The 57,671-nt window shown below is 45.2% G+C and carries 49 protein-coding genes and 4 pseudogenes; 19 read left to right on the top strand and 34 right to left on the bottom strand.

All coding sequences use genetic code 11. The features are described from left to right. Window positions 1-102: 102 nt before the first annotated feature. The gene (locus tag R2Q26_RS10445) at window positions 103-705 is read right to left on the bottom strand and encodes a peroxiredoxin (RefSeq protein ID WP_317536217.1); all 603 of its coding nucleotides are present in this window, start codon (window positions 703-705) and stop codon (window positions 103-105) included. Window positions 706-900: 195 nt separating this feature from the next. Between R2Q26_RS10445 and R2Q26_RS10440 the strand changes: the two genes are divergently transcribed. From R2Q26_RS10440 to R2Q26_RS10425, 4 genes are all read left to right on the top strand, one after another. Continuing rightward, complete coding sequence (locus R2Q26_RS10440; protein WP_317536216.1) at window positions 901-1,863, top strand: FAD-dependent oxidoreductase; 963 nt, start codon at window positions 901-903, stop codon at window positions 1,861-1,863. Next, entirely contained in the window at window positions 1,863-2,252 is a 390-nt protein-coding gene (locus R2Q26_RS10435; RefSeq protein ID WP_317536215.1) for a hypothetical protein, read from the top strand. Before R2Q26_RS10440 ends, R2Q26_RS10435 begins: the two co-directional genes overlap by 1 nt. A gap of 189 nt (window positions 2,253-2,441) precedes the next feature. Next, window positions 2,442-2,774, top strand: a complete 333-nt coding sequence (locus R2Q26_RS10430; protein ID WP_317536214.1) for a DMT family transporter — start codon at window positions 2,442-2,444, stop codon at window positions 2,772-2,774. A gap of 295 nt (window positions 2,775-3,069) precedes the next feature. After that, a complete protein-coding gene (locus tag R2Q26_RS10425; RefSeq protein ID WP_317536213.1) occupies window positions 3,070-3,201 on the top strand; it encodes a hypothetical protein in 132 nt (43 codons plus the stop codon). Between the two features lie 387 nt (window positions 3,202-3,588). Here R2Q26_RS10425 and R2Q26_RS10420 read toward each other — a convergent pair whose 3' ends face one another. The 3 genes from R2Q26_RS10420 to R2Q26_RS10410 form a co-directional block, all read right to left on the bottom strand. Continuing rightward, a complete protein-coding gene (locus tag R2Q26_RS10420; RefSeq protein WP_317536212.1) occupies window positions 3,589-4,542 on the bottom strand; it encodes a fatty acid desaturase in 954 nt (317 codons plus the stop codon). Window positions 4,543-4,770: 228 nt separating this feature from the next. Then, complete coding sequence (locus tag R2Q26_RS10415) at window positions 4,771-6,093, bottom strand: pyridoxal-dependent decarboxylase (RefSeq protein WP_317536211.1); 1,323 nt, start codon at window positions 6,091-6,093, stop codon at window positions 4,771-4,773. Between the two features lie 292 nt (window positions 6,094-6,385). Beyond that, window positions 6,386-6,907, bottom strand: a complete 522-nt coding sequence (locus R2Q26_RS10410; protein ID WP_317536210.1) for a DUF2780 domain-containing protein — start codon at window positions 6,905-6,907, stop codon at window positions 6,386-6,388. Between the two features lie 477 nt (window positions 6,908-7,384). Between R2Q26_RS10410 and R2Q26_RS10405 the strand changes: the two genes are divergently transcribed. Both R2Q26_RS10405 and R2Q26_RS10400 read left to right on the top strand, forming a co-directional pair. Continuing rightward, window positions 7,385-7,924, top strand: a complete 540-nt coding sequence (locus R2Q26_RS10405) for a THUMP domain-containing protein (protein WP_317536209.1) — start codon at window positions 7,385-7,387, stop codon at window positions 7,922-7,924. 24 nt (window positions 7,925-7,948) lie between these two features. Then, window positions 7,949-9,160 carry a CapA family protein gene (locus R2Q26_RS10400; protein ID WP_317536208.1) on the top strand — a complete coding sequence of 404 codons (1,212 nt, stop codon included), beginning with the start codon at window positions 7,949-7,951 and terminating at the stop codon, window positions 9,158-9,160. Window positions 9,161-9,218: 58 nt separating this feature from the next. Here the strand turns inward: R2Q26_RS10400 and R2Q26_RS10395 are convergent, their stop codons facing one another. From R2Q26_RS10395 to R2Q26_RS10345, 12 genes are all read right to left on the bottom strand, one after another. Further along, window positions 9,219-10,541: a replication-associated recombination protein A gene (locus R2Q26_RS10395; RefSeq protein ID WP_317536207.1), complete on the bottom strand. Its 1,323-nt coding sequence runs from the start codon at window positions 10,539-10,541 to the stop codon at window positions 9,219-9,221. Further along, the gene (gene lolA, locus R2Q26_RS10390; protein ID WP_317536206.1) at window positions 10,534-11,148 is read right to left on the bottom strand and encodes an outer membrane lipoprotein chaperone LolA; all 615 of its coding nucleotides are present in this window, start codon (window positions 11,146-11,148) and stop codon (window positions 10,534-10,536) included. Before lolA ends, R2Q26_RS10395 begins: the two co-directional genes overlap by 8 nt. Window positions 11,149-11,488: 340 nt before the next feature. Beyond that, window positions 11,489-13,900 carry a DNA translocase FtsK gene (locus R2Q26_RS10385; RefSeq protein ID WP_317536205.1) on the bottom strand — a complete coding sequence of 804 codons (2,412 nt, stop codon included), beginning with the start codon at window positions 13,898-13,900 and terminating at the stop codon, window positions 11,489-11,491. Window positions 13,901-14,117: 217 nt separating this feature from the next. Next, window positions 14,118-15,080 carry an ankyrin repeat domain-containing protein gene (locus R2Q26_RS10380; protein ID WP_317536204.1) on the bottom strand — a complete coding sequence of 321 codons (963 nt, stop codon included), beginning with the start codon at window positions 15,078-15,080 and terminating at the stop codon, window positions 14,118-14,120. Between the two features lie 160 nt (window positions 15,081-15,240). Further along, on the bottom strand, window positions 15,241-15,420 hold the full coding sequence (locus R2Q26_RS15545) for a DUF938 domain-containing protein (RefSeq protein WP_411182336.1): 180 nt from the start codon (window positions 15,418-15,420) through the stop codon (window positions 15,241-15,243). Next, window positions 15,408-15,650, bottom strand: coding sequence for a DUF938 domain-containing protein (locus tag R2Q26_RS10375; RefSeq protein ID WP_317536221.1), 243 nt, complete (start codon window positions 15,648-15,650; stop codon window positions 15,408-15,410). The genes R2Q26_RS15545 and R2Q26_RS10375 overlap by 13 nt, the downstream gene beginning before the upstream one ends. Window positions 15,651-16,032: 382 nt before the next feature. Beyond that, complete coding sequence (locus tag R2Q26_RS10370) at window positions 16,033-17,100, bottom strand: carotenoid 1,2-hydratase (protein WP_317536203.1); 1,068 nt, start codon at window positions 17,098-17,100, stop codon at window positions 16,033-16,035. 12 nt (window positions 17,101-17,112) lie between these two features. Next, window positions 17,113-19,662, bottom strand: coding sequence for an FtsX-like permease family protein (locus R2Q26_RS10365; RefSeq protein ID WP_317536202.1), 2,550 nt, complete (start codon window positions 19,660-19,662; stop codon window positions 17,113-17,115). Further along, window positions 19,652-20,338: an ABC transporter ATP-binding protein gene (locus R2Q26_RS10360; RefSeq protein WP_317536201.1), complete on the bottom strand. Its 687-nt coding sequence runs from the start codon at window positions 20,336-20,338 to the stop codon at window positions 19,652-19,654. Before R2Q26_RS10360 ends, R2Q26_RS10365 begins: the two co-directional genes overlap by 11 nt. Window positions 20,339-20,500: 162 nt before the next feature. Beyond that, window positions 20,501-21,538 (bottom strand): DUF2278 family protein, encoded by a 1,038-nt coding sequence (locus R2Q26_RS10355; RefSeq protein ID WP_317536200.1) that lies wholly within the window; start codon window positions 21,536-21,538, stop codon window positions 20,501-20,503. Window positions 21,539-21,637: 99 nt separating this feature from the next. Next, window positions 21,638-21,994, bottom strand: coding sequence for a hypothetical protein (locus R2Q26_RS10350; protein ID WP_317536199.1), 357 nt, complete (start codon window positions 21,992-21,994; stop codon window positions 21,638-21,640). 531 nt (window positions 21,995-22,525) lie between these two features. Beyond that, window positions 22,526-22,720, bottom strand: a complete 195-nt coding sequence (locus tag R2Q26_RS10345) for a hypothetical protein (RefSeq protein WP_317536198.1) — start codon at window positions 22,718-22,720, stop codon at window positions 22,526-22,528. Window positions 22,721-22,774: 54 nt separating this feature from the next. On the opposite strand from R2Q26_RS10345, the gene R2Q26_RS10340 reads away from it, so the two are divergent. Continuing rightward, entirely contained in the window at window positions 22,775-23,854 is a 1,080-nt protein-coding gene (locus R2Q26_RS10340) for an IS110 family transposase (protein WP_317536197.1), read from the top strand. A 459-nt stretch (window positions 23,855-24,313) separates the two neighbouring features. On the opposite strand, the gene R2Q26_RS10335 is transcribed toward R2Q26_RS10340, so the two are convergent. Next, entirely contained in the window at window positions 24,314-24,511 is a 198-nt protein-coding gene (locus tag R2Q26_RS10335) for a hypothetical protein (protein WP_317536196.1), read from the bottom strand. A gap of 39 nt (window positions 24,512-24,550) precedes the next feature. On the opposite strand from R2Q26_RS10335, the gene R2Q26_RS10330 reads away from it, so the two are divergent. Continuing rightward, a complete protein-coding gene (locus tag R2Q26_RS10330) occupies window positions 24,551-24,820 on the top strand; it encodes a hypothetical protein (protein WP_317536195.1) in 270 nt (89 codons plus the stop codon). 173 nt (window positions 24,821-24,993) lie between these two features. On the opposite strand, the gene R2Q26_RS10325 is transcribed toward R2Q26_RS10330, so the two are convergent. Continuing rightward, window positions 24,994-26,610, bottom strand: coding sequence for a Na/Pi symporter (locus R2Q26_RS10325; RefSeq protein WP_317536194.1), 1,617 nt, complete (start codon window positions 26,608-26,610; stop codon window positions 24,994-24,996). Window positions 26,611-26,971: 361 nt separating this feature from the next. Between R2Q26_RS10325 and R2Q26_RS10320 the strand changes: the two genes are divergently transcribed. The 3 genes from R2Q26_RS10320 to R2Q26_RS10310 all read left to right on the top strand — a co-directional run bounded on the left by R2Q26_RS10320 (window position 26,972) and on the right by R2Q26_RS10310 (window position 30,888). Next, window positions 26,972-27,721, top strand: a complete 750-nt coding sequence (locus R2Q26_RS10320; RefSeq protein WP_317536193.1) for a Mut7-C RNAse domain-containing protein — start codon at window positions 26,972-26,974, stop codon at window positions 27,719-27,721. A 216-nt stretch (window positions 27,722-27,937) separates the two neighbouring features. Further along, window positions 27,938-29,662, top strand: a complete 1,725-nt coding sequence (polX, locus tag R2Q26_RS10315) for a DNA polymerase/3'-5' exonuclease PolX (protein WP_317536192.1) — start codon at window positions 27,938-27,940, stop codon at window positions 29,660-29,662. A gap of 14 nt (window positions 29,663-29,676) precedes the next feature. Continuing rightward, window positions 29,677-30,888 carry an alpha/beta hydrolase gene (locus R2Q26_RS10310; protein ID WP_317536191.1) on the top strand — a complete coding sequence of 404 codons (1,212 nt, stop codon included), beginning with the start codon at window positions 29,677-29,679 and terminating at the stop codon, window positions 30,886-30,888. A 166-nt stretch (window positions 30,889-31,054) separates the two neighbouring features. Here the strand turns inward: R2Q26_RS10310 and R2Q26_RS10305 are convergent, their stop codons facing one another. After that, the gene (locus R2Q26_RS10305) at window positions 31,055-31,450 is read right to left on the bottom strand and encodes an aquaporin (RefSeq protein ID WP_317536190.1); all 396 of its coding nucleotides are present in this window, start codon (window positions 31,448-31,450) and stop codon (window positions 31,055-31,057) included. 518 nt (window positions 31,451-31,968) lie between these two features. On the opposite strand from R2Q26_RS10305, the gene R2Q26_RS10300 reads away from it, so the two are divergent. The 3 genes and pseudogenes from R2Q26_RS10300 (at window position 31,969) to R2Q26_RS10290 (ending at window position 33,447) form a co-directional block, all read left to right on the top strand. Further along, entirely contained in the window at window positions 31,969-32,418 is a 450-nt protein-coding gene (locus R2Q26_RS10300) for a hemerythrin domain-containing protein (protein ID WP_317536189.1), read from the top strand. Window positions 32,419-32,780: 362 nt separating this feature from the next. Continuing rightward, window positions 32,781-32,990, top strand: a pseudogene (locus R2Q26_RS10295) (catalase); the annotation flags it as partial. Between the two features lie 238 nt (window positions 32,991-33,228). Then, complete coding sequence (locus R2Q26_RS10290) at window positions 33,229-33,447, top strand: hypothetical protein (RefSeq protein ID WP_090571915.1); 219 nt, start codon at window positions 33,229-33,231, stop codon at window positions 33,445-33,447. A gap of 132 nt (window positions 33,448-33,579) precedes the next feature. On the opposite strand, the gene bamC is transcribed toward R2Q26_RS10290, so the two are convergent. The 4 genes from bamC to R2Q26_RS10270 all read right to left on the bottom strand — a co-directional run bounded on the left by bamC (window position 33,580) and on the right by R2Q26_RS10270 (window position 39,879). Then, a complete protein-coding gene (bamC, locus tag R2Q26_RS10285) occupies window positions 33,580-34,743 on the bottom strand; it encodes an outer membrane protein assembly factor BamC (RefSeq protein ID WP_317536188.1) in 1,164 nt (387 codons plus the stop codon). Window positions 34,744-34,752: 9 nt separating this feature from the next. Then, window positions 34,753-35,631, bottom strand: a complete 879-nt coding sequence (dapA, locus tag R2Q26_RS10280) for a 4-hydroxy-tetrahydrodipicolinate synthase (protein ID WP_317536187.1) — start codon at window positions 35,629-35,631, stop codon at window positions 34,753-34,755. 86 nt (window positions 35,632-35,717) lie between these two features. Continuing rightward, a complete protein-coding gene (gene clpB / locus R2Q26_RS10275; protein ID WP_317536186.1) occupies window positions 35,718-38,318 on the bottom strand; it encodes an ATP-dependent chaperone ClpB in 2,601 nt (866 codons plus the stop codon). A 55-nt stretch (window positions 38,319-38,373) separates the two neighbouring features. Beyond that, a complete protein-coding gene (locus R2Q26_RS10270; protein ID WP_090571911.1) occupies window positions 38,374-39,879 on the bottom strand; it encodes an FMN-binding glutamate synthase family protein in 1,506 nt (501 codons plus the stop codon). A gap of 1,018 nt (window positions 39,880-40,897) precedes the next feature. Between R2Q26_RS10270 and R2Q26_RS10265 the strand changes: the two genes are divergently transcribed. Next, window positions 40,898-41,173 (top strand): RNA recognition motif domain-containing protein, encoded by a 276-nt coding sequence (locus tag R2Q26_RS10265; protein WP_090571910.1) that lies wholly within the window; start codon window positions 40,898-40,900, stop codon window positions 41,171-41,173. A gap of 240 nt (window positions 41,174-41,413) precedes the next feature. Here R2Q26_RS10265 and R2Q26_RS10260 read toward each other — a convergent pair whose 3' ends face one another. Further along, window positions 41,414-42,523, bottom strand: coding sequence for a biopolymer transporter Tol (locus R2Q26_RS10260; protein ID WP_317536185.1), 1,110 nt, complete (start codon window positions 42,521-42,523; stop codon window positions 41,414-41,416). Between the two features lie 157 nt (window positions 42,524-42,680). On the opposite strand from R2Q26_RS10260, the gene R2Q26_RS10255 reads away from it, so the two are divergent. Further along, window positions 42,681-46,067 carry a M20/M25/M40 family metallo-hydrolase gene (locus R2Q26_RS10255; RefSeq protein ID WP_317536184.1) on the top strand — a complete coding sequence of 1,129 codons (3,387 nt, stop codon included), beginning with the start codon at window positions 42,681-42,683 and terminating at the stop codon, window positions 46,065-46,067. 204 nt (window positions 46,068-46,271) lie between these two features. Here R2Q26_RS10255 and R2Q26_RS10250 read toward each other — a convergent pair whose 3' ends face one another. The 3 genes and pseudogenes from R2Q26_RS10250 to R2Q26_RS10240 form a co-directional block, all read right to left on the bottom strand. After that, a complete protein-coding gene (locus R2Q26_RS10250) occupies window positions 46,272-46,538 on the bottom strand; it encodes a hypothetical protein (RefSeq protein WP_317536183.1) in 267 nt (88 codons plus the stop codon). A gap of 104 nt (window positions 46,539-46,642) precedes the next feature. Continuing rightward, window positions 46,643-46,948: pseudogene (locus R2Q26_RS10245) on the bottom strand (transposase); the annotation flags it as partial. A gap of 416 nt (window positions 46,949-47,364) precedes the next feature. Further along, window positions 47,365-47,595, bottom strand: a complete 231-nt coding sequence (locus R2Q26_RS10240) for a hypothetical protein (protein WP_317536182.1) — start codon at window positions 47,593-47,595, stop codon at window positions 47,365-47,367. Between the two features lie 733 nt (window positions 47,596-48,328). Between R2Q26_RS10240 and bfr the strand changes: the two genes are divergently transcribed. Continuing rightward, on the top strand, window positions 48,329-48,796 hold the full coding sequence (gene bfr, locus R2Q26_RS10235; RefSeq protein WP_317536181.1) for a bacterioferritin: 468 nt from the start codon (window positions 48,329-48,331) through the stop codon (window positions 48,794-48,796). A gap of 248 nt (window positions 48,797-49,044) precedes the next feature. Here bfr and R2Q26_RS10230 read toward each other — a convergent pair. The 5 genes and pseudogenes from R2Q26_RS10230 to R2Q26_RS10210 form a co-directional block, all read right to left on the bottom strand. Beyond that, window positions 49,045-49,185, bottom strand: a pseudogene (locus R2Q26_RS10230) (IS66 family transposase); the annotation flags it as partial. Between the two features lie 226 nt (window positions 49,186-49,411). Further along, the gene (locus R2Q26_RS10225) at window positions 49,412-50,140 is read right to left on the bottom strand and encodes an LrgB family protein (RefSeq protein WP_317536180.1); all 729 of its coding nucleotides are present in this window, start codon (window positions 50,138-50,140) and stop codon (window positions 49,412-49,414) included. Beyond that, a complete protein-coding gene (locus tag R2Q26_RS10220; RefSeq protein WP_317536179.1) occupies window positions 50,130-50,480 on the bottom strand; it encodes a CidA/LrgA family protein in 351 nt (116 codons plus the stop codon). The genes R2Q26_RS10225 and R2Q26_RS10220 overlap by 11 nt, the downstream gene beginning before the upstream one ends. Window positions 50,481-50,526: 46 nt before the next feature. Continuing rightward, the gene (locus R2Q26_RS10215) at window positions 50,527-50,871 is read right to left on the bottom strand and encodes a cupin domain-containing protein (protein ID WP_317536178.1); all 345 of its coding nucleotides are present in this window, start codon (window positions 50,869-50,871) and stop codon (window positions 50,527-50,529) included. An 87-nt stretch (window positions 50,872-50,958) separates the two neighbouring features. Then, entirely contained in the window at window positions 50,959-52,623 is a 1,665-nt protein-coding gene (locus R2Q26_RS10210; RefSeq protein WP_317536177.1) for a protein kinase domain-containing protein, read from the bottom strand. Between the two features lie 870 nt (window positions 52,624-53,493). Between R2Q26_RS10210 and R2Q26_RS10205 the strand changes: the two genes are divergently transcribed. Beyond that, the gene (locus R2Q26_RS10205) at window positions 53,494-53,922 is read left to right on the top strand and encodes a PACE efflux transporter (RefSeq protein WP_317536176.1); all 429 of its coding nucleotides are present in this window, start codon (window positions 53,494-53,496) and stop codon (window positions 53,920-53,922) included. 123 nt (window positions 53,923-54,045) lie between these two features. On the opposite strand, the gene zapE is transcribed toward R2Q26_RS10205, so the two are convergent. Both zapE and R2Q26_RS10195 read right to left on the bottom strand, forming a co-directional pair. Further along, window positions 54,046-55,257 carry a cell division protein ZapE gene (gene zapE, locus R2Q26_RS10200; RefSeq protein WP_317536175.1) on the bottom strand — a complete coding sequence of 404 codons (1,212 nt, stop codon included), beginning with the start codon at window positions 55,255-55,257 and terminating at the stop codon, window positions 54,046-54,048. A gap of 361 nt (window positions 55,258-55,618) precedes the next feature. Continuing rightward, a pseudogene (locus tag R2Q26_RS10195) lies at window positions 55,619-56,632 on the bottom strand (IS5 family transposase). 343 nt (window positions 56,633-56,975) lie between these two features. Between R2Q26_RS10195 and smbP the strand changes: the two are divergent. Then, a complete protein-coding gene (gene smbP, locus R2Q26_RS10190) occupies window positions 56,976-57,314 on the top strand; it encodes a small metal-binding protein SmbP (RefSeq protein ID WP_317536174.1) in 339 nt (112 codons plus the stop codon). Window positions 57,315-57,671 lie beyond the last annotated feature (357 nt).

Below are 57,671 nucleotides of genomic sequence, written 5' to 3'. Positions count from 1 at the left end.
TATCTTGCTTATGCGTTCCGTTCGCATTACGCTTAAGCTGCTCGCTACGATCTCTTCACAACCTCTCTATTAAAAAGCCACCGTGAAGCAGTTGATTCGGATTTACAATTTATCCCCGTGGCTAGCGAGATATTCTGCTACTCCTTCAGGGCTTGGTTTCATACCAGGTTGTCCGCTTTTCCAGCCAGCCGGGCAAACTTCACCATGTTCTTCATGGAAGCGCAAGGCGTCAACCATGCGCAGCATTTCATCGACATCGCGTCCGAGTGGCAGATCATTGACTACCTGGTGGCGCACAATACCTTGTCTATCGATCAGAAAAGAGCCGCGCAGCGCAACATGATTGGGATGGGTGACGCCATAGGCATTCATCACTTCGCCGCCTAAATCAGCTACCAGTGTGATATCGATTGGACCGAGTCCACCTTTGGTGACAGGGGTATTACGCCAGGCGTAATGTGTGAAGTGGGAATCGACTGAGACACCAATTACTTCCACATTACGTTGCTGGAAATCCTTCGCCCGGTGGGAATGAGCAATGATTTCCGAGGGGCAGACAAAGGTAAAGTCCAGCGGATAGAAAAACAAAACTGCATATTTGTTACGGATATGGGTATGAAAATTAAAATTCTCATCAAAGCTGCCATTAGGTAAGACAGCTGGTTTAGTAAAATCAGGTGCTGGACGTGTGACAAGTACAGACATAATATTTCCCTTCAAGTTAAGTAAAGTTAGTTTAGTAACAATTAACCTCTACGAGGTCAGCGTTATGATTAAAGCTTTTCTCTTTTGCTTAAGTCATATACTAGATACCCTGGACGCAAAAGTAAACAGGAGGAATTTTTGAATAGCATAATGCTGTAGAAACACCATCTGATCACCACACCAAAAAAGGAGAAAATGATGAGCGATTCTATGCAGCTGGATACTGTCATTGTCGGAGGAGGAATTACCGGTCTTTACGCTTGTTATCAATTACATAAGCAGAAAGGACCTGAGCATAAAATAGCCCTCTTCGAACAATCTGACCGATTTGGTGGACGCATCGAAACCGTCGAAATGGATGGATTCCTGGCAGAATTTGGTCCCATGCGCTTCGAGAAAAAAGGACAGCCGCTTCTTATGGATCTTATCCAGGAATTAAAACTGGCAACGTGCTATTTTCCGCCCTATATGCCGGCCACTAATCTGGAAGCTCTTTTTGATCTGGAAAAAGACGAAGGCCGTATTTCCCACGGACACCCATTTAATGCACTTGAGCTTTTAAGTCTGGGCATATTGCGGGTTCTGCGACAAAGTAGTGGTGATTTAAACAACCCGCGAGACACACGGCACCTGGAATGGTGGGCCGGCCTGGATGAAACCTTCTATCATCGAGTCAGGAATGAATTTACTTTTAATGGAATTCCGCTTTATCAAACCGGCTTCTGGAATGTCTTGAGCGAAGTGCTGAGCCACAACGCGTTGAAAAAAATCATCGAATATGGCACATTCTACCACCTGATCCATCAGAATCCTTCCGCCGCAGAGTGGATCAATTTCTGGCTGAGAGGATTGCATCCTGAAGACGAACTAGTCGGCATCAAACAGGGAACCGAGGCACTGGTCACTGAGTTAGTAAAATTATTATCCTCGCCTCGATATCCATCGATTCATCTCTACGGGAATCATTGTTTGACCGCCATTCATCACGATGAAAATAATTGTCTGAGACTTACTCTGGAAACAAGTAACCATCAAAGCATGACAGTACGCACCCGTCATCTCGTGCTGGCCATCCCGCAGAGCCCTTTAAAAAACTCCTGCCCTTTTTTCCCGAAGCCATCGGACGTATCATTGACGCGGTCATACCTGTTCCACTGATGAAGTGTTTTTTTGTTACGAAAACTCCTTGGTGGAACGCTAAAACCAAACCACAAACTCGTACCTCATCCATTTCAGCCCGAGAGCTCCATTACTATTATCGGGAAGAAGGTGATGAAAAACGGGGCATGGTGATGGTTTATGGAGATGCACCTTCCATGAATTATTGGAAATTTTTTGTTAAAAATGAATCTCATCAGAAAGCAGAAATTAATCAGGATGAACGACTCATCGAACAATATCTGAAATATTTGACCCGCATCCTGCAAGCATCGACCCAAAAGAACGGAAAGCACAGGCACAGGCCATTACCTGTTTCGGCATCCGTGACTGGGGCAAAGAGCCCTTCGAAGCTGGGTGTCATGTCTGGAAACCAGGGATACTCGTAGACCAGTCGATCGCTGCGCTTGCAAGTTTTGGCCTTGCCGATTCAATTTCTCTCCGAAATATTCATATCTGTGGCGAAGCTTATTCTGATTTCCAGGGATTCATTGAAGGAGGACTTCGCTCAGCCCTCACTGTACTCAAGCAAATCAACTAAACGGTCTCCCACTCCTTACCGTCATGGAATCACATCAATGCAACAATGGATTTTTCTCTTGCTCGCTATCCTGAGCGAAGTAACTGCCACCTCATTCCTCAAAGCAGCAGAAGGATTTACTCGTTTTTGGCCATCGCTGGTCGTCGTGGTTGGGTACTTACTGGCTTTTTACTTTCTATCTCTTACGCTCAAAACAATCCCTGTAGGTATCGCCTACGCTATCTGGTCAGGAGTAGGGGTTGTACTCATTGCGGTAATTGGGTGGCTTTTCTTAGAGCAATCCCTCGATATGCCAGCAATCATTGGCTTATTGCTAATCGTTGCAGGTGCCCTGATCATTAATGTCTTTTCTAAAACGATTTCACATTAATTCGCTATCGGAAACAGAACTCGTCTCTCCTTTTACCTAGATCAGTTAAAAATCGATCCAGAATTTCCTTGTTTGTATGGGATATTACAACCACATGGACATAAGGAACACGTTCCCTATCGATTTTCACTCCCATGGCCGCCAAACTATAGCGATTAACCACGGTATCACTTGGTTTTCTGAAATAAACCCAGATTTTCTAATAGAAGCCATTAGAATAAGTTGTTAAAAATAAGGATAATTTGGTGAGCTAGGATAGTTTGATTGATCCACATTTTTCTTCCAGAGGATCTTCGTGGATTTTAAACTTCGCTTTACCAATAAAGGGAAAACCGCTTGGGGTGGCATGGGGTTGATGAAGCGGATGCTGGACCAGATTGGATTCAATACAGCTGGGGAAATTGTGGTTTGCCGCAACCTGGTATAATTGAGATTATCCACCCTTTCAGTTGCTTTTGCAGTTCATGCTTTCAGTCTGGTGTGGAGCAGGTCGTTTTGAACAGACGGAAGTCACTCGGCATGATAAATGGATCGATGGCCTTTGGAATCAATCTAAAACGTTTAATCTCCCCTTTAAATTTAACCCAATATTCACACCTTAATCGGTTCTAACAGGCTATTGAAGAACATATTCGAGGTTGTCGGTGATAGGCAAAAATAAGCGAAAAAAACGGAGTTTATACCTGGTAAATGAGCATTCTGAGCTTGTTTTTAACACCGCAACGGCAACGTAGATAGTTTTGCAACAGCCTCTGTGCTAATAGAAAATCTGGGGTTATTCATGCTCGAAGCAATCCCGCGCTAGCGTCGCCACTTACCGGCTCCTTGCTTCAGAATGCTGCAGGTATTTGAGGTATTTCCAGATTCCATAAAAGACATTTTTCTCATTAACAAGCTGCTCCCGTTGGAATATTGCATGAACCTTTGGCAGGTTACAGTACGCTATCCCAGGATAAAAATGATGATAGGGGTGTAACGTAAAATTAAGATTGGGCAGCAATAGCTTTTCCCACCAACTTAATATGATCAGCGGTGAGGACTCTATAACACTTACCCCAGGCAAATTGTAAATATGCTCGCTGATTGCCCAAAGACGTACGAATACAGGAAAAATAGTCAATAAAGGTAGCAACCAATACATTAAAAAAACTTGCCACATTTCTGTATAAGTAAATACTGCCACCACTCCTATATAGAAAGTAGGACGTACCCATTTTGGAAGAGAATAAAGTCGCTTAAAAATATGCGCATTATCTAGGCGTTTGCCTTTAAGTAATTTTATGAAACTCAAGCTGAATAAATCACTTGCTAAAAGCTTAATAAGCCGTCCCGTAGACATGGGAAATGTCCAATCAATACCTGATTTACGTAAAAAATCCGGATCATTCTCCGTGAAATAATGTTTATGATGCGACAAATGAACCTTAGCATAACCTTCTACCGTGATTCCTAATGGGTAGGCTGCGAGTAAATTCACGATTAAATCTCCGTATCGACCTCGGAACCCAAGAAAATGTACCTGTTCATGCACTAACAGAGCAAGAATGCTAAGGCGTGTTGCAACAATGACCATAACCAGTAAACTCATCCAAATATTATCGAGATAAACAGCCAACGTTATTGCTGCAAAGATGACTCCCCAAGCACTCAATATTTGAAACAAAAATGCTATGGGTTGCGCGCCACTAAGATTTTGAATTTCTGCACGCGCCTGATCAGATAAGCTATTTTTATCGCCTAGAAGCGCTGGTGGAAGGCACTTCGACATATTGAAAATCTCCTAGAATTTGGTAGTTTTGAGAATACTAATAAAATAAATCAAGAAAACTTTAAAAAAACAACCTAAAAACTATTCTTTCCGGAAATTTTGCTCACTTGTCTTCGCTTCTTTCCTGGATATTCTGGTCGTAATTTTTTTACTCTGATCGTTGCGGACAACGTATCATTAATGATCTTCAAAAAGATTTCACATTAATTCGGTAAGCGAGAAAAGAAATCACCCCTCCTTTTTACCCAGATCAGTTAGAAATTGATCCAGAATTTCCTTGCTAGCATGGGGCATTACGACAACGTGTACATAAAGAACACGTTCCCTATCGATCTCCACTCCCATGACTGCCAGACTATAGCGATTGACCACGCTATCACTTGGTTTTCTGAAATAAATCGTATTGGATTGTCGATTGGCTCTCACAGGTTGTAAATAACTGTAGTGCGTCATCATCTCCTTTAATAGATAGGTAGTATTATCCAGCATGCTTTCGGCATCAGCAGCATGTTTGATAAAGGCTGATTCCGAACTGAAGAAATAAAACTCTGCAGGTTTCACTGCATCGCGCGAACAAGTAATCGTTCCAGGTATTTGCAGAATATATTCAGGGTCATGAATCTGACCAAACTGGGTAAGAAATATCTCAAAATTTGCCCTGGTCGTGATGAATAAGCCTGCTGGTGAAGGAAATCCAAAAAATTTATGACATGAAACGGCAATAGAATCATAGCGTTTTACTTTTTTCTCCGTTCCCTGATCAGGGATTTCATGTAACAGGTCAGCCGCAAATTGGGTATAAGGCAGATAACCACCAAACAGTGCTGCATCCAGGTGAAGATAAGATGTTCGACCTTTAAGTTTTGCTTGAATACCATCTATGGAATCGATTGCACCTTTGAAGGTTGTGCCAATCGTTGCCACTACCAAAGCTGGGTGATTGGGATTTGCTTTCAGTTGCCTTTCCAGATCATCTATATCCATGCTGCCATCGCGATCAGTGCCTACTATTACCCATTCCAGATTCAACAAATCCGTGAGAATCTGAATTGAGTAATGTGCTTCTCTCGTGAAATATATTTTAGGTATCTCTCCTGTCTGGTTTTTAAGAATCGTGCGTCCCATATACAGTCCGTGCATATTGCTATCAGTACCACTGTTGGTGAGAAAGCCCCAGATATTACCTGATGAAAAACCATATACTGCACCGAACCGGTTTATCAGCTCTTTTTCAAACAGATGGCTATTAAAAGGAACGTGGCTATGAGCATAGGGATTACCCACGTTGTTAAAACCAAACTGATTAAGACCAACTGCAAATAACTCCTTGCGCCAAGAGAAAAATTCCTCCGGCGGCGTAGCCATATTGATTGGATACCCCAAAAGCATATTTTTTTGCTGTGGCAACCCTTGCATGCCTTTTAGCACTTCAGCAACAAGTTTCTGCGGTTGGGACAGAGAGGTTTGGTCCAGCGTCACATTGGGGTAGCAGGTTGCCACCCGGGCAGTGGCACCACTCAAACCAGGAAATTTCCGTCGATTCATCAGCATAGTTTTCATCTCCTGATCAACCATTTAACTATAATAAATTAGAAAATAAAGTAAGAAGGAAATTCATTCTTTTCATTCTCTCTTTTTTTAATTACCTTATTCCATTTCCAAATCAAACATGACGTGAAGGTGAGCCGAGCCGTAGGCAGCATAAATAATACGGTAAGGCGAAGGCGCCAAAGTCAGGTTTGATTTGGAAATGGAATAACGCAAGAACAGCATTATCACAGCTTTCTACCCGCTTACTGCAGAAAATAGCGCCAGTCAGGCAGACCTCCTTTTACCAGGAAGACTACATGCCACCCATCAATGCGGATTTAAGTGCGGCCGCAACAGAACCGCCGCCACCACCTTCAACATATTGCACCATGACATGTATAAATTTTTGGACCATTTCAGGCTTCAAGCCAGATTCCAGGAAAGTAGCTGCCATACCACCTCCTCCGAGTGGACTTGGTGGAGGTGCAGCAGCTAATAAATCCGGCATTTCAGGAACCACATTAGTCAGCACGGTAAAATTTTCCGCTGACATTCTGGGTTTGGCTAACTGGAACAGGGCGCCCGTCCCCACTTCAGCTTGCCGCTGATTGACGCCTAATTGCTGCATTAACTGACCGATCAGTCCAGTTGCGGAAGTCGCAACTGGTACGACCCCTGTTGCAGACTCGCCGCCAGGTAAAACTTGTGTACCTTTCTCTAAAATTTCGCTGCTAGCACCTGGGAGGTCACCCAAATCGATCGCATTTGCATGACCGAATAGAAATAGCGCAATACTCAATGATAAGCATGTAATTATCAATCTGATTATTTGCATCACTCACACTCCTTTATAAAAAGACTGTTCCTGATATGAAATCAGAATTTCACAAATAATTTAGATAGTTAGATAAACACTATTCCTACTGTTTCCGTAATCATCGAGAATTCATGGGAATAATTAGCTTACCACTGCTTCTGTTGATTCTTGCGACAGAATGATTTGCGCTGGAAACGGCAACGATAATATTTGAAGGCTAGGTATTTGCTATTTGTTTAGTGAAGCTTCGTTCTCACAAACTCAACAAACTTAGGAACCATCATCATGCACGCATATTCCAATAATTAATTCCATTTCTAAATCAAACCTGAGGCGAAGGAAAGCCGCAGACAGTATAAATAATACGGCAAGGTGAAGCCGACAAAATCAGGTTTGATTTAAAAATGGAATAAGTTGTCGAGATACGGTATCTTTCCATATAAAGCCAAACCATGCATGTATCCATATCCACTCATCATTCGAAGGTGAATCATTATGAAAGATTGGAATGTTGTGGTCACTGTCGCAGAAAATTGTTTCAAGGAAGGTTTTTCTTTCCTGTCGAATTATGGTCATGTCGAAAAGACACCTTTTCGCAATGTGTTGACCCTCAAGGTTGAGAATACCGAAGCTTTTCTCGAATCTTTCCTTCATGATATGCAAAAAGATCCAGCCTATCTGCGAGTATTCTGTCGAGTAATTCCTTGTACACATTGTTTCTTTTTTCAAACGGTCGAAGCGTTTGAGGAAAAGGCCAAACCGTGCATCCACTCATTTCTACCTCAATTGGCACATCGCAGTTTTCATGTGCGCATGCATCGGCGTGGCTTCCATGGCACGATAAAAAGCCAGGATGAAGCGAGTTTACTCGGTAGCTATCTGGATGAGCAATTACGATCACAAGGTGCTGAGGGTAAAGTGACGTTTAATGATCCTGACGTGATTCTGGATGTCGAAATCGTCGCGCAGCAGGCAGGTTTCTCGTTATGGACTCGCGATCAATGCAAGCGTTATCCGTTCTTGAAATTAAACTAATTCAGCAGCGGCTGATGAGTTCTAATGAAACGACGCGATTTTCTAATCCAATCATCAGCAACTCTCCTGACATTGACCACCGGTATAGAGAAAGCAATGTCAATAACCGACTCTGAAGAATCCACCAGAAAAGTACCCATCACGCTGTTTTTATGCGGCGATGTGATGACTGGCAGAGGGATAGATCAAATATTACCTCACCCAAGTAAACCGCAATTGTATGAGCCTTATGTACGAAATGCGAAAGACTATGTCGAGCTGGCTGAAGAAATCAATGGCAAGATTCCCAAACCAGTAAGCTTCGATTATATTTGGGGCGATGCGCTGGTTGAACTAGAAAAAGTAGCGCCGGATGCCCGCATTATTAATCTGGAAACGAGCGTTACCTCAAACGACGAGTTTTGGGTGGACAAAGTCATTCACTACCGCATGCATCCCCAAAATGTCACCTCTCTCACTATTGCAAAAATAAATTGCTGTGTGCTGGCAAACAATCATGTGCTGGATTGGGGATACGCCGGTTTGACAGAAACGTTGCGCACACTGGCAAATGCTGAGATCAAAACCGTGGGTGCCGGCACAAACTTGCAGGAAGCACAATCTCCGGCTATTTTGGATATACCCTCTAAAGGTAGAGTCATTGTTATTTCCTGCGGCACGGAATCCAGCGGTATTTCGTATGAATGGGCTGCTTCGGCCAGGAAAGCGGGGATTTATTTTTTGACCGATTTATCCAGCAGAACGGTTGATCAAATCGCGGCGATCGTGCATCAGAACAAGCAACCGGGCGATATTGTGATCATTTCCATCCATTGGGGCGGAAATTGGGGATATCACATTCCCCAGGAGCACATTGATTTTGCTCACATGCTCATCGATTCTGCCGAGGTAGATTTGCTGCATGGTCATTCTTCCCATCACCCTATCGGGCTGGAAGTGTACAAGGAAAAACTCATTTTGTATGGATGCGGTGATTTCCTGAATGATTATGAAGGGATAGGCGGTTACGAGCATTATCGTGGTGACCTATCCCTGATGTATTTTGTCAGTATTGCACCTGTTACTGGTAAATTGATTGGATTAGAAATGGTGCCGCTGCAAATCAAGCGTTTTCGGTTGAACCGCGCCTCAGCAGAAGACGCACACTGGCTGCAGCGCACCTTGGATGAACACAGCCGCAAATTGAATTGCAGAGTCGAACTGACATCAGACCAGAAGCTAAAAGCTGTTTACTAGTGCGCTAGGGAATGACGCAAGCTTATCCGCTTTTATGGATCCTTTATTAATCGCTCACTCAAAGTTTTGTATTACGCTTTTTTGCCTGTTCATCCAGCTTTTTTAAGTACTGTAATTTCTCAGCAATTTTCGCTTCCAGCCCATAGGAAGTGGGATGATAGAATTCTGTTTGCTGCATACCATCTGGAAAGTAATTCTCACCCGCAGCATAAGCTTCCGGCTCATCATGTGCGTAACGGTAATTTTGCCCGAAACCCCTATCTTTCATAAGCTTTGTAGGCGCGTTGCGTAATCGTAGCGGTACACGGCGCGATTGATCTTGCTCGACAAATGAGCGGGTTTTTTTGTAAGCAAGGTAGGCCGCGTTGCTTTTTGGGGCACAAGCCAGGTAAAGCGTTGCCTGCACTAACGCCAGTTCACCTTCTGGGCTGCCGAGGCGCTCAAATGCGTTACAGGCATCTAGTGCAATAGTCAGTGCACGCGGATCGGCAAGGCCAATATCCTCGGCTGCAGTACGAATGAGACGTCGGCCGATATAGAGAGGATCGGTACCACCATCGAGCATACGGCACATCCAGTAAAGGGCAGCATCCGGGGAGGAGCCGCGAATCGATTTATGTAGAGCTGAAATCTGATCGTAAAATTCGTCACCACCTTTATCAAAGAGACGCATGCTGCGCGATAGCACATTGCGCACAAAATCTGCATTGATCTCACATACTCCTTCGGTCTCGGCAGCAATATCCGCCTGCTCGAGCAAATTCAGCAAGCGCCGCGCATCGCCATCAGCAAAAGTAATTAGGAGATTTTTTGCTTCATCTGAGAAATGCAGTTTCTGCAGTTCAGATTGACAGGCGCGTTCAAACAATTGCTTAAGCTCCTGCTCGAATAAATGGTTCAGCGTATACACTTGAGCACGCGAAAGCAGTGCGCGATTGACTTCAAATGAGGGGTTTTCGGTAGTGGCACCGATAAAGGTAATCAATCCCTGCTCGACATAAGGCAGAAAAGCATCCTGTTGTGCCTTATTAAAGCGGTGTACTTCATCGACAAACAATATAGTGCGGCGCCCCAATTGCTGCAATACCTGCTGCGCTCGTTCAATCGCTTCGCGGATATCTTTTACACCAGACAGTACTGCCGACAGTGCAATAAATTCAGCATCAAACACGCGCGCCATCAGACGTGCTAAAGTAGTTTTTCCACTACCCGGTGGCCCCCACAAAATCATGGAGTGCGGTTTGCCAGATTCAAAGGCAAGACGGAGGGGTTTACCAGCACCTAACAGATGCGTTTGACCAATGACATCATTCAGGGATTGGGGACGTAAGCGCTCGGCTAGTGGCGCAAAGGGTTTTTGCTGTGTAAATAGATCAGTCACTGATCACATCAGCCCCCTTGGGGGGGGTAAACTGAAATAAATCGGGAGCAAGAACAGGATTAGCATTCAGATCAGTAAATACCAATACGGTAAACTGCCCGAAATTATCGCGTAAAACCATTTCATGCAATTCACCTTTCTGGGAAAAACCCATGCGGATCAACTCAAATGTGCTTTCCTTAGTCTTGGGTGTAGCTTCCAGCCATTCCATCTCATCATTCACCTCGATTTCGGTAAGATCAAAATCTCGTTCGATCGTACTGCTGCCCGCCAGCAAAGCAGCTGGACTGCTGCCGATCGCCACATCCAGCTGACGTACCGTGACTTGATTGAGATCTTGATCGTAGAACCATACCCTACTACCGTCGCCAACTATCAATTGCTGGTAGGGTTTTTCATACGTCCAGCGAAACTTGCCTGGTCGTTCGAACATCATGACGCCAGCGGCTTCCTGCATCACTTGAAGATTTTTATCAAGCAAAATTTGTGAAAACATCGCCTTGAAAGTCTGAGCTTTTTGCACGAATGCCCTAAGGCTATCGATAGCAGAGGCTTGAGCAAGAAGAGGAAGTAAGCAAAGTAACAAAAATAAGCTAAATCGAATCATGCTGCTCCTTAAAAATAATATCTGAATGGAGTCGGTATCATTAAGCATGTTTTCATTATCCATTCAACTTGTTTATTATTCATTTGGGAAAGAACTAATAATAATGATAATTATTATTATAAATCTTGTTCATTATTCACATGGGGAAGCACTAATTAATTAGTCAAGCAAGAAAAGTGCAAGACGAATGGAACGGAAGAAACGAGAAAACGAGCAAAGTGAGTTTCGATAAAACGAGCTTTGCAAGCTTTGGCCTAGCCACATATCAAATAAATAAGCGAGTTTCTGAGTACTATCCAACACAGCAATTCGCTTGCGCAAGTAATTAATCAGTGCTTTCTTAGTCATCTCGGTTAGGTGCTAATACTTCCCGGTTACCATTGCTCTGCATAGCGGAAACAAGACCAGCGCGTTCCATTTCTTCGATCAGGCGCGCCGCTCGATTGTAACCAATACGCAGTTGTCTCTGCACTAGCGAGATCGAAGCACGGCGTGATTTGACTACAATGGCCACCGCCTCATCATACAGCGGATCAGTTTCCCCTCCTGCCTGTCTACTCGTTTCACCATTCTCGCCACTCAATTCATTTTCTTCATCGCTTGCCTTGAGCACTTCTTCAACATAACACGGCTCGCCATGTTCCTTGAGATATTCTACTACCTTGTGCACTTCATGGTCCGCGACGAATGCGCCATGAACCCGTTGCGGATAACCGCTGCCTGGTGGCAGATAGAGCATGTCACCTTGACCGAGCAAGGCTTCTGCACCCATTTGATCGAGAATGGTGCGTGAATCAATTTTACTGGAAACCTGGAAAGCTATTCGTGTCGGAATATTAGCCTTAATCAGACCTGTAATGACATCGACCGAAGGTCGCTGCGTTGCCAGCAACAGATGTATTCCAGCCGCGCGGGCTTTCTGCGCAAGCCGTGCGATTAGTTTCTCGACCTTTTTCCCCATGATCATCATTAGATCAGCCAGTTCATCGATCACCACCACAATCAAAGGCATTTCTTCCAACTGTGCAGGTCCATCCGACGTCAAACCGAGTGGATTAGCCAGTACTTCCTCATTCTTTTTGGCATCGCAGACTTTTTGGTTATAGCCAGCAAGATTACGCACTCCGAGGGAAGACATCAGCTTATAACGCCGTTCCATTTCGGCCACGCACCAATTGAGTGCACTGGCGGCATCGCGCATATCGGTCACAACCGAGGTCAATAAATGAGGAATTCCTTCATAAACAGATAGCTCCAGCATTTTCGGATCAATCAGAATTAACCGAACTTGCTCAGGTGTTGCTTTGTAAATCAGACTTAAAATGACCGCATTGATTGCAACTGACTTACCAGAACCGGTCGTTCCTGCCACCAGTGCATGAGGCATTTTCGCGAGATCAGAGACAATAGGTCGACCACTGATATCCTTACCGAGTGCGATGGTCAAAGGTGATGACATATCTGCATACGGTTGAGAACTGAGGATTTCATGCAGCCGAACCATTTGTCGCTTAGGATTGGGAATCTCCAGACCCATCGTGGTTTTACCAGGAATAGTTTCGACCACGCGAATGCTTGCCACGGAAAGCGCACGCGCCAGATCCTTGACTAGATTGATGATTTGATTGCCTTTGACACCGACAGCAGGCTCGATTTCATAACGAGTAATGACCGGCCCCGGATGGGCTGATACGACTTTAACTTCAACACCAAATTCCTGCAGCCGGCGTTCAATCAGACGGGAGGTAAATTCCAGCGTGTCATTGGATAGCAACTCAACATCTTTTTGCGGTTCATCCAGCAAATGAAGTGGTGGCAACAGCGCATTAGATGAATCGGTAAAAGAAGAGGTTATTTTTTCTTTGACGATACGAGCAGGTTTCTGAACAGCGGGCTCAGGCAGCTGCTCAGGCAACTCTATCCGTAAGGGTGGAGAGGAGGGCTCGACAGGCTTTTTCTGATCTTCTCTGACAAGCTTTTTCTGATCCTCTCTGACAGGCTTTTTCTGAACCTCTCTGATCGGCTCCTTATCTTCTTTATCCTCCTTAAAGTGCATCAAGGAGGAAGTCTCTTCGTCACGACGATTCCGCAGGGCCAATAAGCGATTCCACATGGCTAATAAGCGATTCCACAGGGAAAGACATGATTCTTCAATGGTCTCGCCTATTTTTTCAGTAATGCGTATCCAGGATAGTCCTGAAAACAAACTGAATCCAATCGCCATTAGAATGATAAAAATAAGCGATGTACCAGTAAACCCGAGCATCAGGGAAAGATTTTTACTCAGGATTTCACCCAGTACACCTCCTGGCACCAAGGGAAGCGATATGTTAATCGTATTGAAACGAAGCGATTCGAAACCGCTACTGGCTGTTAGCAGAGTCATAAATCCTGTCAATGAAATAAGCAGCGCTCGCGGATCGAAGATGCTGGTAATATCGATACGGCGATAACTCCACAGGATTGCCGAAAGGAAAAAAACTACCCACCACCACGCTGAAGCACCAAACAGGTAAAGCAACAAATCTGCCAGCCAGGCGCCAGCTCTGCCCCCTGCGTTACCGATCTGATCGATATGGTCGCTATGTGACCAGCCGGGATCAGCACGATTAAAACTAATAAAGATTAATATCAGATACAAGGCGATACCGCTCAGTATCAGACAACCCGCCTCTCGAAACAATTTGGCGATTCTTGGTGACAAAGGGTTATTGTTAGTCTTCTTCGCCATTGGTTTATTGACAGCAGTCATGCAAATATCAGAAATAAAGAAACAAAAACCAGTTTGATTTTATGGAGATTATAAAGAAATTCTTAAGTAAGCTCTTATCATTATCGTTAATTCACTTATGAATCAGCGAAACAATAGGTATATTGCAAAGTGCTTCATCATAAGTAAGTTACTACGATTTCTGGTGAAACGACCTTTTCACGAGCTCTGAGCAATTTTTGAATTCAGAAAAGCTTGCTTAATTGTTGGCAGCTTTAAGCAACTCAATGATTGCCGGATTCTTGGCCATATCCAGTGCAGTTTTTCCGCTCGCACTTTCAAGCTTGGAATTCGCACCCTTTGCTAATAACAATTTGACGATATCCTCATACTCGTGGAGGGCCGCCCACATCAATGCCGTAATGCCATCCTGATTCTGTTGATCGATATTAGCTCCTTTTACCAGCAAGGTTTCAACTACAGCTGTTTGGCCATTCTGGGCAGCTAATATCAACGCGGTAAAATCATTGGCAGCCTTTAGATTAGGCTGTGCACCACTAGCCAACAATGTTTCGACCACTGCCTGATGCCCTGACAAAGCAGCCAAAATCAGTGCAGAAGCGCCATTTGTGTCTTGCAAATCAGGTTTCACCCCTTTTGCTAGCAATGCTTTTACAATTTCCAAGTGACCGTTCTGGGCAGCCAAGTGCAGCGCAGTCGTTTGAGCCTCGTTTTGCAAATTCGGGTTAGCTCCTTTTGCCAATAAAGTGTTGACAATAGCAGTATGACCGAAGGCAGAGGCAATCATCAAGGGCGATAACCCATTTTTGCTTTGCAGATCTGGGTTGGCGCCTTTTGCCAGCAAGGCATCGACAATGGTTGCATGGCCATTCTTAGCTGCTAGCAGCAATGCTGTTCCTCCTTGAACATTCTGGAGATCAACCGCCGCATTATTTTTCAATAGTAAGTCCACGACGGCAGCATGACCATTCTGCGCAGCAACCGCCAGTGCGGTAAACCCGTCAGGATTCTGCAAATCGACCTTGATACCTTCTCCTAGCAATTTCTCGGTAGTTGCCACATCGCCAGTCAGGGCTGCCTTGAGAAAATCCACTTCATTGATAGCAAAACTCACCGATGACTGGATAAGCAGCATGGCTGCTATAGCCATAAATATTAAACGTTTGAATTTCTCGCCGATCAAAATTTTTATATTTTTCATTAATCTACCTGAAATAACGTGATCTTTAACAGTGGGCAAGTATAACGCACCCCCTCTTTTCTGTCGTACTACTTTTTATAAGGAAAGTAACATAACATCCCATCAAAATTGCGATGAGGCTAACCAAATCCCCCATGCTATCAACAGATTTCTGCCTATTCTACAAATCAGCAACACCTGCAGAACGGAGCCTCGCATCAAATTCCTTGTTTCGAATCCGTGGAAAATTCTTCATCGCCCGGAAAGGTCCGTAAATCAGTAAGAGTCCACCGTCCTTAAGCAGAAGTTGCACACATTTCATCATGCCATCTGCCATTGAAATAGGCGCTACCTGAAAAATATTGATACAGAAAATTGCGGCAAATGACTTTTTCGATCCTGGATTAAACCAAGTTCCGGTTTGGTCAAATCCAGATGAACAAGATCGGTAATATTACGGCCACCCAGTTTACGGGTCAGCTTTTTAATGTTGTCAAAAACTTCGATATCTTTATCGGATGGCTGAAAATGCAAATGATTAAAATAAGGTGCAAAGTAATTGATGTGCATGCCACCACTGTCACTGGTCAGCTCCAGAATGCGTCCGGACCCTTAGGTAACTTTTCTTTGAGAACCCATAGAATGGGTTCATGGTTACACGGGCATGCCCAGGCAACATACTCGCTTAACGGATGAGGATCCAAAGAGACATTTCTTGATTCATACGTAATTTCTCCTGCTTATGAAGTTTTATTGACGAGCCTAATTCGTTGAAACTGACTGAACATTGTAAATAAAAAAATTACAGCCAGAACAGTGAAACAAAAGTAAAAGATCAGGAAATTAACCGGAGGAAATTATTTTAATGTCAATGGCTTGACTGCTATCAGGTGACAGGTAATGTATGATAACACGAATTTCGTAAGCGCTGAGTTTCACCTCGAATGACTGAATCGTTAATTCATTTAATCAACTACATCGACAGCGCTTTGTCATAGCCGGTCAGTTCCAGGTAACCGCGTCCAGCCGGCTGACCATCACGCATAATGGTCACTGCCCCTTCCCAGTAAACAGCACCAGTTGTTCGGCGTGAATCGAGCTCCTGATCATCCATCAGCGGCTCGAGCTGCCATTCGATGTTGCCGGTTTTGATGCGCATGGCAACCGGATAGACTGCGTCGGTATGGGGAGAGTGCCATGAGCGCACAGGATGAAAGCTGACTTCCTCCGGTGAAAAAATGGTCATGTTACCCGAGGGGTCGCGCAAACCAGCATACCCCCAGATTTTTTTGCCATCTTTGTCGCGCATCTGAAAGGCCATGAGTACGGATCCATCGTCGAGATTGGCGCCCGTCCAATCCCATCCTTCCGCGTTCGGATCAAGATATTCTGAAGACCATTCGTGATCGAGCCAGGCGCTGCCTTTAACCGGTACGACTCGCTCATTACGCTTTACCGTGCCGCTGACTTGTAAATGCGGTTCGCTGTAATAATAGCTGGCTTGCTCTGGTTTCGGCCCTTTGCGGGAAAAGCCATTTAAATCCTGCAGCATGAGCGGTTGGGTAGGCGTTAGCGACAACGCAAGTGCAAAGTCGTCTCCCTCCACATAAGTGCGGTAGTGGCCATCTGCTTCGCGGATAAAATACCAGTTATCCAGCTTCACATCGCTATTACCTGCTTTGGCATAAGCGAGACCAAAACCTTCGCGCGCGGTTTTCTCCTCATGCAGCAGCTTGCCAACTATTGGATCGGACAGGGCCGCATGACCAATGATCAATCGTTTAGGCGCAAAACGGCTGGGATTATCCTCATCGTGCGCAGTGGTTGGGCGAAAGAAAGTAACCTGAAAGCCGAGCGGTTGCTGATCGGGGGTTTCCAGCCAGCCTGTCACATACCACCATTCAATGCGGAAATTTTTATGTGCACCAAAATCCTCTGGAAAAATCAGCGGTCTTGGCGTCACAGGTGTATACACCGGCGATGCTGCCAGGCACACATTCAGCGTTGTCAGCAATATAAATAGTATGAGCAGTTTGTGCATCACGAACTCTCCTTACCAATCCTCTTTGACCGCACGTATCACATTACCGGCAACAGCATGTCGTCCAGCGAGCAGCGCAGTCAACGCCGCTGCCATCAGCATGGCAAGCGCCATGATGATCAGCCATTGCCACGGCACATGGAGCTGCATTGTCCAGTGGAACGACTGCGGGTTAACGATAAAAATAAGAATCAGGCTGATACCCCCTCCCAATAAGAATCCGATGGTGATGCCGAAACCGGTCAGCAATCCCCCTTCCAGGGCCAGCATGCGATAGATCTGACCGCGCGTCACGCCGATATGGCGCAACATGCCAAATTCTTTGACACGCCTCAGCGCTTGCGCCGAGAAACTGGCTGCCACACCGAGCAATCCTACCCCGACTGCGATCAGTTCCAATAAATAGGTTACCGCAAAACTGCGGTCAAAAATCTTCAGGCTGATTGCCCTGATTTCATTTGGCTGCCAGAACGTCAATGTATCGCCAAATAGTAGCACTTTCAGCGCAGCCATAACCTGCTCAGGTGTAACGCCGCCCTGTAACCAGAGCGCCGCTTCATTGACCTGCAATTCACTCGTTACTTTTTGATAATCGCTCAATTGCATCTGGATGGCGCCAAATTGACGCCCATAGTCACGCCATACGCCAGCGACAATATAATCCTGCTGCACCTCGCTCAGTGGCAGTGCCACCCGTTTGCCTACCCGGTAATCATAGAGGTCGACCATTGCTTCCGATACCCAGATAGGGATTGCCTCTGGCGGAATTTCTGTGGAATTTAACGCAGTGTCTGTCATCGGCAGAGTATTGCCTGGATCAGTCTTATCGATTGGTCGGGCAATCAGTGTAACAGTTGGTCTAGTCGGATCCAGGGTAATCTGCAGCGAGCGGATGAAATCGATGCGCTCGATCCCCGTTGTTGCAGCGATCACTTGCTGCTCCTGGGGTGTGAAGCCAAGCGCATCCTGACGAACCTCTGTGCGCACATAGATATCGGCAGGCAGAATATGCGCCAGCCAGTCTTCTACCGATATGCGGAAACTCGCCACCATGATCGCCATCGCTACCATCAGGCTGAAACTTACCAAAACACCTCCTAGTGCAATTGCAGCTTGCTGTGGCGCATTTGCTAGTCTGGCTAAAGCCAAAGTAGTCAGCGCACCTGCTGTCAGGCGGTTAAATACGCGAAATAGGCCGGAAAAAAGCAATGCAGTTAATGACGGCATCCAGGCGATACCGCCGATCAGCAGCAAAGCCACCGCAAAATAGCCAAAAAAGGGCAATTCCGCCACAGGTGGCAGTTGGGTCAAGATGACTGCCAGCAGTAAACAGATCAGCGCGGGCCAGGGAGTTTGCAATTTTGTCAGTGCGATCTCCTCGCTACCCGATTTGAGTGCTGGCGCGGAATGGGCACGAGCCGCTTCCCATGCGGGTAGTAGGCTGCCTAATAAGGTAACACCAATACCCAGTACCAAAAAGAGTACAGCCGCTAATGGGCTCAACTGAATGCTCGGCTTGATCTCAGAGAAAAATCCCCCGCCGAGATCCCCACCGTAAATATGCAATGCCGTTGCGGCTAATGCATAACCCAGCCCGAGTCCCAGCAGAGAACCGAGTATGCCAAGGAGGCTGCTTTCCCGCAAGATCTGCAACAGGATTTGATTGCGCGTCAGCCCAAGTACGCGCAACAGAGCAAATTGGGGGCGCCGCTGCAAAGTGGACAGTACTTGTGTCGAGAATACCAAAAAAGCACCGGTAAACAACGCAACCAGCGCCAACACGTTCAGATTGATGCGATATGCACGCGACATGTTATGTACACGCCTTTCCTGGTCGACGGTTTCGGTTACCAGGTATTGTGCGGGCAGTTCCTTTTCAAGGGCTGCTTTAAATCCACGGTGATGGACACCTTGTTTTAATTTAAGATCAATGCGCGATAACACACCAATGTGATCAAAATGCCACTGAGCTGCGCCAATATCCATGACCGCAATACGCTGACCAGCATGTGCCCTGACCAGGCCACCTGCTACCCGCAGTGTCACAGTTTTGGTACCCAGACGCAGCGGCAGTCGGTCTCCCTGCTTGACTTCCAGCCATTCCATCGCCGCAGGCGACAGAAAAATGGCATCGTCTGACAGCATGTCGAACGCGCGACCTTCCTCAGGTACGCCGACTAAATCCGGAGTTATGGTTATAGCCCGATACACATCGATCCCGAGGATTTTCAAGGTATTGTTTCTGTCATCTTCCAATTTAGCAGGAACGGCAACCTGAATTTCTAGCACTGGACTTGCGATCGCCACACCTTCATGCTGCGCCAATAGTGGATAGAGCATTTCATCAAAGGTCGGTTGCGTTGCGCGCACTTGCAAATCGGATTGACCGGACAAGCTTTTGACGGCTGCAGAAAACTCATTGACTGCCGCGGTATTAATCAAATGGATCGAAAAACCCATAGCTATCCCCAACGCAATCGCAATGAGCGCAGCCACGATTTGCCAGCGATGCGCTTGCCACTCACCCTGCAGGAGCCAACGAGACAACAAATTACGATACATGTGAACGCGCTGGATTTAAGGGATGCAAGCCAGCCTTGGTCAACAGCAGAATGCTATCAGCCGTTGCTGCAGCTGCTTGGGAATGGGTAACGATAATGCCAGCAGCATCATTGGCTTTGATTTCAGCGCGCATCAATTGGAGAATTTCCTGCGCCGTATCCGGATCGAGATTACCTGTTGGCTCATCGGCCAGAATCAGCCGCGGGCGATGGACCAGCGCCCGTGCAATCGCCACCCGCTGCAATTCTCCACCCGATAATTGGCGTGGAAAATCCTGCTCCCGTCCCTGCAGCCCGACTGCGGATAACATTTGTTTGGCACGATCAAGCGGCAAATGATTGAGCAACAGCGGCAATGCCACATTTTGCAACAAAGTCAAATGAGGCAAAACATGAAATGCCTGAAAGATAAAGCCAAAATGACGCCGCCGCAGGGAGGTAGCGGCGTCGTCATCACGTGCCGACAGCTCGACGCCATCGACCCATATCTCGCCAGCATCAGGTACATCCAGGCCGGCAATCAGGTTCAGTAGCGTCGATTTCCCCACTCCTGATTCCCCCATGATGGCCACATACTCACCGGCTGCGAGGGTATACGACAAATCAGACAGCACCTGGCGTCCATTCGCATAGGCCTTGCTGATGCCACGTAATTCTAGGGTAGGGGTATTTTTCATGATAAGATGATTGTCCCATGAAAAAGACTCAAAAAGCAGCAATACAGATAAAACAGATCAAAATATCATTTTATCAGCTTTCAAACCTATATCGATTCAGACTACTGACTGGCATACTCAATGGAATCTAGCTACCCTAACAAATGATCAAATGATTCCGCTTCAAAACACGATGGTCCAACCACTACGACATTGCTCTTTGGTATAGGATACGCCGTGATATTTAAGCCCATCTGGATTGAGTAGGGTGATAATGCCACCATTGTTGCCTAGCTTCGCGCCTTGACCATCCAGTTTTACGACACCGGTCGCTCCTGGATTTAGCTGCATATTACTGATAAAAGATCGCTTCTTATTTTTATCGGCAATCAACCAACCGGACAAGTCAATAGTATTTGGAGAACGATTAATCAAGGTCACCGTTTCATTCTCCTGATCGCTCCCTTCCGGATTAACCAGTGCCGCTATGATTTGGACACTAGGTTCTATTTTAGGGGGAATAATGCTTTCGCATTCAGGAAGCCTGTGACCTGTTTGATCGTCGCTATGCCAGCATTGTGACTGGAAAGCGAAAAAGACAGCGACCCATTGTTCCGGCCAAATCTCCGTGCCAGCCCCAACCTGTTCTACACTTGGAAAATGAAAAAGTAGTCCACCATCCTGCCAAACACCATCTTCCTCAACATACTGCTCCACATTACCTTGATTCATGTGAATATTGTGAATACCATTCCCAGGTAGAAAACCAAAATATTTGTCTTTTATTTTTGCTTCAGGCCCCCAGCGTTCACCGAAAGCGTAAATACTTGCCCGTTCGTCACCGATAGCACGTTGCACATAAGCATCTAATTTTTCATTGAGGTCATTATCTGGACCTGGAAGATTATGCGGTAAAGGGCGAATTTGTCTTGGGTCGAATAGATTGCCACGTATGAAATCGAGCGCCATTTTACTAGGTGCATTCTCGAGTCGAGTAAATCCCTTATCCAGTTTGACCAGCTTTTCCAGAATAGGATGGCGGAAATCATCAATGATCAAATATAAAAGCTCAGAAGGGGCCAACTTGGACTTTACATTAACTGCGATACGATAATCCGTCGTATCGTCGATAACGTGTACTTCATAATGCGGACTGGAACCTTGTCCTATGATTTTATTGATAGCCTTACCTTTAAGAACGCCATATTGTTTTAAAGCCATGATTCCTCCTAAAAAATGGATGGGTTGAATTAGGGGTAGCTTTTGAAAACTGTTGCTCAAATCTCCATGATTTTTCTATATTCAGCCTATTAGCTGAGGTTATTCGTAGATGACAAAATTGTCGGGCGAGGCAGTTAAATGAACCGCTTTGCTATTTTTCGACTCAATCTTGATTGATGAACCTATTTGAGCTGGCTCGGCTGAATAGGTATATTTTAGAAATTTGGCGCTTAAATTGAAAAAGGTGTGTGGTCCGGTCGTTACTGGGTTACCGTTATTATCGATATATCCTTTTTCCTTTCCATCGGAAAAGCAGTTCGGCATCAAAAAATAGAACACTATATCTTCCCAGACTGCAGGTAAAGGTGTGAATCGCCATGCTTGATAAGAGGCCCAGTCGACATCTGCAATCGATTGTTCGATTTTATCGTGGGTATTGTTATCTATATTTCTCATGGTTTTTTTAGCCTCCATTCTTTATTTAAATTTAATGAATTCATGGCAAAGCTGCTTCTCAGCTTGGTGGAAAATCCTTAAACTGCTCAACATCCGTGATTACTATCTTTGGTTTTCCCTGTGAACTTGGCAGATACATGCTCGCTTTCCCAGAGACATAACCATAGTTATAGTTGCAACCTTGACTCCAGCTATTTGATATTGATATTTTGAATAGGGTTGCAGATTAGCTAACGCTGGTTTCCAAAGTAAATTGGTTATCCGGTTTTTTTCTGTAATATTTTTGATCGCTTATACAAAGCTATTTAATGACCAAAAAAAGCAATAGGTTATTAATTCCTCCTGATCTGATGGTCATTGTTTCCCATCTTTATTCCCATCACAATACGTGCAAATACGTAAGGAAAAGTATCTTAATAAGTAATCATTCTGGTTTTTTGATTTCTGAAATATTTAACCCAAGAACCGCAGTTGAGCGCTTGGATTGATATCTAAGTATATGATATATATGTATTTTATAAATTTTCTCATTCACCACAATGGTGAGGCCACTATGAGATGCATCATATGTCGCTCCAGGCACGAATGCGGCGTTGCTCTTCGTTGCAGGAAACGACCCTGCAGTCTCATCGCGCCTTGTCTCGCTCCTGGATCACCACACACTCCACCTCGTCCAACTGAATAGAAAAGACTTCCCCTACTCAAAGCGGTATCACCGCACGGCATCGATGTGCCAAGATTAAAGATGAGTTAATTAATCAAAACGAGAGGAGAAGTCAAATGAGAGTTTCAACGAAAACAGAAAGGATTGCAACGCTTAAACGAATAGGTGTGGACAGCTCAAAACATTACCTGCATGTGCATGGTGTTGATAGCGGTGAGCGAGTTGTTTTAGTTAAGATGTTACGACGAGAAGAGTTTCTTGCCTGGGCGGCAAACATTCCCAAGTGTGTGATAGGTTTTGAAGCCTGCTCGAGCAGTCATTATTGGGCACGGGAATTAAGTAAGCTGGGGCATGAGGTGAAATTGATGGCAGCCGAATACGTATCGCCGTACCGCAAAAGCAGAAAAGGCAAGAATGATGCCACTGATGCGGAGGCGATTTGCGAAGCGGTAGGTAGGCCAAATATGCAGTTTGTAACCGTTAAATGCGAGGAACAGCAATCCCTGTTAGTGCTGCATCGCTTGCGCGCTGGGCTGGTTGGCGAGCGCACGGCGCAGATGAATCGAATCAGGGGGTTACTGGCGGAATTTGGCATCTGGATTGGCAAGACAGTGGCTAAATTGGAGAACCGGTTTAGTAAACAGGCAGAAGAACTGGCCCGGCTACCACTACTGGCAAAAACCGGGATTGAGTGGGCACGCGCCCACTGGAAGATGCTGGATGAGCGTATCGCAGAGCTGGACAGACAAATTAACCAGGTTGCCAAAGGAAATGAAGCCGCAGGGAAAATCCAGAAGATAATAGGAATAGGCACCCTCACAGCCAGCGCAGTGACTGCCACCATCATCGATGGCAAGCAATTCAAGAACGGTCGGAAATTTGCAGCCAGCATTGGCTTGGTGCCCAGCCAGCACAGTACAGGTGGTAAAGCAAAGCTGGGGCGGATCACCAAACGGGGAGATAGCTATTTACGGCACCTGCTGGTGCAAGGCGCACGTTCAGCCTTTGTAGCAGCGAGAAGGCGCAAACCGGAGAAACTGACACGCTTGGAGAAATGGATGCTGACATTGAATGCGCGAGTGGGTTACTACAAAACATTGGTCGCAATCGCCAACAAGCACGCCCGAATCATCTGGGCAGTACTGGCTAAAGGTGAAGCATTCGATCCGAAACATGGTGAGAGCCAGCCGACATGAATTAAATGAATGATGGTTTTCTTCACTCAAGCTGTAACCTTTGGAGAGATAGGCAATAGGTCGGACCGGCATGGAAAGAACCTGGTAAAAAAACCCTGGCTTGCTATTCAATCGGAAGCCCGATCAGCAACCGATGGTGGAGCCGTTAACTGAATAGGGAATCCATGCGCGGATTTTATCGTGGCCCGGCCGCACAAGTGGCCAAACAGAGACCGGCTATAGAGCAGCAATGACATTTTCTCCGACAACGCCATCATGACAAAAGACAGCATAAGTGAAGATGCAATCAGAGAACATCATCACACAAGATTTAAACAAATGGAGTGGCGTAAATCAGAGTGCAACCCCATGCCCACTTGCTAATACGGTATGAATATGGGTTATTAAGAATATACTTTACGAGGAAGTAAAATTTATCTTGCAATCATGAGGAAGTCCTTATAGGTTCTTAGGTTTAACTCAATCGATCATATTAGCTGTTCGGGGAGTCGGTGCTTGCAGTGCAATCCGATGGAGTAACCTGCCCAGCAGATCTGAACCGGTAATAATGCGACGTCTTTCCTTACCCCATACTAGAATCAGGTCTTCGTCGATGACACTATCGCCCCGCCGTTTCGGCCGTACCGTCAACTGAGTCAGCGTCTGTCCAAGGGGCAAAGCAGATCACGTATTACCAAAGGATGATGGCACAAATAGATGGGATCAAAAGCTGTTGGTCGAACAACGCAGTACGCAACAGCACTGAAGCACTCACCATTAAGCAAGGTTCATCGGCTTCATCCAGCAGTACTATCCACTTCTTATCGCTGGCTGCGAGCCGTTGCAGAAACGGAGCCTCCATACTACGTATGGGTGATCTCCAGCAATAGGGGATCGATCATTACGAAACGCCAAACGATTCACGCTTTGCAGGGCAAGCAGCTCTCCTTCTTGACTAACCAGCAAATATCTAGTGCAGGTAATTGATTGCACCGACAGCCTCAACGTGGCTGATTTTTATACCAGCACCACCAATATGTTAATCCAGCATTTGTCTGAGCTCATACTCACACAATTGGCCCAGACATAACACAATACCGAGTCAGATGAACAGCTCACTCATGAAATATTCCCCGTTAGATGTGATCGAAGTTGAAGCTTCACTCATCCAAGGAATCTGGCGGTTCCATCTCGTCGTTTTCGGCCATTTCTTCAGCCAAATAATGGCATAGACGCCAGGTATGATAGGTTACACGCTCCAGCCAGCGAATGGCATCCAATGCCTCCAACGCATCGAACGGACTCTGTTTGCCATTGGCTGTCTGGCGCAAGATAACCAGACGCTCGTCGCGGCGTAACTCTGCCAAGGCTTGCGCTTGGCGCTCCATCTGTATCATCCAGTTGGACGATACCGGCTTGAGCAATCCCTGGCGTGCTAACGCCAGCACCTTTTGGCAGCGGTTCAACGCACTCTGCAGCGCTGGCTGGGCCATCACCTTGCGTGCGGCTATAGACAAGTTCAAACGGGTGAGCAAACGTGCCAAATGATCAATCGCGTGCAATTGGGCCATTCGCGAGCGGGATAGCGGTTCGTCATCGGCGATAGGTGGAATCTTTGCAAAGAAGTGTTGTGTCGTTTTTAAAGCACCCTTGACTTCAACTCGCTGCAACTCGCTTACACGCGCCACCGCACTGCTCAGCAACTGATTCAGCAAGCTGATTGTCTCAAGCGTAGTAACGATCAAGGTACGGCGCGTGGACTCGAGCGCAACTGCCGGAGCCTGTAACAACGTATCGTCCAGGTGACGGGTAAGGTGCGGCCCCTGCTCAGGCAGTAGCCGCTCGATCGAACGCGCAAAAGCACGGTTAAAAGGCAGAAAAATCGCCACGCCCAAGGTAATGAACGCAGTATGGAAAGCAGCTAGACTTACCGCACCCGGCTCCAAACCCATCTGTTGTTGTGCGAATGCCAGTCCCCATAAAAATGCTGGCAGTAATAGCAGGGCTATGACGCCGGTAACCAGGTTGAATGCGATATGAGCAAGTGCAGTGCGTTTGGCGGAGACGCTGCCGCCACTAGCTGCCAGGGCGCTGGTAACGGTCGTACCGATCGCTGCACCGATCACGAGTGTTGCTGCCTGATCGAAATTAACTGCATTGACATGCAGGGCAGTCAATGTAGTTGCCACCACTGCACTCGAAGACTGCATGATGACCGTCATGAGGATACCGATCACCACCGTTACCAGGTGGCTGATCACTCCGGTCGATGGCAGCGCAGCCAGATCGAAGATCCCGGCCATATCCTGCATGCTGTTTTGCAGCTTATCGATGCCCACGAAAATCAGGCCAAATCCTGCCAGAGCAAGACCCAGCGAGCGCCAGCGACCATGGGAAAGTAACCGTAACAGTGCACCGATGCCCACCAGCGGCAATGCGTAAAAACCCAAACTCACTTTCAAACCAAGCATCGAAACTACCCAGCTAGTCCCAGTAGCTCCCAGACTTGCGCCCAGCACTACGCCTACCGCCTGCGGGAAAGTAAGCAAGCCTGCACTGACGAAGCCAATCAGCGTCATAGTGGTCGCGCTGGAAGACTGTACCATCAAGGTCACCAGCGCCCCGGACGCAAACGCCTTGTAAGGTGTGCCAGTGAAGCGCACCAGGGCGCGGTTAAGCGCATCACCGACTAACGCCTTGAGTCCATCAGTGAGCAGCACCACGCCCATTAAAAACAGGCCAATACCTCCCAGCAGCTGGAAAATCATGGCGGTCATGACCAGATGACCTCAAGCGAACAAAACAATCTGCGCACTTCCAACATTGATTTGATCAATCTCTATTTCCCCAGTTTGTACCAAAATATGCAGATGATTGTTGGTAGTATGCATCAATACTTATTTATGATCACCATTCCCGGCATTTTCATGCAATTTAACCTTAACCTGGGCTTGTTTCGTTCCAGTTGATAGCAAGATCACTCTGCACTCGACTCATTCCTTTTATTCTTTTTGATTTTGTCCGAGGTAACGTGGTACGCTCCAGCTGTCAATATGCAAAAGCGAGACCAAATGATTGACGTATCAAACTAGATTTTCTGATAGTTTGCCACATGACAATCGTCTAAGAGCAGAGAAAATGCAACCAGATAAGGTAGCTGAATTTCGTTTCTATGCTGAGCTGAATGATTTTCTTTCTCCCGAGCAACGGCAGCAAACGATGCGCTGTCGTTTCAGTGGCCATCCAGGAATCAAAGACCCGATCGAAGCCTTCGGTGTACCTCATACCGAAGTTGAGTTAATTATTGTAAATGGTCAATCGGTGAGATTCGATTATCGACTGCAGGCTGGCGATCGTGTCGCTGTCTATCCGATTTTCAAAAAACTGGACATAAGTCCTTTGCTCAGACTACGCGAAAAAATCACATCTGATCCTCGCTTCATCCTGGATGTCAATCTGGGCAAGCTCACCAGATTCCTGCGTTTACTGGGCTTCGACAGTCTCTATCGTAACGATTATCGGGATTCGATGATTGTGAAGATTGCAGTAAGCGAGCAGCGTATTGTGCTGACCCGAGACCGTCGCCTGTTACATGCCAAACAGATTCAGCATGGCTATTGGGTGCGCGCAGTCGATGTCGAAAGCCAGATTGATGAAGTCGTGCGCCGCTTTGATCTATGCAGATTGATTCACCCTTTTGCACGATGTCTTGTCTGTAATGGTCTGCTAGCTCCCGTCGACAAGATCAACATATTGCATCATCTTGAGCCCAAGACGAAACGTTACTATGAAGTCTTCCGTCAATGCGTCAATTGCCAGCGAATCTACTGGGAGGGTTCACACCTGGAGAACATGCGGCGACGCTTCGCTGCCTTGCTGACATGCTAGCACACTATTCCGGCCCGCCTTCGAAGGCCGGCATTCTTCAAATAAAAGCTGCAAAATCAGCAAAGTTGGAATAAATACCGTTGCACCAGCTTTGCAAAACTGGTCAAAAGCATGGGAAGCTACTATGATCATAGCAGCCCCTCATGAACGTGCTTCCAGCTTGTTTATAACAGATTTTTTTCCTTTGCTTTTATTCTAAATAACAAAGGAGTCGCTATGCCTATCCATAATGCTGATATTGCAGCCATCTTCGAAGAGATCGCTGATTTACTGGAAATTGAGAATGCCAACGTGTTCCGCGTGCGTGCTTACCGTAATGCTTCCCGTACCTTGCAGGAACTGGGTAAAGATGTCCGCACCATGGTTCAAAAAGGGGAAGAGTTGACTAGGCTTCCTGGTATTGGCGAGGATCTCGCCAACAAAATACGGGAAATCGTCGAGACTGGTCACTGTGCCATGCTGGATAAGCTGCACAAGCAATTGCCGTCAACTATCACGGAATTGCTAAAAATTTCCGGGCTGGGACCAAAACGGGTAAAAATTTTGTACCACGAATTGGATATTCATACTATGGAGCAATTGCAACGCGCGGTACGCGATCACCGTATTCAGAGCTTGCCTGGCTTCGGTGAAAAAACCGAGATACGCATTGCCGAAGCCTTGACCATTCATGCTGGCAGCACCAGCCGCTTTAAATTGGCCATTGCGGCCCAGTATGCTGAACCCCTGGCAGCTTGGCTTCGCACGATTTCCGGCGTACAACAGGTGGTCGTAGCAGGCAGCTATCGACGGGCCAAGGAAACGGTAGGGGATATCGATATTCTGATTACTGCTAGCCAGAATAGTCCGGTCATGGCCAGTTTTTGCAACTATGACGAAATAGCAGAGGTGCTCTCTCATGGCCCTACCCGTAGCAGTGTAGTCCTTAAAAGTAAGCTACAAGTGGATGCGCGCGTGGTGAAGCCCGAGAGCTACGGTGCAGCGCTGCATTATTTTACTGGCAGCAAGGCCCATAACATTGCCATTCGCCGCCTAGGCCAGGAACGAGGACTTAAGATCAATGAATACGGTGTCTTCAAGGGTCAAACGCGCATTGCTGGTGAAACGGAAGAATCCGTCTATCAGTCTGTAGGGCTGCCGTTCATCCCACCGGAGTTGCGCGAAGATCGTGGTGAAATTGAAGCGGCCAGAAGTGGGCGTTTACCCAAACTTATCGAGCTGGGTGATCTGAAGGGTGATCTGCATGCTCACAGTAAGGCAAGCGACGGTCATGACACCCTTAAAGAAATGGCTAGCGCTGCTCAACAATGTGGCTTTGAATATCTGGCTATTACCGAGCATTCACGCCGGCTCACTGTCGCCCATGGTCTCGATCCGGTACAACTGGCCAAGCAAATTGACGAGATTGACCGTCTTAACGAGCAATTAACAGGAATTACGCTGCTCAAGGGTATTGAAGTCGATATTCTCGAAGATGGCAACTTGGATCTACCAGACTCGATACTGACAAAGCTAGATCTAGTAGTAGGTGCCGTGCACAGCCGCTTCGAATTGTCCCGCGCCAAGCAGACTGAACGCATTCTGAAGGCCATGGATCATCCCTATTTCACACTGCTCGCTCACCCTAGTGGGCGACTCATTGCCAGGCGCGAACCCTACGATGTCGATATGTTGCGTATTATCCGCAAAGCCAGGGAGCGCGGTTGTTACCTGGAGCTCAACGCTCAACCGGAACGACTGGATTTGCTCGACATTTATTGCCAGGCAGCCAAGGATGAAGGCGTTCTAATTAGCATCAACTCGGATGCGCACAGCGTGTTGGATTTCAATAACCTAAGTTTCGGTGTTGGTCAAGCACGACGTGGCTGGCTGGAGAAGCAAAATGTACTGAATACACGAACATTACAAGAACTACAGCCACTTCTCAAGCGTACGATGTAAGGCAAAATTGGAACATGCATTACACTACTTTGGCATTTATATTTTGGCTGCTAACGATGCTTGCAGGCTGCGCGCATCGACAGTTCGTCACCCAACCCCTCCCGCGCTGGGGCAAGGAAATCCCTATCAACCATACAAATAATGCAACTCCCCTGCTCTTGCGCATATTACAGCCTACCGACCCAAGCAATGCACCAGCTTGTTTACTCCTCGTTCATGGCATGAACGAATATATCGGACGTTATGGCGAAATTGCCCGTTATTTCGCTCAGCGCTTCGTCGTAGCAGGGTTCGATCTCTATGCGCACGGCCTGTCTAATCCAATTCTGCAACAGGCGGATCAAGCGCTGACTGCGGGTGCTGCTCAACAGGAAGTGAGTGATGCGTATCTAGCACAAATCCCACTATATAATCTGGAGCCAATGCGACAAAACCTAGATCAGGCGTTGAAACACTTCATCATCTCTTGCGATAAACAGGGGGAATCGGACAAACCGATCTTTATTGTTTCTCATAGTTTGGGTTCTCTGATTGCCGCTTCTTATTTATTGTCGACTCAAAATAAGAGCGAACCAACAAAGCGGGTGCAAGGCATTGTCTTGCTCGGGCCGGCCTTTTCCGTTACCGAAGTTCCGGGCTGGCGCGGCTGGCTGGCAAATCCACTCATCAAGCTATCATTTCATGCCCAGGAGCATTTCTTGAATCCGCAGAACGAGCCTTTGCCACTAATGATCATGAATCAGATCGTGTCCCTTGTTATCGTGCCTTTGCTCGATGGAATATTTGAAGTGTTATCCTGGCCAGGCCTGCGAACGCTATTCACACCGGCCACACCGGATTGGGTGGTAGACTATTTCACCGATAGTGAGGAAGAAAAGGCCCGTATCCGCGCAGATGGCTGGTTCATCCGTCGCACTCTGCTACGATATGTCAAAGGAATCGAAGCGGAAATAGTTCATTTTCGCCGTCATATGAGCGAATTTGCTATTCCTTATTACCTGATTTATTCGGTCCATGACCCGATTACCCCGGCCTGGGGTAACCAGGATTTTGCACGTGCTACCCTACAGAATCATCCTGATAATGAGTTGTTGCCCCTACCGAAATTGAGCCATCATGAGCATCTTTTCTCATCACAGCCGTTACGAGATGAGTTCCTAAAAAAAATCGAATACTGGCTGAATCTTCGGCTGCTTTCTTTGAATCGCGAAAAAACAATAAAATAGGAAAAATTATTTATTGGATTAGATATAAGCATTACCGATAATAAATATATTTCTTGGTATCAGGCTTTACTGTGTTGAGAAGAAGTCAACTAAATAAGCTTTTCCTTAGAATTAGCATACAGAGTAGTGATAGGTAGCTTGCACAACACTCTCCTGTAAATCTATTCTATGTGTCATCCTGATTTAACACAGTGAAAACCAATACTGCCAATATCCCACCCGTTAAATCAGCAACCAAATGAGCCCAAATACTACTCCAACTCATCAGACTCATTAACAGAGTATTAGTTACTACGTCAGCATTGAAAATACCGTTTGACATTCCCGCTACAGAAAATGTGCCGGTCATCAGCATAAAACCAGTAGCAAAACTATAAAAAGAATTACTACTTGTGCCCTTCGCGCTCACAGCATTCAAAATTACATAAACCAATGCAAAGGCAAACAAAAATTCAGCAATGAATAATTTCGTTACATCAAGTGTATCCCCTACAGTAGCCGAACTCGCCAGAAATTGCGCAGTACCTGCCGCAACGACTGCACCCGTGACCTGAGGAATCATATAATCGGCAAATCAGCAACTAAATTCATATCATACAGCAAGTCTCCCACCATCATCACAGGACTGCAGCGCGCTCCAAAAATATGCTTATTTGCATAAGTCATTACCATCATTCTCGAACCTGTCGTCAAGAGCTTCGTCTGCTTAGAATGAAAAAATTTTTAATTGACCTCCTACACTCATTTGCAAGTTGAGGAGAATTAGACATATGTTCAAATCTTGAACGCCCTTTATTTGCTATCACTTTCAACAAACTTCCAATAATATCGCCATAGCTCATTGTTTAACCATTTTGATTAGATAATCCAGATGAAAAATCACTTTAAAGCTACTTAAATTTCCCTGAACTTATAATCTTTAGTTAATCTAAAATGAGAAAGTGAGTAAATACGTAATTTCAATAATGCTGATATATCAATTAATTTTATATATTTCATTATCTTACTAATTCATTTTTACGCACGTATTCCTCCAACATTGATATGCTGAACAATAATCCATGTTATGAATGAACTTCCATGAAACGTCATAAGAGTCTTTATCCTTTGTCTCATGATCATCATCACGCTCTTGTCCAGGCAAAAAATCTGCGCATTGCCTCTTTCGGTTCCGATATAACATCACTTCATCGGATTGCCACTCACTTTATCGCGTACTGGGATACCAACCTTCAAACTCATTTTCGTCAAGAAGAGGAGATACTCCTACCCGTTTTCTCTCAGTATTCACCGCGAGGCTGCCAAGAAATTATTGAAACCTTAAAACAACATGTCGATATCCAACAAGCCGTAAGTCAGTTGAGAAAAAACATTGAGCAAGAAACAGCGCTGGCTGGAGAAAGTCAAAAGCTTTCGGCGCTGCTCAGTATGCATATCCGCTATGAGGAGCAACATCTATTCCCCGCTATTCAGGAAATTGTACCCGAGGAAGCATTATGGGAAATCAATCGTCATTTCACCGAGAAATAAACGCACTAGCAGCAAATATGTATATTCACAGTCATCTGATTACTACCCCTTTGAAATGCAGATTATCGTTGGGCAATAAAATTATCGACTGTAGCATGATACTTATTTTACGTCTTCAATGATTATGTCGTTTAATAAGCGTTCTACAGGCAGCCTGGCAGCAGATATATGTACAAAAAATTTTCAGAAAATCATGGGGCAATTATTACTAACAATTTCACAAAATATTTGAAATTTTTTTGTTTTTTGTGAGGAAATTAGTAATACCTCAATATATTAATTATTAATTTAGGCGCTGATCGAAAAGCTTTGAAGTCAACTTTTAGGTAACACACTAATCCACAACTGTAAAGAAGTGAACTATGAGTGACAAAAAGAAATTGACTAAAGTACGGGTGCCCAGTTGTCGATAATCAGAATGTGAAGACAACAGGACCACGTGGCCCAATGTTGCTGCAGGATGTCTGGTTTCTGGAAAAACTAGCCCATTTTGATCACGAAGTTATTCCTGAACGGTATATGCACGCTAAAAGCTCGGGGGCCTATGGTACATCTTCACCGTGACGCACGACGGCTAACAAATATGCTGTAAACAAAAGGCAAATCTCCCAGATTCCAAGCTTGATTTCTCAGCAGAAGGTAGAAAAGCAATTGAGCATCCTATTGAAGATACGATAGATTTAACTAGAAACAAATTAAAAGATTATAAAATTTTTGTAAACTCATGCTTGAGCAGTGAGGTATTTTCGTTATATACTGAATTTGTCACAAGTTGTTTTTAGTTACAAATTTTAATAAGGAATCAATATAATGAGATTTTTTCTGATCGCCGCTGCTTTAGCAACCATAACACTGACGGGATGTGGCAAACCAGGTCAAGCATTACCTGAAACTGAGAAAGAAGCCTATAATAAAATCATCTCCGGCCAAAAAATGGAATGCCCTCATGGCTTAGATGCTAATGGCAACTGCCTTAAAGAAGGTGGAGATGCACGTCCATATGGCGGCACCAGCAAACCAGGTCATTAATAATATAATAACCAAAGAGTAGCTAATAAAAAAACCGCCCTGCTGGGCGGTTTTTTTATTAGCCTTCTTACCTTCTTGCACAAAACTAATCTTGTTTACTTTTATTCATTAGATTGGCACTACTGCAACTCACTATTTAAGTTGCTCATACAATAAAGTAAGAATTCGATTAGTTGCCCCTGATTCATCCTGTGTACCATCCTCATAGAGTACCTTAACCTCGCTATTAACTCCGACCCCGCTTACCTGAATACGATATCGCTCTGCTTTTGAATCAGTATTACTTCGCCAAAATGCAAGTTTTGAAAGTATTCCCTCACCCTCGCTCGCTTTTCGACTTTCAAGATCAGGGTCAGCATAACGAACAAAATAAACACCGTTTGCTCTATCTCGATCCTCAACAGTGAAACCTACACGATCGAGCGCCAATCCTACACGACGCCATGCTCGGTCAAATGCTTCATTAATTATTAGCACACCACCCCTCGTTTTATCCATATAAGCTTGCTCTCTAACGGCACCGGCACCATTCGCTGCAGAAGCTACTTCTTGTCTGGCGAGCTCTTCTCCTGCACCAAAGCGTATCATCAGCCGGGCAAGCATTTCAGCTTCCAGATCAGGATCAGCAGGACGCGGTTGCCAGACAGTACGATTTGTACTTCTTTCAGCAAATGCTTCATACATACCACGATGGCTAATATAAATTTCTGTTTCACCTGATTCACTTCGCTCTAGCCGGGTACGAAATTTGTCACGCTCAGCAGTTGAGTACAAGCTATCGAGAAAAGTCGAAAGAACACTCCGAATAATATCTTGGGGAATTTTTGCGCGATTCTCTGCCCAATCAGTCTCCATAACCCCCACATCAGGCGCCTCAACCTTAACTAGAAACCCTAAATCCTGCCAGAATTCTTTGACTATTGGCCAGACGTCTTCGGGAGCTTGACGAACCACTAACCAACGTTGGGTACCCGATCGGGCAATATGGGCGGCACTCCCACTCTTTGCTCCAGGCAATATAGAAGAGCTACTATAAGTTTGTGGTTGCTCTTCGCGCTCTCTGTTATATGTAGAAAATGTTGCACTTCCTGTAGAAGAGACATCAGGTACTGCGTAGCGATCATCTGCAGAGGGCGTAGTCAGATCAGGCGGTACTTCCAAGGGAGGTATTTTACCAGCTGATTTATAATCTATTTTTTTACTTTCTGGCAATAAACTAAATGAATTACAACCAGAAACCATCAACACCCATACTACGCTCAGTATGATTGTTCTTTGGTATTTTACACTCGACATCGTACACCTTTAAATCATTACCTCAGCTTGTTTCATTGCATCTTTGATCAATTGATGAAATTGACTTGAGAGCGGTGTTAAAGGTAATCGAATTCCCGAACCTATCAAACCCATTTGCATGACAGCCCACTTTACTGGGATTGGATTCGCTTCAACGAACAAATCCACATGCAATTTTAACAGCTTATTGTTAATTCTACGCGCGGCAATCAAATCTCCTGCAAACGCTGCATGACACATTTCATGCATTAATTTCGGTGCAACATTTGCAGTCACTGAAACGACACCATGACCTCCTAACAGCAGCAATGCAAGTGCAGTGGCATCATCCCCGCTATACACGCAGAAATCCAGTGGCACACGATGTAATAAATCACAACCGCGCGCAATGTTACCTGTCGCATCTTTTATTCCAATGATATTAGGAACTTGCGCAAGCCGAAGAACGGTATCGTTGGAAATATCAGCAACCGTTCTACCTGGTACGTTATATAAAATCATCGGAATATCAACCGCTTCTGCCACTGCCTTGAAGTGTTGATAAAGTCCTTCCTGGGTTGGCTTGTTATAATAGGGAACTACCGATAAGCAAGCAGCTGCCCCCGCATCTTTGGCAAAAATCGTCAGATCAATGGCTTCTCTCGTGGAATTCGCGCCAGTGCCAGCAATGATTGGTATTCGTCCGGCCGCATGCGATACCGCAGTTCGTATCAGCAAATTGTGCTCATCAAAATCTACGGTAGGAGATTCACCTGTTGTTCCGACAACCACTATAGCAGCGGTCTTTTGCGCAATATGAAAATCGATTAGCGCACGAAACCTCTCCAGATCCAGAGCGCCATCTTCAAACATCGGTGTAACGATCGCAACCAGACTACCTTTTAGCATAAGGTTTTACTTTAAAAAAAACAATATTCTACCTGAAACTATCTCTTTTCATGCATTATTGCTTCGCTTTCTTTCTAAGAAAAAAATCATGCAGACTTGGAAAATGTTAAAACACCGTTTACACAATCAACTCTGATCGTATCTTTAGCAGCAAAATTACCTTGCAAAAGTTCTTTGGCGAGCGGATTTTCGATTTGTGATTGGATAGCACGTTTTAATGGACGAGCCCCGAATACAGGATCAAAACCGGCACGCGCAAGTTCTGATAAAGCAGCATCGGTTACTTCCAGCTTAATTTCGATTTTAGCCAATCGTGCTTCCAGGTTCCGCAATTGAATCTGCGTAATCGCTTTAATATGCTTTTCATCCAGTGAGTGAAATACGACAACTTCATCAATGCGATTAATAAACTCGGGGCGGAAATAAGTTTTCACTTCTGCCATCACCGCGAGCTTGATGACTTGATAATCATCTCCACTCATTTGTTGGATCATTTGCGAGCCAAGATTGGAAGTCATGACAATTACTGTGTTTCTAAAATCAACTGTACGTCCTTGACCATCTGTCAGGCGCCCATCATCAAGTACCTGCAACAAAATATTAAATACATCGGGATGAGCTTTTTCTACTTCATCAAGCAAGATCACTGAATAAGGTTTCCTGCGTACTAATTCAGTAAGATAGCCACCCTCCTCGTAGCCAACGTAACCGGGTGGAGCGCCTATCAGGCGTGCCACAGAATGCTTTTCCATGAATTCCGACATATCGACCCGGATCAAGTGCTCTTCGGAATCAAATAAAAATTCAGCCAGCGCTTTACATAATTCTGTTTTACCTACGCCGGTAGGTCCCAGAAATAAGAAAGAACCATAAGGCCGGTTGGGATCAGACAATCCTGAACGTGAGCGACGGATAGCGTCCGAAACAAGACGTGCCGCCTCATCTTGTCCTACCACTCGTTCATGCAATTTTTGCTCCATTTGCAGCAGCTTTTCCCGTTCACCTTGCATCATTTTAGCAACCGGTATACCTGTGGCACGGGAAACAACCTCGGCAATTTCCTCAGCTCCTACCTGAGTCCTGAACAATTTAGGTTTATTTGCATCTTTAACCTGGGGTATCACTTCACCTTGCTGGATCTGCTCTGCCAGCTGTGTTTCCAGTTGAGGAATACGGCCATATTGCAATTCAGAGACCTTTTGCCAATCTCCTTTGCGCGTTGCGGCTTCCACTTCCTTTCTAAGCTTTTCTAATTCCTCCTTGATCTGATGCGAACCTTGCGCACGTGATTTTTCTGCCTTGAGGATTTCTTCCAGATCAGCATACTCGCGCTCAAGTTTTTTAATCTCTTCTTCCAGCAACGCTAGGCGTTTTTGTGAGGCCTCATCCTTTTCTTTTTTCATCGCCTCCCGTTCAATCTTTAGTTGAATCAGACGGCGATCAAGCTTGTCCATCACTTCGGGTTTCGAATCCCGCTCCATGCGAATCCGCGCAGCGGCTTCATCAATCAAGTCGATAGCCTTATCCGGCAAGAAACGGTCAGTAATGTAGCGATGAGACAATTCCGCGGCAGCCACAATAGCCGGATCAGTGATGTCTACACCATGATGCACTTCATAACGCTCTTGCAAACCACGCAAAATGGCAATGGTTGCTTCTACTGTTGGTTCATCAACCAGCACTTTCTGGAAGCGGCGTTCTAATGCTGCATCCTTCTCAACATATTTGCGATATTCATCCAAGGTAGTCGCGCCGACACAGTGCAATTCTCCTCTGGCCAGCGCCGGTTTGAGCATATTGCCAGCATCGATAGCGCCTTCCGCCTTTCCCGCTCCTACCATGGTATGCAACTCATCAATAAACACAATGGTGCGACCCTCATCCTGGGCGATTTCTTTGAGTACCGCTTTCAATCGTTCTTCAAATTCACCTCGATACTTCGCGCCAGCTAATAATGCAGCCATATCGAGCGATAGTACACGTTTATTTTTTAGCGTATCAGGTACTTCTCCGTTTACGATGCGTTGAGCTAGCCCTTCTACGATGGCGGTTTTTCCCACTCCAGGCTCACCAATCAGTACCGGATTATTCTTGGTGCGTCGCTGCAATACCTGAATGGTTCGCCGAATTTCATCATCACGCCCAATTACTGGATCCAGCTTACCCATGCGTGCGCGCTCAGTTAGATCGAGGGTATATTTTTTCAATGCTTCGCGGCTACCTTCTGCCTCTGCACTCGATACACTTTCACCACCACGCACCGATTTGATCGCTTGTTCCAAAGCATTACGGTTGGCTCCATACTGCTTTAATAGTTGCCCGGTTTCACCTCTGTCCTCAAGCGCAGCCAGCAGAAACATTTCTGAAGCAATGAACTGATCTCCAAGCTTTTGCGCTTCCTTATCTGTTAAATTGAGCAGGTTATTAAGATCGCGCGAGATACTGATTTCTCCACCTGCTCCTTCAACTTTGGGCATCCGTTCCAGACTTTTTACGAGCGCGTCACGGAGTGGACTAACATTTACACCTGCACGCTGCAGCAGTGAAGAAGCTCCTCCATCACCTTGTTGCAGGAGTGCAAGCAGCAAATGCTGGGGCTCAATATATGGATGATCCTTGCCCAACGCCATACTTTGTGCTTCACCCAGTGCCTGTTGAAATTTTGTGGTAAGTTTATCGAAACGCATAAAACCTCCTGATGAAATGTCTATTGCCCCTACAATATGGGGAGAGAACGAAATTTCAACTCTTGCAAACTTCTTTATTAAACTCCTTACGCACTTCGGGATACGGGTACAACATATTCAATGCGATGCTTTTTCCTGCGGTTTGCACGATACGTACATGCTCACGCCGGAACTCTCGGGCATGCCTGAGTCCGCACGAATGAGCAAGCATGTCGATTTCCTTGTTGACATTCATGGCATAGTTAGCAACGCGCAGGTATTTTTCCTCAACGACCAGGCCACGTTGTAACCAAGGATTATGCGTTGTGATGCCAGTAGGACAAGTATTCAGGTGGCAACGCATCGCCTGTATACAGCCTAACGCAAGCATAAAGCCGCGTGCGGTATTAACAAAATCTGCACCCGCACATAATGCCCACGCACCATGAGCCGAAGTAACCAGTTTTCCTGCCGCAATCACACGAATCCGTTTCTTCAAGTCGGATTCGATCAGCGTATCCACCACGCGCGGCAAAGCTTCTGCAATGGGCAGTCCTGCATAATCCATGAGCGTTTGAGGCGCGGCACCGCTCCCCCCTTCTCCACCATCGATGGTAAGAAAATCAGGCGCATATTCCAGCCCACGTCGATGAATGGAATCGCAAAGCTCATTGATAAAACGCCAGCCGCCAATGACACTCTTAACACCTACCGGGCGTCCGGTTAAATCGCGGATGAAGGCAACTTTATCGAGCAATTCATCGATGTTGCCAATATCGTGATGGCGATTGGGACTGATAGAATCTTGAAAAGCAGGAATACCACGAATGGCAGCAACTTCAGGGGTTACTTTTGGACCAAGCAACATTCCCCCCTTACCTGGTTTGGCACCCTGCGAAAGTTTAATTTCAAAAGCCTTGACGAACGGCGCAATTTCCTTGGCACGTGCGGGGGAGAAATTACCGTGTTCATCGCGGATACCATATTTGGCAGTACCGATTTGCATGATCACGTCACAATCGCCTTCCTCATGATAAGGCGAAAGCCCGCCCTCTCCTGTATTGAGCCAACATCCAGCCTTGGCCGCGCCCAGTGATAAGGCACGCACTGCCGGTGCCGAAATAGCACCATAACTCATGCCACTGATATTGATAATCGACTTAGCTTCAAAAGGATATTGACAATAACCTTCACCAATGAGCAGTGAGGGCGTTGGTAACTGATCTTCCTCCAGAATGGGAAATGTCGCATTGACGAAAATGATCGCACCGGGTTCGCGCAAATCATAAGTGGAACCAAAGCCAATGATACCCCCTTTATTCTTGGAATTCTTGTACACCCAAGCACGGGTGGCACGATCGAAGGGTTGTTCCTCTCGATCACCAGCAAACCAATATTGCCGTAAGTATTTGCCCTGAAGCTCGAAAAAAAAGCGTAATCGACCAATAATCGGATAATTGCGTAATATCGTGTGCTGTTTCTGGATGAGATCGCGAATAAACAACGCGACAATAGCCCCGATGAAGAGTAATCCCATGATAGTGCCAATATTATAAATGATCAGGTTTGTAATGTTGGACATACTGAATTCAATCACCTTCTCAAAATAATTCGATACGCCCTCATGTAGGCAAATTTACCAAAAACATCATGAACTCAAACCGCATCGGCGGTTCCTGCAGATAAAATTTTGGGCGCCCGCGTAATCAGTTTAATACTTTACTCTAACTAAAACTTTCTTGAGATAGTTCTTGTTCGCTGATACATAACGAACTGACCCTGGCTACTCTACGTCTATTTTCCAAACCACTTTACTTTGTATTGCGCCGTCTTCTCGGCCAGATCTCACTAGCCTCTCCAGCTCTGGCTGGTGTGGGTGCACACATGAGGATTCGAACTGGGAATCTTTCGCATGAGATAGGGCAAATGACCGCGACCAGCACGAAGAAAAAGGGGGCGCTACACTATATCATTCTTTTCATTCATGAATTCAATAAAAAAGCTAGCATCTTCATTATCCGCGTTACAGCAATTTATTATAGTTTTCAGATTTCTTCTTTTAGCAGGATCACACAGATAATCGAACTATAATGCCAGTAATTGGTCTTATAAGTTAAATTCACATTTTCATGCCATATTAAGGGTACAATTACCAGATTCGTAGCAAACCTAGAAATAGTCTGAGTATGTGCAAAAATGTATAGCAAGCAAGCCATACTCAATAATTTGTCCCAGGATTAAAGATATTCTCAATCAATCAAGCTTGGTAAAAACTATATACATTGGTATATATGTTGGCCGGTTTAATTAGTTTGCACTTGTTACAAGATCAATTACTAACTATCTAGTAACAGAATAATACCGCACTTATCATGAATTAATAGGATACTTGACAATCATTACTCACCGAATGGTAGATGATAGTCGTAATAAAATAAAAAAACGTCTTTCAGGAAAGTGGAGTATTCGAAGATGATCCACTTCAACTTCCTAGGATATTTTTGCAAATGTTTGTCAGCTAATGGCAAATCACTATCAATTAATTTTGGTGAGTTATTTGATAGGTTTAACTAATCACCGCACAAAAATGAGAGACGTAAATGAATATCTATGTTGGAAACCTATCTTATAATGTCACTGATACCAAGCTTCAAACTCTTTTCGGAGAATTTGGAAAAGTGATGAGTATTAACCTTATTAAGGATAAATATACTGGTCAGTCCAAAGGATTTGGCTTTGTAGAGATGGAAAAACAATCTGCAGCTGAAGAAGCAGTCAAGCAGTTAAATGGACGTGCTGTAGATGGAAGAAATATTACTGTTAATATTGCACGTCCACGCGGAGAGCGTACGCAATCTAAACAACGCAAGTGGTAACTCCCTCCTGCAACCTGTTATTAAAAGAAAAATTCTGCACAGTAGGCTGTGCAGTCTTAACAACGTACACCCTCACCTTACTTTTTTTATTAAGAATTACCTGATACCAGAGGGCTCGCGTTGAGGCAACCCCAAAATGAAGTCTGTTTGCCCAGTATCAAAAACGTTAAAAGAGTCAAACTCGGTTCATCCTTCTTTTCTTGCCATCGAATTACATTATATTAATTCGATTCATTTACCTTATTTCAAGGAAAGACTCTCTAATGCTTTTTCGTGATTCCATTTGCCGTGAAAGAGGTGGCCTTTTTTCTCAGGCGTGCGATCACTGGTCCAGGTGAGATATTTGCCATCGGGAGTAAATACCGGCAACCCATCAAAACCTTCTTTATCCGTCACACGCACCGGCTCTTTTTTGCCATCCACATCGACGATGTAAAGCTCAAAATTCCGGTGTCCATGGACGTTGGTTGCAAAAATAACGTATTTTCCGGAAGGATGATAAAAAGGCGCCCAGGACATCATATTGAGACGGGTAATTTGTTTCTGATCCGATCCATCGATGTTCATGGTAAATATTTCTGCCTCTCTACCATTGGCTGAAAAGCGGCGCCACACGATTCTTTTACCGTCCGGATTAAAAAATGGACCGCCATCATAGGCATTTGTTTGAGTTAATCTTTTTACATTGGAGCCATTCGCATTCATAATGTAAATATCGATTAAAGAAGAAGGATCCTTTTTGAAAAGGGCAGCTTCTTCCTCTGATAATTGTTCGGTGTAAGCCCTGCGATTGGAAGCAAACGCGATCAATTTGCCGTCAGGTGACCAGGAAGCTTCCGCATCATATCCCAGGGTATTGGTAAGATTTTTGATTTTCCCGCCTTCAAAGTCAGTTTCATAGATGTCGTAAAATTCATCATAGTCCCAGGCATAGGATTGTCGCTCGCCGGATTTTCTTCTTTCAATTTCGGCAGTCATCTTGGCCTTGGCATCAGAGTCTTCATGAGTCGAAGAAAAGAGCACTTTTTCCTGTAAAGGATGCACCCACGAACAAGTCGTTTTACCTGTACCGGGAGATACTTGCTGTACTTTTCCACTCACAAGGTTTTTCAGATAAATTTGATAAAAGGGATTTTCCTCGGATACTTCTGCTTGATAAGCCATCCACTGCATATCCGCACGATAATAGGCTTCACCGACCCTGACTTCTTTGTCCGAAAGCTGATACTCCTCGCTAATAAAATCTACCGCACTAGCCTGATTCACTGTAATGAAAAGTAACGCTGATAGCAGTCCATTAATAAATAATGGAGCGCTAGTAATAGAAGATATTTGTGTAAAATTTTTCATTTGTTAACTTATAGATCTCGTTGAAATTGTTTAAACATTACGTTAAAAAGAAAGTATACAAGATGTGAGTTTAATAAGCTGTTTCAAATGGATTTGGTGATCTCATCAAGATCCTTCAGAATAAGTTGAATAATGTATAGCTATAAAATTTAAAGAAATGAAAAAATCAATCAAATTGAGTGTGACATGGGGTTTATTCCTCGTCTGCATGATCTATAGCCTGACTGTAGTAGCAAGCAGTGATACTTTTCACCATCAGATGGAAATCATCCTCTCGCCAGATACCTCAGAAATTCAGGTAAAAGATCAGGTGCTTATCCCGCAACGTTACCGGAATCAATCAACAGACATTCGTCTTGATTTCAGCCTACATGCCGATTTAACGGTAACTGACGTGAAAGGTGCGCATCTCACCTTACAGCAAAGTAATGCTACTTTAAGTGCCAGGCCTGTTCCTTTAAAACTGTATACTTTGACCTTACCGCCACAACAAGAGACATTCACTTTAACTTTCAGCGGAAAAATCAATCACGCCGTGCAAGGCCCCGCTTTGGAATACGCACGCAGTTTCAGTTACACACCTGGGCTCATCTCAAATGAGGGAGTTTTTCTGGCCAATTCCACTGCCTGGTATCCCCAGTTTGAGGATGGAATGGTGTCATTTCTCCTGAATATTCAGGTTCCCGCCGAGTGGGATGTCGTCAGTCAGGGCGCTTTGGTGCGTGAGCAAAAAACAGAAACAACCCACAATGTGATTTGGGAAGAGAAACAGCCACAAGATGATATCTATATCGTTGCAGGGCGCTATCAGCGCTACACACAGTCAGCGGGCGCGGTAAATGCATTCGTTTATCTGCGTAGCGCTGATGAAGCATTAGCTCAGAAATATCTGGATACCACCGCGCAGTATATTGCCATGTATAACAAACTGCTGGGGCCCTATCCCTATTCAAAATTTGCCTTGGTTGAGAATTTCTGGGAAACCGGCTATGGCATGCCCTCTTTTACGCTACTGGGTCCCAAAGTGGTTCGCTTCCCCTTCATCCTGCATTCTTCCTACCCGCATGAAATTCTGCATAATTACTGGGGAAATGGCGTATTCGTGGATTACTCCAAAGGAAATTGGTCGGAGGGATTAACCGCCTACCTTGCTGATCATCTGGTAAGTGAGCAAGGCGGCAAAGGAGAGGAATATCGCCGCGATGTGCTGCAAAAATATGCGGATTTTGTCAGTAAAGAAAAAGATTTCCCTATTGCCCAATTTACTTCACGTCATAGCTCCAGCTCAGAAGCAGTAGGCTATGGAAAAACCATGATGTTTTTTCATATGTTGCGGCAGGAGTTGGGGGATGAAGATTTCATTCGGGTGTTACGAGCTTTTTATAAACAATTCAAATTCAGGCAAGCGACTTTTGAGGATTTAAAGACGATCTTCAACTCACTCACTGGCAAGGATTTTTCCCGTTTCTTTGAGCAATGGGTCTACCACAGTGGCGCTCCCAACCTCTTATTGCAGGATGCACAGGCTGAGCCTACTGCTCAAGGATTTAAGCTCAAGGCGGTAATCAAACAAACCCAAGAGGGCATGCCATATCAACTGACTGTGCCTATCGCTGTTCACTTGGAAGGTGAAGCGCAAGCTTATCAAGCTAAAATCACCATTGATCAGTTAATCAATGAAATTGAAGTGAACTTTAAAGCACGGCCTGTGCGCATTGATATTGATCCACAATTTGACGTATTCAGGCGCCTGGACAGCCGAGAAATCCCTTCTGCCTTATCTCAAGGTTTTGGTGCGGAAAAACCCTTATTAGTACTGCCAGCCAATGTAGATAAAGAAGTATTGCAAGCTTATCAACTGCTGGCTACGAATTGGCAAAAGACACAGTCCGGTTTGCTGGAAGTTGTACGCGATGATCAACTGGATACTCTCCCTACCAATCGAACAGTCTGGATCATGGGCTGGCAAAATAAATTCAGCCAGGCGTTGGTCACAACTTTGTCAAGTCAGGGGGTAGCTTATCGTTCAGGAGAACTGCATCTGAATCAACAAACTTATCAACAAGCCAAGCACGCCATTGTCCTGACAGCGAGACAGCCCGCCAATCCGGATAAAACTCTGTTATGGGTGGCATCCGATCATCCCAAGGCAATTGCAGAATTGGCCAGGAAACTACCGCACTACCGCAAATACAGCTACCTGGTCTTTGAAGGAGATGAGCTGACCAATATAAATAAAGGTCAATGGCCTGTTACCCAATCACCTTTAACGCAGTTAATCAAGCAGAAGGATAATGCATCGTTTACTTCCACTCATGTCGGCACTTTAACGCCCCGCCGCGCATTGGCAGAATTGCCCCCACTATTTTCTGACAGTCGCATGCTGGCGGATATTACCCATCTAGCCAGCGAAGCCTTTAAAGGACGCGAATTAGGCAGCCCCGAATTAGATGCCGCTGCGGACTATATCGCACAGCATTTCCAGCAGGCTGGCCTGTTACCCGGTGGTGATGATAAAAGCTATTTCCAAATTTGGCAGCAGGATGTGGGTGCACCGAAAGGGAAGATTATTTTGCGCAATGTGATCGGAATTTTGCCTGGATCAAATCCGGAATTGACCGGCCAAAGTCTGGTGATCGGCGCGCATTATGATCATTTGGGCATGGGTTGGCCGGATGTGCGCGCAGCCAACCAGGGGAAAATTCATTACGGTGCAGATGATAATGCCAGCGGGATTGCGGTCATGCTGGAGTTGGCACGGCAGATCGCTCCAAAGTGGCAACCGCAGCGTACCATCATTTTTGTTGCTTTTACCGGCGAAGAAGCCAATCTACTGGGCTCCACGCATTACCTTAACAATGCAAAAAACTATCCGGTAGAAAAAATAGCAGCCATGTTGAATCTGGATACAGTGGGGCGACTGGGCAACAATCCGGTGACCTTGTTCGGCACTGGCACTGCGCGTGAGCTGGTACATGTGTTTCGTGGTGCAGGCTTTGTCACCGGTATTCCCATCAACGCTGTGCAGGATGACTTTGGTTCCAGCGATCAAGCTGCTTTCATCAAAGCGGGCGTACCTGCTGTCCAGTTTTTCGCCAGTGCACACGAGGACTATCATGCTCCCGGCGATACCGTGGATAAAATCGATGCAGCCGGCCTAGTCAAAGTGGCTGCTATTCTCAAGGAAGCAACCGAATATCTGGTCAATCGTCCCGAACCCCTAACCGTCACGCTAAACACACAAAATGCGCAATCTAAAGCTGCTCAAGCAAAAGACAAGCGCAAAGTCAGCCTGGGCACAGTGCCGGATTTCTCCTATCAAGGTGATGGCGTACGCGTGGATAACGTTATTCATGGCTCCCCGGCACATCAAGCACAGCTACAGTCGGGTGACATCCTGATTCAACTGGCCGGACAACAGATCAGTGATCTGGCGTCGTATGCCAATATCTTGAGAACGCTTGAGGCTGGACAGAAAACCGCGCTGCAATACCTGCGGGACGGTAAAGTGAATACGGTTGAGGTGGTTTTAGTTGAGCGGTAATTGATTCAGTGGGGATGGATTTAGAGCAATCAGAATGTCACTCGATTGATTCGCGTTTTTAAGTCATTCTCGTAGTTTATTGATGGAAATCTCCCTGGCCTTGGCGGCGACTGGCGCGCAATGTGAGCACACGGTACTCGGTATGATTTTCCTGTGCTGGTGAGCAATTTTTTTGTATATGCATCATCGAATCGGCCGCCTGAGTTAGCAAATGACTCCCCGCTCCAGCGCTTTGGCAGAACCCCCACCGTTTGCAGTTTGTGAGCGGGTTTGTGTTAGCCAATCATGCAGCGCATTGAGTGTAGTAGGCTTTTTTTCGGCACGCAGCTGCAGGCGAGATTCGATCGTCAGGTGTTTACCTTCTGCTTCGATGCCGCAACGAATGCACTCGACCACCAGGCGGATATTGCCAAAATGCAGAAACGTGTCCGGAGGATAGCCCAACGTTATTGCTACGATAAAGCGCTTCAAACGCTTTTATTATGACGACCTATCCTTTAAAGATGAGAAACCTCTCCCACCTGAAGTAGACTCGATACTGTAAAAATAATATAGAGGACTTTTAGGCAGTGTCGTCACAAGATATTAGCCCAAAGAGCGATACATCGGATTTGAATGGCAGCAAAGAAGGATGCTGAAGTCTTGGCATAGCGCGTAACTATACCGCGCCATCGTTTGAGATGTAAAAAAGCATTCTCTATGATATGACGCAAACGGTAGAGCTATGGATCATAATCTCTTTGTGTTTTTCGGTTCCTGCGAAGCGGTATTACAGGATTGATACCTTGGGTTTTGGCTTGCGCTACGATAGCATCGCTATCGTAGCCGCGATCCGCAAGCAAATATTCTGCTGTAATCCCCTCAATCAGGCGAGAAACTTGTGGCCACGGGTCACATCAAGTCAGGCATTCCGTATCATATTAAACTGAGTATCCCAGCAATCACCTTTGCTACTCTGGAAGCAATCATGTCGAATTGTTTCAATATTTCCTGGTAATCTGTGCGCAATATTGGCTACTACGGATGCGAGTGAAGAACTAACTCTTTTCCGGAAGTTTTCTATCAGTTGCACGAAACAAAGCCTGTATAACCAGATCCGTTGTCATTCTTTCATCCATGGCATGATCCACCAGTTCCCTGTTAAATAGGTCTTTCATTCCGGTAAGAATATGACCAGTCTTCGTCCATAGGAATATAGGTGATATCGCTGACCCATACTTTGTAAGGTGCGCTAACAGAAAACTCTCTTTTCAGAATATGAGGGGTGCGAACGGTAAATGATGTTTAGAATCGGTTGTTACCTTAAATTTGCATTTTTGCTACAACGTAAACCCAGAGCTATGCGTTTCGCACTGTAGGTCTCTCGGGTGCGTTGAGGTGTAGCCAGTATTTCTGTTTCCGACCGTGTATTTTCCCATTCATGCTTACAAGGCGAACGAGTATTCCAGGCATGAAAACCACTCTCTGAAACATCAAGTACACGGCACATAAGTGCAATAGGGTATAGTTGTCGCAGAGTGTCAATCATACCGTATTTCACTGCGACTCCTTCACGAAATAGGCCGCACACTTTTTTATGAGATCCTGCTCCATCATGACTTCTGCCAACTCACGCTTGACCCTGGATAGCTCTAATTTAAGATCACTCAGCGGCTTCTTCTGGTGTTTACCTGCTTTAGTAAGTTTACTTGGTCTGTCAGCATAAACCTAGTTCTTTAGCGCCCCTTTGGGTAAAGATAGTCGTTTCGCTGCTTCAACCAGAGTTAACTCACTCTCTTTAAAAAAACCTGACCGATTGCCCACGAAATTCCTGGCTATATCGTGTTCGCGCTAATTGTTCCATTCTTGTCCTTCATTTCATGTCTATATTTTATGAAACTTTGGATTCCATGAATTTCAACATACCTGAATCGCTGTTTTGGCTATTATCCGACAGCCCCTAAAACAGAAAATGTGGTCGCGCTGGACGCTTATGATTTGACCACGTCACAGACCCAAGTGAAAGCAATGTTAAGAATAATTTTCATTTATTAATCAATATCTTAATATTGTATTTGTACTCTATGAGCTTTATAATGCGTGAAACCTGAATTAAACATCACGCTGTACTTATAGTAGTGTGCAATATTAACCAAATGAGATATCAAGTTGAAAGGCGACAATCAAACAGTAAATTTTCTGAACAAGGCGTTGGTGCTGGCTGAAAAAGCGGGTATCCAGAACTATCTGCAGTCCAAAATATAATGTAAGGAGAATATCTTATGAAAGGCAACGCAAAAATCATTGACATCCTGAACAAACTCCTTGCTGGGGAATTGACTTCAATGGATCAGTACTTCACGCATTCACGTATGTATGAGGATTGGGGTTTTCACAAGCTTTATGAGCGCATTGACCATGAAATGGATGATGAAAAACAGCACGCAGACAGTCTGATCAGGCGAATTCTGTTTCTGGAAGGTGTGCCAGCAGTGGGTAACCGCAGTCCACTTAAAATCGGTAAAGACGTACCGGAAATGTTGGAAAACGACCTGGAATTGGAACGTTCCGTGGTTGTTGCACTACGTAACGCCATTGCCGTTTGTGAACAAGAGCAGGATTACCAAACACGGGAAATCCTTGAAGCCATGCTGGCTGATACAGAGGAAGACCACGCGCATTGGCTGGAAAAACAGTTAGGCCTCATTAAGAAGGTTGGATTACAGAACTACCTGCAGACACAGATGTGACAGCTGATCAGCAATCCAAAACCTGTGGGACAACTGGCAACGAACTGGCACGCTGACTCAGCCTTTTCGATCTGGCGAACAACTTCATCCTGTCAATCAATACGATATCATTTTTTGGTCACTCTTATGGCACTACAGGGCTTTTGGCCGGGACAGTGAGTAAAAACTACATCCCTGTTCTCTCAGTTGATCCTGGTTGCGCTGAAACTTTCAGCGTATCGATAAATCGTTGGTAATCCAAGTTCTCCTCCTAGTGCAATGGGGTGGATGACATTTGCTATGGGATTGTTATCGATTGGCAGGTGCCCGCTTTCTGCGTAGCGAATCAGGCTCGGCCAGCGCTTGAGGGTATAGTCCAAGGCTTTGGCAAAGCCGCCACCATTTGTGGTTTGCATGCGGGCTTGTGTTAGTCAGTCATGTAGTGCACTGAGTACGGGCAAGCTGTAATGTTAATAGGTTTTTTTCTACACATGCGCACAATCTCAAAATTTAAAGGTCAGCAACGACTAATCTTTCTTTTCCCGCATCAATTACCTTAGTCTCTGGCATTAGCGCATTAGCGACCAATTTACGGTAGCTGGAATACCTCAGGCTCTGATCCCCATTGTTTTAAGATTAACGAATATAAGAAACCAGTAACGGTATCAAGATCGCACCCGAAATACCATGCATCCCCATTGCTAGACTGGCGTAGACACCAGCTTCTGGATGTACAGCAAAAGCTCTGGAAGTGCCAATGCCATGTGCCGCTACGCCCATCGCAAATCCTCTTTGCCACCAGGCTCTCATGCCAAGCAGATTCAAAATTGAACTACCCAATATTGCTCCCAGGATACCTGTCACGATGGCAAACACAGCGGTCAAGGTAGGCGAGACGCCTACACGCTCGGCAATGCCCATCGCTATGGGTGCGGTCACTGATTTGGGATAAAAAGCACCGATTATGGCAGTATCCGCACCCAGGAAGGTGGAGATGCCTACTGCACTGGCGATAGAAACGGCTCCACCACACAACAACGCGATGGTTAAAGGAATCAAGCGCGTTTTCAAAATGGCGAAACTCCTGTAAATGGGTACAGCGAGTGCCACGGTTGCCGTGCCCAGTAAGAAATGCACAAATTGCGCGCCTTCAAAATAGCGTTGATAAGGCATACCTACCAGATAAAGCGCTATGGCAACTAAAACCACTGCGATGGCAACAGGATTCGCTAATGGATTTTTATTTGCTTTCTCATAAAACAGGATACCAGCTTGATACGCTGTCAGTGTAATAATCAAGGCAAATAAGGGACTGCCAGAAAGATACACCCAGATTTCTGCAATTTGCAGTTGGTCAGGATTCATTAGAGTTCTTCCTGGCAAGGAGCCGCAAAATAACCGCTGTCGTAACGATGGTTAACACAACGCTCATAATTAATGCGATGATCACTGCGAAAGCATGCGCTTTTAATTGCGGTAAAAACAAAATGACGCCCACCGTTGCTGGTATGAATAAAACGCCCAGATGCTGACTAAAAGCATCAGAAACTGTTGCAAGCGAAGGGTTCACCTGTCCTTTAATGATTAAGAACATCAGCAGAAAGATAAGGCCCAACACAGGACCAGGCAAGATAGGGATTAGGAAGTAAGAAATCAATTCACCTAAACCTTGCCATAACAGAATTTGCACTAAACCAGAAATCATGACGTCATCCTAATAAATTGTAAGCTAAGACGCCGGTTTACGTGCTTTATTTAAACTTTTCTCCACCTTTAGGTCCCCAGAAAACAACCCAGGTAGAAAAATCAGGGGAAAAATTCTCAAAACGATGCTCGACATGGGCCGGGACAAAAAAGACAGTACCTGCTTCGAATGGATGGCGTTCACCCGCCACAACAAACTCGCCATGTCCTGAATGAATAAAATAGAGCTCGTCTTGATCGTGCGGCGTTTGTATATCTGTGCCACGAGGAGCATATAGCTCGACAGACATGGAACCATGCGCAAACGCTAGCGCAAATGGCTCCCCCATTGGCCATTCCCCGGTTACTTTACCCGGTATTCGTTTCAAAAGATCAGATACAGTTGCTTTCATAGATGGAGGCTAAAGTTAAACATAAATTAATGATAAGAATAATCCAAGTGATTTCAGTATTGTAATTCTTTCAAATCAAATAAATAGCTACTTCTTAGCAACAGCTAACTCTGCTCGAATGCGATGCAGTTTGGCATCATCTGGCAAGACAGATTCAGCCCTTTGCAAATACAGTTTAGCCTCATTTAGCCTACCATCGGCTCTTGCTTTGGTTATAAACTGAACATAGCGGTCAACGATTTTCTGTAGCCCGAAATGCGCTTCTCTATTGTTCGGATCGATGGCAAGCACCATCTGGTAGTATTTATAAGCATTGTCACTTTGCGGCGTGGTGAAACGCACGGCTTTCATGGCTTTTTCAGCAGCTGCCAGGTATGCTTTGATTGAATCCACATTGAGGGGTTTTTCTGGCAAATTCTGGCTCGCAGATTGAGGAAGTAATGACTCAATCACCGTCTGTTGTTGATTTACATTAGATTCCGGTTCAGTTGCAACATCATCCTGCGGCTCGGCCTCGGGAACCGATATACTTGCTGCTGGGGAAGACGTATTTTCTGGTATCTGGCCTTTTTCTGGCTGACTTGCTGGATTACTGGTCAAGGCGACGGCTTGATCTTCTGGTGACTCTGGTGCGACGCTGGTTTGATCACTATGATGCTCGACTGGAGGTTGTGCGGCTATATTTAACTGCTCCTCAAATGATTCTGAAGCTTTTTTACTGAACCATAAACCAGCAACAATCGTTGCGATTATTCCAATCAGGACACCCATCCCTATAAAACGCTTGGCTCCCGCACTACTCTCGGTATCATCCACGACTTTTTGCTGAGTAGAAGCAGGCTTGCTTTGGCCCTCGGTATGCGTTGATTTGAGCAGCGTTAAAATCTCTGCCGCCGTTTGCGGTCGATCGTTATAGTCAGGCCGTAGCATCCAATTAATCGCTTGCAGCAATTCCGCGCTATAAGTAATGTCTGCAGAGCCAGAGAGTAAAACCATCGGATCAGGTTCACCTTTGCTTAAAACCATTATCCGATTCTGAGCATCAACTGGTGGGGTATGCGTCATACAATGATATAGGGTTGCGCCCAACGCATAAAAATCAGTTGCAGGTCCAGGCACATCAGCTTGCTCATATTGCTCTGCAGGCGCATAGCCGGCGGCTAATTCGCTGGTAAGGTTAGGAGTGCGCGCGGCAATAGCCAAGCGCGCGGCTGAGAAATGGATCAGCAGCGGCTCACCCTTCTTGCCCAGAAAAATTGCTGCTGGCTGGATGCCGCTATGCACAATTTTGCACTCATGGACTTTCTGCAGCGCATTCAGAATCGATACCAGAATGAATTTTAATTCTGTTTCAGCAATTGTTGTGGCAGACTGTACTAAGCTGGCAAGTGACACGCCCTCCTGCTGAGCCATAATCGTGTAAGCTGTCCCATTGAGCTGCAAAATAATCTCAACAGCGGCAACATTGGGATGTTCGATTTGCGTGAGAATCTCGGCCTGATTCAAAAAAACCTTTAACCCGTATTCAAAATTTTCTTTATCATTTGGAGACTTAGGTTCGACACCCAAACCATTGCTTGCACGAATGGCGAAATCATGGGGGAAATACTCGTGTATTTCTACTTGTTCCTTAAGATGACGATTCCAGCCGCGATAGATGATATCGAACGCGCCAATTTTTAAGGTATCTTTAATTTCAAAGACACCGATTTGGGTACCTTCAGGCAGAATCTGATCGTGTATATATGCCATGGTTTTTATATCTCTTTCTCTAATCTCGTTCAATGGAACTGCTAAAAATTACTGCGGCAGTCCCTTTACAGTGTTGCTTGGCGCTCGCTTCCTCGCCTCTATTTGATATGTAGCTACGCCAAAACGTATTTTGCTAAAAGAAGTTTTAGTGAAAGTCGCTATGCCCGTTTTCTCGTCTCTGCGCACTTTGCATCTGATCGTTCTCGCAACATTTTCAGCAGCCTGTTAGGTCGTAGATTTAAATAGATTGATTTTCTTTAATGAGTTATCTGATTAGATAATTTATCTAACCGATTCAAATTAGACTTGTTCTCGGAAACTAATAAAAGCGGATTTGATTGAAATTTCATTGACTCAAGTATTTCTTTCAAGAATATTTATGGCTAACCAAAAACAAGATTAACAGGTAATCGTATTTTTCAGATAATAGAGCTTTTCTTATAAATTATCACCCAATTAATCGGTATGTATTCCAAAATACCAAGTAATTTGCATCTTTTTTCAAGTTCTAGAAATTACCCTCCATATTTAAGCAAACCCCATTTTGATCATTCAGCAATGTGCTTTGCGGCTGCCTATCAAACAGGCGACTACGCGATGAAACAGATTGCAGACAAATTTGAGTTGCATTACGCTATTGGCGGCGCCTAGGGTTGGGGTGTCTCTTGGGTTTAGTCAGGTTTTTGATTTTTACTTGCATTTTTGGAATCCAATCCTGTCGATTCGGAATGATATTATCGTTTTATTACATGTAATTTTGCATGTATAATTGTTTTTGCTTAATAAACATACGTATGTATATACGATATGTGACTAAATAGAACAATAAAAACAATTATCCACACTTGCTAGATCACTGGTTAGCTATTTATGCAGAGAACCACACGTAAAATCATTCAAGCTATTCTATATGAAGTCATCGCAGTTTTGCTTGTAACCCCGTTTGTTGTACTGATATTTGATAAATCGATCGGAATGTCGAGCTTACTCGCAATTGTAATGTCGCTTATTGCAGTGAGCTGGAATTATATTTTTAACTCGATGTTTGAATATTGGGAGACAAAGCAAACTCAAAAAGGCAGGTCGATTCGCAGACGCTTCCTTCATGCAATCGGATTTGAGGGGGGATTAGTAATATTCACAGTTCCGCTGATTGCCTATTGGCTTGAGCTTTCTTTGTGGGCAGCGCTGATTATGGATATTGGTTTGCTTATATTCTTCTTTTTCTATGCGATAGCTTTCCACTGGAGTTTCGATAAGCTATTTGGCCTACCCGAATCAGCTCAATGGAGTAAATAAGGACAGACCACGGTTTTCTGTGATCAAAATGGTGAAACTCGACCATTCCTTTTTTGCTTGCTATTGATTACCTTAATTTCAAGCACTGATGATTCATTGACTTCAACCAAAACAGGGAGTTTTTTAATCCGCAACAATCTTGCCATGACCTCTTGTCAGATAATCTTCTGATTGCATTTCCATCAAGCGGGAAATCGTGCGTTCAAATTCAAAACTGATTTCTCCCCCCGCATAAAGCGATTGAGGAGGCACAGCGGCTGAGCATAAGAATTTGACGTTATGTTCATAAAGCGCATCGATAAAAGTGATGAAGCGCTTGGCCTGGTCGCTGTTTTCCCGGGTAAATTGCGGGATCGCAACCATGATGACGGTATGATAGGTTCTTGCAATGGCAAGATAGTCTGCCGGACCCAATGGGTTAGCGCATAGTCGTTTAAACGAAAAGACCGCCACACCGCGTGCCGCCTTGGGCACAAACAACGTGCGCCCCTGCACTGCCAGCGTTTCACTGGGAACCTTTGCGCGGTCTTCCACACGGCGATCCGTCAGGCGGAAAAAAGTTGCAGATAATTGTGCAGTCGTTTCCTCATTAATCGGAAAATAATACGTTTCTGCGCCCTTTAGACGGTTGTAGCGATAATCAACCGACCCCTCGAGCGGAATCAGTTCAAGTCTTTCCTTGATTTGCTCAATGAAAGGCAGAAAACGGTGGCGATTGAGGCCATGCTTGTAAAGATCATCGGGTGGTCTGTTAGAAGTTGCCACCACAATCACACCTTGCTCAAACAACGCGTTGAACAGTCTTGTCAGCACCATGGCATCTGCAATATCCGTGACTTGCAGTTCATCAAAACAGAGTAAGGTTGCTTCATTGGCTATTTGCCGTGCAATAACCGGAATAGGATCGGCATCACTGGCGCGTCCGCCACGCTGCATCCGTTTCTGTGCAGAAAGATCATGCGCTTCCTTAAGTCGGGCATGGATATCCAGCATAAATTCATGAAAATGCACCCGTCGTTTGAATGTCGTTGGAGCTACAGAATAAAACAGATCCATCAGCATGGATTTGCCGCGCCCTACACCCCCATAAAGATAAATTCCTTTGGGAGCTGGCTTATCGCTACCTGACCAACGAAACAAACCAGTCGGCCACCAATTCTTGAACGAGAACCTATTGCTTTGGTTGTCTATCGCTGGGTAATCAATCAACTCACGATGCAATCGCTCCAATGAAGCTACTGCCCTGGCCTGATCAGCATCAGGCTTGAGTTCCCCGGCCTGCATCAATACTTGATATTCAGCTTCAGGTCCGTTTTCTTCTATTGGGTGTTTCATGAGGCGCTACATTTTGGCAAAAAGTATCAGCGATTTTAACATGAGGAGATCGCGGAGAAGATTCCAGGTCTTGTGACTAACATTGCAAGTATAGTAACGATTTGCTCCTAAGAAACAAGAAACCATTTCATCTAAATTTAAAAGCAATTCGCAGCATAATTACCACTTTAAGCTCCGATCAGAAACGCATTCGTTTTTTTTCAAAGCTTTCTTATCATTCAATCGTATCTCAAAGTTAAAGACCTCTGCACAACCCTGAAAATTTTATTGTAGTGGTGGGATGAAATTCTCAGATGACAGTTTTACCTGCTTTTTTTGGCAGAAAAATGAATTTTTACCCTTTTTAAGGGAGCTTTCCCCCTTATGCTGCATTAGGACGGACTGCTCCTCTTGATGATTCATCTACGAATATTTTGTTGGCAGCTTTTTTCAGATTCATGTAAATACTTTTCATCAAAACTTGGGTATTGACTTTTACCGTTCCGAAATAGCTGGCGCGCTCCATTCCGAACAGGCGTTTGGCTGTCCGAAAGCACTGTTCGACGATATAACGTTTTTTGCTGATTAATTTGTTTACCAGCTTTTGCCGTAGCGAGAGTGATTTGTTTTTGTACGCCCGGTGCATGATCGCACTCTTGATTTTACGCTTTTTCAGATATTGTCAATTGGCATGGCTTGCTGAACCTTTATCTGCATATACCCGATTTACCTCAATATGTACGCCATTGATGGCTGCTTCGAAATGCATCATTTCACTTTGGTTGGCAGGGGCAGTGTGTACCCCACACACATAACCGTTTTGCGCATCGACCACAACGTAACTCCGGTAGCCAAAATACGACTTCTTGCTTTTTTTGAGCCAGGCCGCATCCGGATCCGCACTCTGTTTTTCAACACAGGAGATTCCCGGTTGGCTGCCATCCTCAAACTGAACAGTCTTACCTTCAGCATCCACCTTCAACGTGATGGTCTTGTTAGGACGTGCCGCTGATTCAATCAGCGTAGCATCAATTACCGCTCCCGTTACACCCTTGACCATCAAACCATGTGATTGAATCTGTTCATTGATATCGGCCAGAAGTCCATCCAGCTTGTTGTTGGCCACCAGCCGGTTATGGAATCGGCACAGGGTCGTTTCGTCCGGGATCACATCCGACAAGGACAAGCCACAAAAATGGAGAAAATCAATTCGCACGCTCAGCGCCTGTTCCAATGCAGCATCCGACAAATTATGCCATTGACCAAGCAGGATCGCCTTGAACATCATCAGCGCGTCAAACGGCTCCTGTCCTCCACCATTCGATAGTTCGCGCTTGTATAAACCCCTAAGACTCGGACGTAACTTCTCCCAATCAATCAGTGTATCAATCTTCATCAGTACACTGTCTTGCCTCAGACGTTGCGACAATTCTATTGACCCCAAACTCATCTGCATCTTCTGCTCCAAACGTCTTTTACCTGTCGTCATTTTAGTTGTTTATTTGGCTAACGGGTAAGTTGTGCAGGAGTCTTATTGCTTCTTCGACAACAGGAACAACTTATTCATGACAACACCTCCTGCCATAAGTGAATCACATCGGCTTCCGTTCGGCTATCCCCAAATTAATAGGTCCTGAGCCTAAGTCTGAAGAAAAATGTATGCAATTGCATTATTGCTCCCCTTATTAGTTATCATTTACATTTACAATTAATCTTTAATCAAATAAGGAATAATTGTCATGAAAATAATATCAACTACTATTGCAATTGGAATGTTTTCTTTTTTCCTAAATACTCAAGTTTATGCAGAGGATGTTGGTTATAGAGCAGAAGCAATACAACATGCTGAGGAAGCCATAAAGCATGGAAAAATGGGTCATGCCGAAGAATTGCTCACTTATGCGAAGGTAAGTATGGGGTATGCTCAAGCGGCAAGCAATTCTGGTGCTGATGATCATATGAAACAAGCCGTTGGGCATTTAGTAAAAGCCATCGGGCATGCTAAGATGGATCGTGCCGGTGCAGCAACCAACCATACTCGAACTGCAATGAGTTATATGCAAGAATCTAAGTTATGAAGTGCAGGCTCATATTTTTGTTTGACGACTGAACTTGATCTCATATACCGCTGCCTCCGTTGTCTCTGACTATAGGGTCGAAAATAGCACTAAAAAGACCTGCCCTTAATTCCGATATCCGCACGGGCATCACTATAAAAGGATATTGCAAATATAAAGGGAAGCCAAAGTGTATCTAGTCGCCCCTGAAATACTATAGAAGCTAGCATAAATATTGGCATTGAGGGATACTCAAAAGGTATGGAATTTGCCAGAATTAATACTATTGGCCCCTAATTTGTGGTGAATTGATGAAGCCAAAGAAGCAAGAACCCACCCCCTGTGATGATCTTTTTCGCATGAGACTGGAGCAGATGT

The sequence above is a fragment of the Nitrosomonas sp. Is37 genome (assembly GCF_033063275.1).
Taxonomy (GTDB): domain Bacteria; phylum Pseudomonadota; class Gammaproteobacteria; order Burkholderiales; family Nitrosomonadaceae; genus Nitrosomonas.
The sequence above is the reverse complement of the archived record's forward strand: the minus strand, read 5'-3'. Positions and strand labels throughout refer to the sequence as shown.

Coding starts and splice junctions, on each gene's coding strand:
- R2Q26_RS10445 (WP_317536217.1), bottom strand. CDS start 705: ATGTCTGTACTTGTCACACGTCCAGCACCTGATTTTACTAAACCAGCT.
- R2Q26_RS10440 (WP_317536216.1), top strand. CDS start 901: ATGATGAGCGATTCTATGCAGCTGGATACTGTCATTGTCGGAGGAGGA.
- R2Q26_RS10435 (WP_317536215.1), top strand. CDS start 1,863: ATGAAGTGTTTTTTTGTTACGAAAACTCCTTGGTGGAACGCTAAAACC.
- R2Q26_RS10430 (WP_317536214.1), top strand. CDS start 2,442: ATGCAACAATGGATTTTTCTCTTGCTCGCTATCCTGAGCGAAGTAACT.
- R2Q26_RS10420 (WP_317536212.1), bottom strand. CDS start 4,542: ATGTCGAAGTGCCTTCCACCAGCGCTTCTAGGCGATAAAAATAGCTTA.
- R2Q26_RS10415 (WP_317536211.1), bottom strand. CDS start 6,093: ATGCTGATGAATCGACGGAAATTTCCTGGTTTGAGTGGTGCCACTGCC.
- R2Q26_RS10410 (WP_317536210.1), bottom strand. CDS start 6,907: ATGCAAATAATCAGATTGATAATTACATGCTTATCATTGAGTATTGCG.
- R2Q26_RS10405 (WP_317536209.1), top strand. CDS start 7,385: ATGAAAGATTGGAATGTTGTGGTCACTGTCGCAGAAAATTGTTTCAAG.
- R2Q26_RS10400 (WP_317536208.1), top strand. CDS start 7,949: ATGAAACGACGCGATTTTCTAATCCAATCATCAGCAACTCTCCTGACA.
- lolA (WP_317536206.1), bottom strand. CDS start 11,148: ATGATTCGATTTAGCTTATTTTTGTTACTTTGCTTACTTCCTCTTCTT.
- R2Q26_RS10385 (WP_317536205.1), bottom strand. CDS start 13,900: ATGACTGCTGTCAATAAACCAATGGCGAAGAAGACTAACAATAACCCT.
- R2Q26_RS10380 (WP_317536204.1), bottom strand. CDS start 15,080: ATGAAAAATATAAAAATTTTGATCGGCGAGAAATTCAAACGTTTAATA.
- R2Q26_RS10370 (WP_317536203.1), bottom strand. CDS start 17,100: ATGCACAAACTGCTCATACTATTTATATTGCTGACAACGCTGAATGTG.
- R2Q26_RS10365 (WP_317536202.1), bottom strand. CDS start 19,662: ATGTATCGTAATTTGTTGTCTCGTTGGCTCCTGCAGGGTGAGTGGCAA.
- R2Q26_RS10360 (WP_317536201.1), bottom strand. CDS start 20,338: ATGAAAAATACCCCTACCCTAGAATTACGTGGCATCAGCAAGGCCTAT.
- R2Q26_RS10355 (WP_317536200.1), bottom strand. CDS start 21,538: ATGGCTTTAAAACAATATGGCGTTCTTAAAGGTAAGGCTATCAATAAA.
- R2Q26_RS10350 (WP_317536199.1), bottom strand. CDS start 21,994: ATGAGAAATATAGATAACAATACCCACGATAAAATCGAACAATCGATT.
- R2Q26_RS10345 (WP_317536198.1), bottom strand. CDS start 22,720: ATGCCGTGCGGTGATACCGCTTTGAGTAGGGGAAGTCTTTTCTATTCA.
- R2Q26_RS10340 (WP_317536197.1), top strand. CDS start 22,775: ATGAGAGTTTCAACGAAAACAGAAAGGATTGCAACGCTTAAACGAATA.
- R2Q26_RS10330 (WP_317536195.1), top strand. CDS start 24,551: ATGGGATCAAAAGCTGTTGGTCGAACAACGCAGTACGCAACAGCACTG.
- R2Q26_RS10325 (WP_317536194.1), bottom strand. CDS start 26,610: ATGACCGCCATGATTTTCCAGCTGCTGGGAGGTATTGGCCTGTTTTTA.
- R2Q26_RS10320 (WP_317536193.1), top strand. CDS start 26,972: ATGCAACCAGATAAGGTAGCTGAATTTCGTTTCTATGCTGAGCTGAAT.
- polX (WP_317536192.1), top strand. CDS start 27,938: ATGCCTATCCATAATGCTGATATTGCAGCCATCTTCGAAGAGATCGCT.
- R2Q26_RS10310 (WP_317536191.1), top strand. CDS start 29,677: ATGCATTACACTACTTTGGCATTTATATTTTGGCTGCTAACGATGCTT.
- R2Q26_RS10305 (WP_317536190.1), bottom strand. CDS start 31,450: ATGATTCCTCAGGTCACGGGTGCAGTCGTTGCGGCAGGTACTGCGCAA.
- R2Q26_RS10300 (WP_317536189.1), top strand. CDS start 31,969: ATGAAACGTCATAAGAGTCTTTATCCTTTGTCTCATGATCATCATCAC.
- R2Q26_RS10290 (WP_090571915.1), top strand. CDS start 33,229: ATGAGATTTTTTCTGATCGCCGCTGCTTTAGCAACCATAACACTGACG.
- bamC (WP_317536188.1), bottom strand. CDS start 34,743: ATGTCGAGTGTAAAATACCAAAGAACAATCATACTGAGCGTAGTATGG.
- dapA (WP_317536187.1), bottom strand. CDS start 35,631: ATGCTAAAAGGTAGTCTGGTTGCGATCGTTACACCGATGTTTGAAGAT.
- clpB (WP_317536186.1), bottom strand. CDS start 38,318: ATGCGTTTCGATAAACTTACCACAAAATTTCAACAGGCACTGGGTGAA.
- R2Q26_RS10270 (WP_090571911.1), bottom strand. CDS start 39,879: ATGTCCAACATTACAAACCTGATCATTTATAATATTGGCACTATCATG.
- R2Q26_RS10265 (WP_090571910.1), top strand. CDS start 40,898: ATGAATATCTATGTTGGAAACCTATCTTATAATGTCACTGATACCAAG.
- R2Q26_RS10260 (WP_317536185.1), bottom strand. CDS start 42,523: ATGAAAAATTTTACACAAATATCTTCTATTACTAGCGCTCCATTATTT.
- R2Q26_RS10255 (WP_317536184.1), top strand. CDS start 42,681: ATGAAAAAATCAATCAAATTGAGTGTGACATGGGGTTTATTCCTCGTC.
- R2Q26_RS10240 (WP_317536182.1), bottom strand. CDS start 47,595: ATGATTGACACTCTGCGACAACTATACCCTATTGCACTTATGTGCCGT.
- bfr (WP_317536181.1), top strand. CDS start 48,329: ATGAAAGGCAACGCAAAAATCATTGACATCCTGAACAAACTCCTTGCT.
- R2Q26_RS10225 (WP_317536180.1), bottom strand. CDS start 50,140: ATGAATCCTGACCAACTGCAAATTGCAGAAATCTGGGTGTATCTTTCT.
- R2Q26_RS10220 (WP_317536179.1), bottom strand. CDS start 50,480: ATGATTTCTGGTTTAGTGCAAATTCTGTTATGGCAAGGTTTAGGTGAA.
- R2Q26_RS10215 (WP_317536178.1), bottom strand. CDS start 50,871: ATGAAAGCAACTGTATCTGATCTTTTGAAACGAATACCGGGTAAAGTA.
- R2Q26_RS10210 (WP_317536177.1), bottom strand. CDS start 52,623: ATGGCATATATACACGATCAGATTCTGCCTGAAGGTACCCAAATCGGT.
- R2Q26_RS10205 (WP_317536176.1), top strand. CDS start 53,494: ATGCAGAGAACCACACGTAAAATCATTCAAGCTATTCTATATGAAGTC.
- zapE (WP_317536175.1), bottom strand. CDS start 55,257: ATGAAACACCCAATAGAAGAAAACGGACCTGAAGCTGAATATCAAGTA.
- smbP (WP_317536174.1), top strand. CDS start 56,976: ATGAAAATAATATCAACTACTATTGCAATTGGAATGTTTTCTTTTTTC.